Origin of the sequence: Pseudomonas sp. D4002, assembly GCF_013385665.1 — a bacterium.
GTDB lineage: Bacteria > Pseudomonadota > Gammaproteobacteria > Pseudomonadales > Pseudomonadaceae > Aquipseudomonas.
The window spans coordinates 1-57,671 of the sequence record NZ_JACAPN010000048.1 but is presented as its reverse complement, the minus strand read 5'-3'; the positions used below and the strand labels follow the sequence as shown (position 1 = coordinate 57,671).

General features: G+C 61.5%; 41 protein-coding genes (1 of these 41 running past the window's edge). 28 read left to right on the top strand and 13 right to left on the bottom strand.

Going from position 1 to position 57,671, the window contains the following annotated elements; genetic code table 11:
- The 8 genes from HX824_RS29635 to HX824_RS29600 form a co-directional block, all read left to right on the top strand.
- A protein-coding gene (locus tag HX824_RS29635) for a hypothetical protein (RefSeq protein WP_008432881.1) crosses the window boundary here: on the top strand, nt 1–129 show its 3' portion. Its footprint begins 753 nt before the window's first position; the window shows 129 of its 882 coding nt (coding positions 754–882); its start codon lies beyond the left edge, outside the window; its stop codon occupies nt 127–129.
- A gap of 50 nt (nt 130–179) precedes the next feature.
- Nucleotides 180–1,406 (top strand): Xaa-Pro peptidase family protein, encoded by a 1,227-nt coding sequence (locus HX824_RS29630; RefSeq protein ID WP_087693501.1) that lies wholly within the window; start codon nt 180–182, stop codon nt 1,404–1,406.
- A 389-nt stretch (nt 1,407–1,795) separates the two neighbouring features.
- Entirely contained in the window at nt 1,796–3,421 is a 1,626-nt protein-coding gene (locus HX824_RS29625; RefSeq protein ID WP_177055824.1) for an ABC transporter substrate-binding protein, read from the top strand.
- A gap of 68 nt (nt 3,422–3,489) precedes the next feature.
- Nucleotides 3,490–4,443, top strand: coding sequence for an ABC transporter permease (locus HX824_RS29620; RefSeq protein WP_102369228.1), 954 nt, complete (start codon nt 3,490–3,492; stop codon nt 4,441–4,443).
- Nucleotides 4,440–5,276, top strand: a complete 837-nt coding sequence (locus tag HX824_RS29615) for an ABC transporter permease (protein WP_003218574.1) — start codon at nt 4,440–4,442, stop codon at nt 5,274–5,276. The genes HX824_RS29620 and HX824_RS29615 overlap by 4 nt, the downstream gene beginning before the upstream one ends.
- Nucleotides 5,277–5,278: 2 nt before the next feature.
- The gene (locus HX824_RS29610) at nt 5,279–6,916 is read left to right on the top strand and encodes an ABC transporter ATP-binding protein (protein WP_102606017.1); all 1,638 of its coding nucleotides are present in this window, start codon (nt 5,279–5,281) and stop codon (nt 6,914–6,916) included.
- 84 nt (nt 6,917–7,000) lie between these two features.
- The gene (locus HX824_RS29605; RefSeq protein WP_003218578.1) at nt 7,001–8,170 is read left to right on the top strand and encodes a hypothetical protein; all 1,170 of its coding nucleotides are present in this window, start codon (nt 7,001–7,003) and stop codon (nt 8,168–8,170) included.
- Nucleotides 8,171–8,313: 143 nt separating this feature from the next.
- Nucleotides 8,314–9,189 (top strand): LysR substrate-binding domain-containing protein, encoded by an 876-nt coding sequence (locus tag HX824_RS29600; RefSeq protein ID WP_177021275.1) that lies wholly within the window; start codon nt 8,314–8,316, stop codon nt 9,187–9,189.
- Here the strand turns inward: HX824_RS29600 and HX824_RS29595 are convergent.
- From HX824_RS29595 to fae, 4 genes are all read right to left on the bottom strand, one after another.
- Nucleotides 9,136–10,509 (bottom strand): MFS transporter, encoded by a 1,374-nt coding sequence (locus HX824_RS29595; protein ID WP_177023320.1) that lies wholly within the window; start codon nt 10,507–10,509, stop codon nt 9,136–9,138. The two genes, HX824_RS29600 and HX824_RS29595, sit on opposite strands and share 54 nt — an antisense overlap.
- A gap of 174 nt (nt 10,510–10,683) precedes the next feature.
- Nucleotides 10,684–12,117, bottom strand: a complete 1,434-nt coding sequence (locus HX824_RS29590) for an NAD-dependent succinate-semialdehyde dehydrogenase (protein ID WP_177051876.1) — start codon at nt 12,115–12,117, stop codon at nt 10,684–10,686.
- The gene (locus HX824_RS29585) at nt 12,114–13,148 is read right to left on the bottom strand and encodes an aldo/keto reductase (RefSeq protein WP_102606526.1); all 1,035 of its coding nucleotides are present in this window, start codon (nt 13,146–13,148) and stop codon (nt 12,114–12,116) included. The genes HX824_RS29590 and HX824_RS29585 overlap by 4 nt, the downstream gene beginning before the upstream one ends.
- A 10-nt stretch (nt 13,149–13,158) precedes the next feature.
- Nucleotides 13,159–13,671: a formaldehyde-activating enzyme gene (gene fae, locus HX824_RS29580; protein ID WP_003212394.1), complete on the bottom strand. Its 513-nt coding sequence runs from the start codon at nt 13,669–13,671 to the stop codon at nt 13,159–13,161.
- 333 nt (nt 13,672–14,004) lie between these two features.
- On the opposite strand from fae, the gene HX824_RS29575 reads away from it, so the two are divergent.
- Both HX824_RS29575 and HX824_RS29570 read left to right on the top strand, forming a co-directional pair.
- On the top strand, nt 14,005–15,255 hold the full coding sequence (locus HX824_RS29575) for a ribonucleotide-diphosphate reductase subunit beta (RefSeq protein ID WP_008432895.1): 1,251 nt from the start codon (nt 14,005–14,007) through the stop codon (nt 15,253–15,255).
- Between the two features lie 52 nt (nt 15,256–15,307).
- Entirely contained in the window at nt 15,308–15,796 is a 489-nt protein-coding gene (locus HX824_RS29570) for a DUF1289 domain-containing protein (protein WP_003208512.1), read from the top strand.
- 124 nt (nt 15,797–15,920) lie between these two features.
- Here HX824_RS29570 and mdeB read toward each other — a convergent pair whose 3' ends face one another.
- Nucleotides 15,921–18,599, bottom strand: coding sequence for an alpha-ketoglutarate dehydrogenase (mdeB, locus tag HX824_RS29565; protein ID WP_177055822.1), 2,679 nt, complete (start codon nt 18,597–18,599; stop codon nt 15,921–15,923).
- Nucleotides 18,600–18,790: 191 nt separating this feature from the next.
- Here mdeB and HX824_RS29560 point away from each other — a divergent pair, with 191 nt between their 5' ends.
- From HX824_RS29560 to HX824_RS29550, 3 genes are all read left to right on the top strand, one after another.
- Entirely contained in the window at nt 18,791–19,717 is a 927-nt protein-coding gene (locus HX824_RS29560; protein ID WP_134326771.1) for a class I SAM-dependent methyltransferase, read from the top strand.
- A 148-nt stretch (nt 19,718–19,865) separates the two neighbouring features.
- Nucleotides 19,866–20,582, top strand: coding sequence for a phosphatidylcholine synthase (pcsA, locus tag HX824_RS29555; protein ID WP_003208507.1), 717 nt, complete (start codon nt 19,866–19,868; stop codon nt 20,580–20,582).
- Between the two features lie 288 nt (nt 20,583–20,870).
- Nucleotides 20,871–21,650, top strand: a complete 780-nt coding sequence (locus HX824_RS29550; protein ID WP_177055820.1) for a TSUP family transporter — start codon at nt 20,871–20,873, stop codon at nt 21,648–21,650.
- On the opposite strand, the gene nudC is transcribed toward HX824_RS29550, so the two are convergent.
- From nudC to HX824_RS29530, 4 genes are all read right to left on the bottom strand, one after another.
- On the bottom strand, nt 21,618–22,451 hold the full coding sequence (nudC, locus tag HX824_RS29545) for an NAD(+) diphosphatase (RefSeq protein WP_008430294.1): 834 nt from the start codon (nt 22,449–22,451) through the stop codon (nt 21,618–21,620). The two genes, HX824_RS29550 and nudC, sit on opposite strands and share 33 nt — an antisense overlap.
- 6 nt (nt 22,452–22,457) lie before the next feature.
- Nucleotides 22,458–23,270, bottom strand: a complete 813-nt coding sequence (locus HX824_RS29540; RefSeq protein WP_177055818.1) for a crotonase/enoyl-CoA hydratase family protein — start codon at nt 23,268–23,270, stop codon at nt 22,458–22,460.
- A 223-nt stretch (nt 23,271–23,493) separates the two neighbouring features.
- Nucleotides 23,494–24,789: an ATP-binding protein gene (locus HX824_RS29535; RefSeq protein ID WP_003214046.1), complete on the bottom strand. Its 1,296-nt coding sequence runs from the start codon at nt 24,787–24,789 to the stop codon at nt 23,494–23,496.
- A 3-nt stretch (nt 24,790–24,792) separates the two neighbouring features.
- Nucleotides 24,793–25,494, bottom strand: a complete 702-nt coding sequence (locus HX824_RS29530) for a response regulator transcription factor (protein WP_003214048.1) — start codon at nt 25,492–25,494, stop codon at nt 24,793–24,795.
- Between the two features lie 305 nt (nt 25,495–25,799).
- On the opposite strand from HX824_RS29530, the gene HX824_RS29525 reads away from it, so the two are divergent.
- From HX824_RS29525 to HX824_RS29495, 7 genes are all read left to right on the top strand, one after another.
- Entirely contained in the window at nt 25,800–26,957 is a 1,158-nt protein-coding gene (locus HX824_RS29525; protein ID WP_023658897.1) for an efflux RND transporter periplasmic adaptor subunit, read from the top strand.
- 12 nt (nt 26,958–26,969) lie between these two features.
- Complete coding sequence (locus tag HX824_RS29520) at nt 26,970–30,062, top strand: efflux RND transporter permease subunit (RefSeq protein ID WP_003214052.1); 3,093 nt, start codon at nt 26,970–26,972, stop codon at nt 30,060–30,062.
- Between the two features lie 43 nt (nt 30,063–30,105).
- On the top strand, nt 30,106–30,747 hold the full coding sequence (locus tag HX824_RS29515) for a DUF1345 domain-containing protein (protein ID WP_003214055.1): 642 nt from the start codon (nt 30,106–30,108) through the stop codon (nt 30,745–30,747).
- Between the two features lie 82 nt (nt 30,748–30,829).
- Entirely contained in the window at nt 30,830–31,669 is an 840-nt protein-coding gene (locus HX824_RS29510; protein WP_177055816.1) for an AraC family transcriptional regulator, read from the top strand.
- A gap of 125 nt (nt 31,670–31,794) precedes the next feature.
- Nucleotides 31,795–35,991 (top strand): YncE family protein, encoded by a 4,197-nt coding sequence (locus tag HX824_RS29505; protein WP_177055814.1) that lies wholly within the window; start codon nt 31,795–31,797, stop codon nt 35,989–35,991.
- Between the two features lie 188 nt (nt 35,992–36,179).
- The gene (locus HX824_RS29500; protein WP_008431228.1) at nt 36,180–36,779 is read left to right on the top strand and encodes a LysE family translocator; all 600 of its coding nucleotides are present in this window, start codon (nt 36,180–36,182) and stop codon (nt 36,777–36,779) included.
- 125 nt (nt 36,780–36,904) lie between these two features.
- Nucleotides 36,905–40,753, top strand: coding sequence for an Ig-like domain-containing protein (locus HX824_RS29495; protein WP_177055812.1), 3,849 nt, complete (start codon nt 36,905–36,907; stop codon nt 40,751–40,753).
- A gap of 89 nt (nt 40,754–40,842) precedes the next feature.
- Here HX824_RS29495 and HX824_RS29490 read toward each other — a convergent pair whose 3' ends face one another.
- The 3 genes from HX824_RS29490 to HX824_RS29480 form a co-directional block, all read right to left on the bottom strand.
- On the bottom strand, nt 40,843–43,110 hold the full coding sequence (locus tag HX824_RS29490) for an autotransporter outer membrane beta-barrel domain-containing protein (RefSeq protein ID WP_177055809.1): 2,268 nt from the start codon (nt 43,108–43,110) through the stop codon (nt 40,843–40,845).
- Nucleotides 43,111–43,342: 232 nt separating this feature from the next.
- Nucleotides 43,343–45,373 carry a hypothetical protein gene (locus HX824_RS29485; protein ID WP_177055807.1) on the bottom strand — a complete coding sequence of 677 codons (2,031 nt, stop codon included), beginning with the start codon at nt 45,371–45,373 and terminating at the stop codon, nt 43,343–43,345.
- A 144-nt stretch (nt 45,374–45,517) separates the two neighbouring features.
- On the bottom strand, nt 45,518–47,509 hold the full coding sequence (locus HX824_RS29480) for a hypothetical protein (protein ID WP_008431220.1): 1,992 nt from the start codon (nt 47,507–47,509) through the stop codon (nt 45,518–45,520).
- Between the two features lie 276 nt (nt 47,510–47,785).
- Here HX824_RS29480 and HX824_RS29475 point away from each other — a divergent pair, with 276 nt between their 5' ends.
- The 5 genes from HX824_RS29475 to HX824_RS29455 all read left to right on the top strand — a co-directional run bounded on the left by HX824_RS29475 (nt 47,786) and on the right by HX824_RS29455 (nt 52,980).
- Nucleotides 47,786–48,844: a LacI family DNA-binding transcriptional regulator gene (locus HX824_RS29475; protein ID WP_003214073.1), complete on the top strand. Its 1,059-nt coding sequence runs from the start codon at nt 47,786–47,788 to the stop codon at nt 48,842–48,844.
- A gap of 88 nt (nt 48,845–48,932) precedes the next feature.
- Entirely contained in the window at nt 48,933–49,715 is a 783-nt protein-coding gene (locus tag HX824_RS29470) for a sugar phosphate isomerase/epimerase (protein WP_134326780.1), read from the top strand.
- Nucleotides 49,708–50,652 carry a sugar kinase gene (locus HX824_RS29465; protein WP_177055805.1) on the top strand — a complete coding sequence of 315 codons (945 nt, stop codon included), beginning with the start codon at nt 49,708–49,710 and terminating at the stop codon, nt 50,650–50,652. The genes HX824_RS29470 and HX824_RS29465 overlap by 8 nt, the downstream gene beginning before the upstream one ends.
- Before the next feature lie 55 nt (nt 50,653–50,707).
- Nucleotides 50,708–52,003, top strand: a complete 1,296-nt coding sequence (locus HX824_RS29460) for an MFS transporter (protein WP_003214078.1) — start codon at nt 50,708–50,710, stop codon at nt 52,001–52,003.
- Nucleotides 52,003–52,980: a D-glycerate dehydrogenase gene (locus HX824_RS29455; protein ID WP_177055803.1), complete on the top strand. Its 978-nt coding sequence runs from the start codon at nt 52,003–52,005 to the stop codon at nt 52,978–52,980. Before HX824_RS29460 ends, HX824_RS29455 begins: the two co-directional genes overlap by 1 nt.
- Before the next feature lie 163 nt (nt 52,981–53,143).
- On the opposite strand, the gene HX824_RS29450 is transcribed toward HX824_RS29455, so the two are convergent.
- Nucleotides 53,144–54,769: a methyl-accepting chemotaxis protein gene (locus HX824_RS29450; RefSeq protein WP_177055801.1), complete on the bottom strand. Its 1,626-nt coding sequence runs from the start codon at nt 54,767–54,769 to the stop codon at nt 53,144–53,146.
- A gap of 235 nt (nt 54,770–55,004) precedes the next feature.
- On the opposite strand from HX824_RS29450, the gene HX824_RS29445 reads away from it, so the two are divergent.
- The 3 genes from HX824_RS29445 to HX824_RS29435 are packed head-to-tail and all read left to right on the top strand — an operon-like array spanning nt 55,005 to nt 57,463.
- A complete protein-coding gene (locus tag HX824_RS29445; protein ID WP_008431217.1) occupies nt 55,005–56,432 on the top strand; it encodes a nucleobase:cation symporter-2 family protein in 1,428 nt (475 codons plus the stop codon).
- A 13-nt stretch (nt 56,433–56,445) separates the two neighbouring features.
- Nucleotides 56,446–56,907, top strand: a complete 462-nt coding sequence (locus HX824_RS29440; RefSeq protein WP_003214086.1) for an LEA type 2 family protein — start codon at nt 56,446–56,448, stop codon at nt 56,905–56,907.
- Between the two features lie 4 nt (nt 56,908–56,911).
- The gene (locus HX824_RS29435) at nt 56,912–57,463 is read left to right on the top strand and encodes a GNAT family N-acetyltransferase (protein WP_087694381.1); all 552 of its coding nucleotides are present in this window, start codon (nt 56,912–56,914) and stop codon (nt 57,461–57,463) included.
- Nucleotides 57,464–57,671 lie beyond the last annotated feature (208 nt).

Genomic DNA, 57,671 nt, shown 5'->3' with positions numbered 1-57,671 from the left:
TTCGCCTACTCCGAAAAGCCCGGAATCATTGGCCGTGCCCAGCGCACCAAGCAGCTTTACGGACGCCTGTCCGAAGCCCATCTGCAAGCCGAACGCAACCTGGTCCGCAGCGACCAGTTGCTCGACTGATTCACACCTAAGAAACCTTGAAACCGTATTTGCCCTGCGAGGAACACCCCATGAGTCTGTCCGGCCCCAACCGCAACCCCGCTGACTGCGAACCTACCCATGACGAGATCCAGCAGATCCAGTTGGACCGTCTGCAACGGGTACGCAACGAGCTGAAAAAACGCGACTACGCCGCCTGCGTACTGTTCGACCCTACCCACATGCGCTACGCCACCGGCTCACGCAACATGCAGGTTTACTCGGCGCGCAACCCGGCCCGCTATGCGTTTATCCCGGCAGAAGGCCCGGTGGTGGTGTTCGAGTTCGGCGGCTGCCTGCACCTGGCCGAAACCCTCAACACCGTCGATGAAGTGCGCCCGGCCAAAGCCATCTCCTATTACTTCTGCGAAAGTTTCCTGGGCAATGTCACCGCCGACTGGGCCGCGGAAATCGATGAGCTGGTGCGCAAATGCGGCGGCGGCAAACGCATCGCCATTGAAAGCGCCACCTCCGCTGCGGCCTTCGAACTGCAAAAGCTCGGCTATCAGATATTTGATGCCCAGGAACCGCTGGAACGTGCGCGCTGCATCAAGGTGCCGAACGAACTCAAGATGATCCGCGCCAGCCTGCGTGCCACCGAAGCCGGGGTGCGCCTGATGGAAAGCAAACTCACCCCCGGCATCAGCGAGAACGAACTGTGGTCGCACCTGCACCAGCATGTGATCGCCACCGACGGTGATTACGTCGAGACCCGCCTGCTGTCCTCCGGCCCACGCACCAACCCGTGGTTCCAGGAGTGCAGCACCCGGCCCATCGAAGCCGGCGACCTGGTAGCGCTGGACACTGACGTGGTCGGGCGTTTCGGCTACTACGCCGACTTCTCGCGGACCTTCCTGTGCGGGGAACAAGCCGCCACCGCCAAGCAGCAGGAGCTGTACAAACTGGCCTACGAGCAAGTGCAGACCAACATGGAAATGCTCAAGGCCGGGCGCAGTTTCAAGGAGTACGCGGAACTGGCCTGGAAGATTCCCGAGCATTACAAAAACAACCGTTACTTCGCCCTGGTGCACGGGGTTGGCATGACCGGTGAATACCCCTACGTGGTGCATCGCGAAGACATTGATGCCCTGGGCTACGACGGCGTGTTCGAAGCCGGCATGACCATCTGCGTGGAAAGCTACATCGGCCACGACGACGGCGGCGAAGGGGTCAAGCTCGAAGAGCAGATCTACATCCACGAACACGGCATCGAGTTGCTCTCCGACTACCCGTTCGACCCGCGCTTGTTGAAGTACTGATCGTTCCCACGCTCTGCGTGGGAATGCATCCCGTGACGCTCTGCGTCACCGTTTCGCAGAGGGGACGCGGAACGTCCGGGGCGGCATTCCCACGCAGAGCGTGGGAACGATCGGTCGGTGGGGAGCGATATGTAACATGCGTTTATAGAACGTTCCAACGCAGAATTTGTCGTTTGTCGATCTTTGCGCAAATGACAAAACTGCGGGCATCTCTAATAAAAACAACATGAGAGCTGCCCTATGTCCTGTCCCATTGCCACCCTCCCGACTTCGTTGCGCCTTGTTCTTCTGCCGGCTTCACAGCGGTCACGGTCACGCCTTCGCGGCGCTTGCCATTGACCCTTGCGGTTCAACAAAAAAACGCATATTCGCAAGTACCGGAGAGGCTTATGAAAGAGTTGACTACCCTGGACGGCGCCGCGCCGCATCCAGCCGTAAATGATCTGTGTGCCCAAGTGCAAAGCGGCGAAATCAACCGTCGCCAATTCCTGCGCACAGCCGCGCTGCTGGGCATCACCGTCGCCAGTGCCAGCACCTTTCTCGGTTCCGCACTGCTGGGCAATGACGCCCAGGCCGCCGAGCCACGCCAGGGCGGAAGCCTGCGGTTTGCCTGCGCGATCCAGGAAATCCAGGACCCGATGCTGATCACCTGGATCGAAGCCTCGAACCTGCTGCGCAACTCGGTGGAATACCTGACCTGGGTCGACGCCGACAACATCACCCACCCTTACCTCGCCGAGAGCTGGAACCCGTCGGAAGACCTCGCCACGTGGACCTTCAACCTGCGCCAGAACGTGAAGTGGAGCAACGGCGACACCTTCAACGTCGACGACGTGCAGCACAATATCGAACGCTGGATCGCCGCCGATTCCAAGTCGGTGAACCGCACCGCGTTCCAGGACATCAAGGCCTTCGAAAAAGTCAGCGAGTTCCAGTTCCGCCTGGTGCTCAAGCGGCCGATCCTGGCGATCCCGGAGATGCTCAACGCCTTCACCTGCGCCATCGTGCACCGCAGCTTCAAGGCCGGTGACGACTGGGCGAAAAACCCGCTGGGCACCGGGCCGTTCAAGCTGGTTTCATTCGCCGTGAACAAGCAGGCGACCTTCGCCAAGCGCGCCGATTACTGGGGCAAACCAGCCAACCTTGACGAGTTGCGCTACATCGACATGGGCACCGACGTGTCCACCCACCTCGCCGCCCTGCAAGCCGGGCAAGTCGACGTGCTGTACCGCGTGACGGTGGCTGAACTGGACCTGGCCAAGCGCTTGCCCGGGGCCCAGTTGCTGACCTGCAAGTCGGCGCAAACCGTGGTGATGCGCATGGCCTGCGACCAGAAGCCGTTCACCGACCTGCGCATCCGCAAGGCGGTGGTGCTGTGCGCCGATAACGCGCAGATGCTGAAGATCGCCTATCGCGGCATGGGCACCCTCGGCGAAGACCATCATGTGGCGCCTTCCCACCCCGAATATTTCCCGCTGCCCAAGCGCAACCGCGACGTGGCGGCGGCCAAGAAGCTGCTGGCCGAAGCCGGCTTCCCCAACGGCATCGACATTGACCTGATCGTCGGCAACACCCAGGGCCGCTATGAACAGGACTGCGCGCAGATCCTGCAACAGAACTGCCTGGAAGCCGGGATCCGCATCAACCTCAAAGTGATCCCTGCTGCACAGTACTGGCCGATCTGGGACAAGGCCGCCTTCAGCCTGACCTACTGGGCCCACCGCCCGCTGGGCGTAATGTCCCTGGAACTGGCCTACCGTGGCGGTGGTGCCTGGAACGAAAGCCATTACAGCGACCCGGCGTTCGATGCCGCGCTGGACAAGGCCATGGGCATCATCGACCCGAAACAGCGCGCCGTGGCGATGGAAGATGTCGAACGCATCCTGCAGGACGCCTGCGTGATCGTGCAGCCGTTCTGGGGCGACAAGTTCACCGCCGTGAGCAAAAAGGTCCAGGGCTTCCAGGTGCACCCTTCCGACTTCTACCCGATGGACAGTGTGTGGATGAGCGCTTGATTTAGCGCACGCCCTCCTCCCTGCCCGCACACGGGCAGGCATCCCTTGAACAGTCGGAGCATGCACCCATGGCTCATTTTCTGATGCGCAAGTTATTGGCGCTGGTGGCGACCCTGCTGTCGGTGTCATTGATCGTGTTCCTGGCCCTGGAACTGAATATCGAAGACGTGGCGATCAACGTCCTCGGCCCCTACTCCGCCGCCGACCAGCGCGCCGCGTGGCTGGTGGAACATGGCTACAACCAACCCTTTGTGTGGCGCTACCTGGTGTGGCTCAAGGACTTTGTCAGCGGCGACTGGGGCACCTCGGTGTACTTTCGCGAATCAGTGATCAAGCTGCTGCTGCCGAACCTTGCGCAAACCCTGACCCTGGCCGGCCTGGCCTTGCTGGTGATGGTGCCGGTGGCGTTGACCCTCGGCGTTCTGGCCGGGATTCGCCAGGGCTCGGCGCTGGACCGCCTGGTGTCGTTCCTGTCGATCGTCACCACCTCGATTCCCGACTTCGCCAGCGCGGTGTTCGTCTCCGCGATCTTTGTGTTCTGGCTTAACTGGCTGCCCGGTGTGAGCAGCATGAGCGAAGGCTTCAGCGTCGTGCAATTGGTGCTGCCACTGATGGTGCTGTGCCTGTTCGGCATCGGTTACCTGGCGCGCATCACCCGGGCCTCGATGGTGGAAGTGATGCAGGCGCCGTACATCCGCACGGCGCGGCTCAAGGGAGCGTCGACCTCACGCATTGTGCTGCGGCATGCCCTGCGCAATGTGCTGATCGCGCCGGTCACGGTGATCATGCTGTACATCCCGTGGCTGCTGTCGAACGTGATCGTGGTGGAGGTGTTCTTCGCCTACAAGGGCTTCGGCTCGCTGCTGTACACCGCCTCGCTGAACCATGACGTGTACCTGATCGAAGCCTGCGCGATGGTCAGTGCCGTGGTGGTGGGCATCACCAAGATTTTCTCGGACCTGGCCTACACCTGGCTCAACCCGCGCATCACCCTGCGCAGCCTCGGCGGAGGTGCCCAATGAACCTGCTGCACTCGTTCAAACATCCCTTGGCATTGCTCGGCCTGCTGCTGGTGGGCGGCTGGGTGGTGATCGCGCTGTTCGCACCGTGGATCGCGCCCCATGATCCGCTGGAAAGCTTCACGCCCTTACTGACGCCAATGACCGTCGGCGACAACGGCCAGAGCTTCCTGCTGGGCACCGATATGATTGGCCGCGACATTCTCTCGCGGCTGATCTGGGGCACCCGTACCGTGCTGTTCTGGTCGATCCTCGCCACGCTCACCGCGTTTGCCGTGGGCATCGCCATGGGCCTGTGCGCCGGCTACTTCAACGGCTGGGTCGACAGCGTGCTGTCGTATGTGGCCGACACGGTGCTGTCGTTCCCGGTGCTGGTGCTGTACATCGTGATCATCATCGCCCTCGGTGCTTCGGCGCTGAATATCCTGATTGCGGTGACCTTCACCAGCGCGCCGGCGATCTTCCGGATCATGCGCGCCCTGACCATCGATATTCGCTCGCGAGACTACGTGCTCAGCGCCATCACCCAGGGCGAGGGCTCGCTGCGGATCATGCTGGTGGAAATCCTGCCCAACTGCGGCGGGCCGCTGATTGTCGATTTTTGCCTGCGCATCGGCTACACCGCGATCATGATCGGCGCCCTCGGCTTCCTGGGCCTCGGGCTGCCGCCGCCCACACCGGACTGGGGCGGCATGATCAATGACGGCCGCGCCATGGCCATCGCCTTCCCGCACCTGGTGATCTTCCCGTGCATCGCCATCTCCACCCTGATGCTGGGCCTGAGCCTGTTGGCGGACGGCCTGGATGAACACGCCCAGAAAGGCGCAAGGAGTTGAGCATGAACCACACGCAAGTACTGCGGGTGCAGAACCTGTCCATCGAATTGCCCGCCGGCGCCGACCGCAGCCACGCGGTGCAAGGCATCAGCCTGGAAGTGCGCAAGGGCGAAATCCTCTGCGTGATCGGCGAGTCCGGCTCCGGCAAGTCCGTGCTGTCGGCGGCGATCATGGGCGACTACGCCAAGGGTTTGCGGCATACCGAAGGCGTGATCGACTTCCTCGGCGATGACATTTGCACCCTCGACGAGGAGCGTTTGCGTCAGCTGCGGGGCAACCGTATTGCGATGATTTTCCAGGAGCCCATGGCGGCGCTTAACCCGGCGATTCGCATTGGCAAGCAAGTGGAAGAGATCTTCGATATTCACGCACCGCAGATGCCGGCGGCGGAGCGTCGCGAGCGCATGTTGGCGCTGCTGGAATCCACCCAACTACCGGACCCGCCACGCATCGCCAACAGCTTTGCGCACCAATTGTCTGGCGGCCAGTGCCAGCGAGTGGTGATTGCCATGGCGCTGGCGATGAACCCGGACCTGCTGATCGCCGACGAGCCCACCACGGCGCTGGACGTGACCACCCAGGCGCAAGTGCTGAAGCTGGTGCGCGAGCTGCGCGGCCGCGGGCAACACGGCATTCTGTTTATCACCCATGACTTCGGCGTGGTGGCGCAGATTGCCGACCGTATCGCGGTGATGGAAGGCGGCCGGCTGGTGGAAATCGGCGAGCGCGACCAGGTGCTGAATGCCCCGGCCCACGCCTACACCCGCAAGCTGATTGCGGCCGTGCCGGCGCTGCACCCGGAGCTGCACAAGCCGAGTGCCGACGGCGAGCTGGCATTGCGCATCGAGCACCTGACCAAGACCTACACCGTCGGCGGCAGCTCGGTGGCGGCCTTGCGCAATGTCTCGCTGCAACTGCCACGGGGCAAGACGCTGGCGATTGTCGGCGAGTCCGGTTCGGGCAAAAGCACGTTGGTGAAAGCCGCGATCCGCCTGGTGGACAGCGACAGCGGCCACGTATGGGTCGGTGACACCGACTTCCTGGCCCTGCGCGGCTCGGCGCTGGCGGCGAATCGTCGGCGCATCCAGATGATTTTCCAGGACCCGTATGGCTCGCTCAATCCTCGGCACCGGGTGGGCGACATCATCGCCCGCGCTGCGCAATTGCGCGGGTTGTCGGCCAAGGATGCGTGGGCTGAAGCCGGTGATTTGCTGGAACAGGTGGGCCTCAAGCGCGACGCCCTCAAGCGCAAGCCCCGGCAGTTCTCCGGCGGCCAGCGCCAGCGCATCGGCATCGCCCGCGCCCTGGCGATGCGCCCGGAAGTGTTGATCGCCGATGAGAGCGTGTCGGCCCTGGATGTCTCGGTGCAGAAACAGGTGCTGGAACTGCTGGCCGAACTGCAGCAGCGCCTGAACCTGAGCATCCTGTTCATCACCCACGACCTGCGGGTGGCGGCGCAGATCAGCGACTACATCGCGGTGATGCGCCAGGGCGAAGTCGTCGAGTACGGCACTGCCGAGCAAGTGCTGCTGCGCCCCCGGAACACCTACACCCAGACCTTGCTGGCCGCCGCCCCCGGCGCCTCGGAGCTGCCCGCCGCCGGCCCGCCGCTGCGGCTGATTCGCCCGCAAGCGCACTGAGTCAACCCTTTACCCCGCGTCGCAGCGTTCGTTGCGGCAAGGGGCTGCTGTTGCCAAAAAATAACTAATAACGAGAGTAAAACCATGCGACCAACCTTCCGTTACATCGCTCTGGTCCCTGTGCTTGGCGCCCTTGCGGCACCGGCCATGGCCATTCAAGTCACCGACAACCTCGACCTCGGCGGCGCCGTGCGCGCCCGTTGGGACTACGACCCGGATCGCGACATCCAGAAGTTCGGCCTCGACACCGCGTACCTCAGCGCCAAGTACAACTCCGACACCTGGATCGGCGAAGCGCAGTACCGTTTCTACGGGCGCTCCTACCCGTACCAGTACACCAAGAACTACGGCGATATCCAGTTCGCCAAGTTCGCCTGGGTGGGCTACAAGTTCAACCCCGACCAGCAGGTGCAAGTGGGCCTGAACACCGTGCCGTTTGGCTTGCAGCCGTACTTCGGCAGCACCTTCTACGAAACCCTGGGCAACGTGATCGGCCTGGAAGATGTGCAGCAGGTGGGCGCCAAGTACATCCAGCAAAGCGGCGACTGGAACATCCAGGCCGGTTACTACCTGCGCCCGGCGTGGCAAGGCAAAGGCACGAGCAAGGGCGTGACCTACTCCAGCGTGATCTCCGAGGCCGACAGCTACGTGGGCGACGGCAGCAACAACCAGGAACGCAACACCGTGGTGGTGCGGGTGGCCAAGGCCATGGACCTGGGCGGGTGGAAATCGGAAGTCGGGCTGTCCGGCCTGACCTCCACCCTGGAGAACAAGGACACCAACGACGATGGCCGGCGCAACGCGGTGGCGATCCACTACCTGGGCAAGAACGGCCCGTGGGGCGTGCAATTGCAGGCGGCACGCCAGCAGATGTCACCGCGCAACCCGGGCACCGACAGCGTGGTGACCCTGGGCGGGTATGACGGCACGTTCAACGTGGCCAGCCGCGGCAATCTGTATGTGGCGGATTTGAGCTACGACGTGGGTGGCAAGTACCTGTTTGACCAGGTCAGCGGTGTGAAGCTGTATGCCAACTACAGTGCGTTTGACAAGTCCGAGGATCAGTTCAAGACTTCACAGCGGGTGATCCTGGGCACGTCGTTTTCGGTGAGTAAACTGTGGGTGGCCACGGAGTGGTTGATCGGCAAGAACGATCCGTATATTGGTGGGAGCAGCTATACCGAGAGCTTGGGGGCTGGGGGGAGTAACCAGTGGGAGAATCAGTTGTATATGAACATTGGCTACTACTTCTAAAATAGGCGGCGTCTTCACTGACGCCTTCGCGAGCAAGCCCGCTCCCACATTTTGACCGCGGCGCCGATCAAATGTGGGAGCGGGCTTGCTCGTGAAGAGGCCGCCAAAAACACCATAAAAACAACAGGTGTGGAATCCATTTCATGCGCCAACTGCCCTCCCTCAACATGCTCCGTGTCTTCGAAGAAGTCGCCCGCCACCGCAGCTTCAGCCAAGCCGCCGTGGGCCTCAACGTCACCCAGGGTGCCGTCAGCCGCCAGATCAAACAACTGGAAGACTACCTCGGCGTCGCCCTCTTCATCCGCACCCCCCAGGGCCTGTCCCTGACCGAAGCCGGCTTCGCCCTCTCCCCGCACCTGAGCGACGCCTTCGACCATATCGAGCGCGCCCTGCACGCCGTGCGCGTGCCCAACCTGCGCCAGCGCCTGCGCATCGTCGCCCCGCCCACCTGGGCCACCCGCTGGCTGTCCGCCCACCTGCGCAGGTTTTGCGAGCGTTACCCGGACATCAACCTCAGCGTCACCCACCAGAACACCCACGCGAGCCTGGCGGAAATCGACTGCCAGGTCCGCTTCGGCCTGGAAGCGGCCACGCAGTGCAGCAGTGAACTGTTGGTGATGGAACGCCACATCGCCGTCGCCAGCCCGGAACTGTTCAGCGACGGTCAGCCACCCGACCTGCGGCGCTTTCCGCTGCTGCACATCCTGCACGACGGCAAGCGTTTGCAGGTCTGGGAGAACTGGCTGGCGGCCATGGGCCGGGAAGATATCGATGCAGGCCAGGGCCTGGAATTCAGCACCCTGGACCAGGTGATCCACACCGCCCTGGCCGGTGGTGGGTTGGCGGTGATCGACCGGCAGATGATCGAGCGTGAACTGGCGAATGGCAGCCTGCTGCCGATCACCCCGGTGGAGGTGATCGGCCCGTATGGCTATTGGCTGGATGTGGCAAGTGACAAGCAGGGTTTATCCAAGGTTCGGTTGTTTACGCAGTGGTTGAACCGGGTGAGCAATCCCTGACACCGCAGGCTCGGCCTTGCACGCCTGGCTCAACGTCAACGCCTTGGTTTCCGGCGCCCAGGCCCAGGAGATGATCGCGCCCAGCACCAGGATCGCGGCGAGGATGCCCATGGTCGGGCTCAGGCCGATCCCCGCTACGCTCACCGGCAACAGGAAGGTACTCACCGCCGAACCCAGGCGGCTGACGGCTGTGGCAAGGCCGATGCCGCTGGCCCGCACTTCGGTCGGGAAGCTCTCCGCCGGGAATACGCCCACCAGGTTGCTCACCGCCGACAGCACCAGGGTGAAGACGCCGAACGTCAGCACCATCAACCACGCCATGCTGCCCGGCAATACCGCCAGCAGGAACAGCGCCGCCGCCAGGATGATGAACGAGTTGATCAGGAAGCCGCGCCGGGAGAATTTCACGGTGCACCAGATGCCGATCAAGGCGCCGATGATCAGCAGCAGGTTGAGCATCAGCTCGGTGCCAAAACCTTCGGCCAGGCCCATCTTCTGCAGGATAGACGGCAGGAAGGTGTAGATGGCGAAGTACGGCATCACGATGCACACGAAGAACAGGCAGTTGAACGCGGTGCGCTTGCGGTATTCACGGCTGAACAGCACGCCGTAGCCGGAACGGGTTTGCCTCGACGGTTCTTCATCGAGGACCACGTGTTCGCCGAGGTGTTTCTTGACGATGGCTCGGGCCTCGGCAATCCGGCCCTGGTTGATCAGCCAGCGCGGCGATTCGGGCGTGCCGATGCGCGCGATCAGGATCAGCCCGGCAGGAATTGCCGACGATGCGAGCATCCAGCGCCAGGCATCATCGCCGAGGCTGAGCATGGCGGTGCCGACAAAGGTCGCGGCCACGTAACCAACCGTCCACACCACGCTGAAGGAGCCCAGCAGTACCCCGCGATGTTTCCTGGGTGAGAACTCGGCAAGCATCGCGTGGCCGACGCTGAAGTCGCCGCCCAGGCCGATACCGATCAACACCCGACAGAGGAACAGCCCCATGGCGGTTTCGGCGTAAAACTGCATCACCGAGGCAACGGTGATCAGGACGAAGCTGACCAGGAAGATTTTCTGCCGGCCGAGGGTGTCGGAGATCCAGCCAAAGAACAGGCTGCCCATAAACAGGCCGATCAGGGCCGAGGCGCCGATCAGGCCTTGCCAGAAGGCGTCCAGTTGCATCTGTGGGCTGAGCAAGGTGAAGGCAATGCCGATCAGGCCGAGGATGTAGCCGTCGGTGAAGTGGGCGCCGAAGGTCAGGCCGGCGATTTTAAGGTGGAAGCGACCGATGGGCAGGTCGTCGATTTTGATGGGTTGAGTGGACATGGTGTTCTCCATATTTTTGTTCTTGACGGAGTAACAGCGGGCAAGCCCATTTCCCTGTGGGAGCGGGCTTGCTCGCGAAGGCGGTGTGTCAGTCAATGCATGTGGTGGCAGGCCCACCGCTTTCGCGAGCAAGCCCGCTCCCACATTGGATCGGTGTTGTTTGGGAGAGTGGGGTCAGAGACCGCCCATCAACAGGTATTTGATCTCCAGGTAATCCTCCAGGCCGTACCTGGAACCTTCACGGCCCAGGCCCGACTCCTTGATCCCGCCAAACGGTGCGACTTCGGTGGAGATGATCCCTTCGTTGATCCCGACCATGCCCGCTTCCAGGCCTTCGGCCATACGCCATACGCGGCCGATGTCGCGGCTGTAGAAGTAGGCGGACAACCCAAACGGCGTGTCATTCGCCCGTTGCAGCACTTCGGCTTCGTCCTTGAAGCGGAAGCAGGCCGCCACCGGGCCGAAGGTTTCTTCCTGGGCAATGAGCATCTCGCCGTGGGCTTCGGTGAGGATGGTCGGTTCGAAGAACGTCCCGCCCAAGGCATGGCGACGGCCGCCGCACAGCAGCTTGGCACCTTTCTCGAGGGCGTCGCCGACGTGGGCTTCAACCTTGGCCAACGCGGCCGCATTGATCAGCGGGCCTTGTTCGGTTTCGCCGTCCAGGGCGCTGCCGACGCGCATCGCAGAGACTGCTTCGGCCAGCTTGCGGGTGAACGCATCGTACACAGCGTCCTGGATGAAGAAGCGGTTGACGCAGACGCAGGTCTGCCCGGTATTGCGAAACTTGGAAGCCATGGCGCCTTTGACGGCAGCGTCCAGGTCGGCATCGTCAAACACGATAAAGGGTGCGTTGCCGCCCAGTTCCAGGGAGACTTTTTTCAGGGTGTCGGCGGCCTGGCGCATCAGCAGCTTGCCGGTGCGGGTGGAGCCGGTGAAGGACAGCTTGCGCACAATGCTGGAGGCTTGCAGTGCGCCACCGATGGCCACGGCATCGCCGGACACGATGTTGAACACGCCCGCCGGAATCCCGGCCTGTTCTGCCAACACCGCCAGGGCAAAGGCCGACAGCGGGGTTTCTTCCGACGGTTTGAGAATCATCGTGCACCCCGCCGCCAGCGCCGGGCCAACCTTGCGGGTGACCATGGCCAGGGGGAAATTCCATGGGGTGATCGCTGCGACCACGCCGATGGCTTCCTTGGTCACGATGATGCGGGCGTCGGCCTTGTGGCTCGGGATCACGTCGCCATAGGCACGCTTGGCTTCTTCGGCAAACCATTCGAGGAAGCTCGCGGCGTAGACCACTTCGCCCATGGCTTCGGCCAGCGGCTTGCCCTGTTCCAGGCTGAGCAGGTGGGCCAGGTCCTTCTGGTTGCTCAGCATCAACTCGCTCCAGCGCTTGAGGCGCTGGCTGCGCTCCTTGGCGGTGAGCTTGCGCCAGGCCGGCAACGCGCGGTTGGCGGCGGCAATGGCTAGGTTGGTTTCTTCAGCACCGGCGCGTTGTACTTCGGCGATCTGCGCACCATTGGCCGGGTTGCGCACCGGGTAGACCGGCCCACCGCTGGACCATTGGCCATCAATGAAATTGCCTGTGCGAATCAGCGGGTTCATGCCACGGCCTCTATCAGGTTAAAACGGTCCAGGCCCGGACGGGCGCTGCGCAAGATGCGTTTGCCGGCGGTGTAGTCGTTGATCACATCGCACGGCGTGTAGTTGCGTTCCAGCTCGTGCAGTTCTTCGGCATCCAGTTGGGTGTCGAGGGCTGCAAGCGCGCTATCAAATTGTGCGGTGGTGTCGGCGCCCACCAGCATCACGTCCACACCCGGATGATTGGCCACCCAGGCCTGGGCAATCTGTGCGTTGGACACGCCACGGGCACGGGCCACACGTTGCACCGAGTGGGCGATGTCGAACGACGCCTGGTCGCTGTACATCTGCTGGGTGAAGAAGTCGGTCTGGTTGCGGGTCGACTGCACTTCGCCGGTGAGCAAGCCACGGGCCAGCGGGCTGAACACCGACACGCCCAGGCCCTGGTCGCGGCAGAACGGGATCATCTCGCGCTCTTCCTCGCGGTAGGCGCAGTTCAGTTGCAGCTGCATGTTGATCGGCTTGACCCAGCCGTTGCGCTCGCAGGCCATGAGGATTTTTGCCAGTTGCCCGGTGAGCATGGTCGACACGCCGATGTAGCGCGCCTTGCCGGAACGCACGATGTCGTTGAGGGCGCCCATGGTTTCTTCCACCGGGGTGTTCACGTCGAAGTAATGCAGCATGAACACGTCGACGTAATCCATGCCAAGGCGGCTCAGGGAGGCGTCGATGCTGTCCATGATGTGCTTGCGCGAATGGCCGCTGGCATTGATGCCGCTGCGGGTGCCGTAGCCGACCTTGGTGGTGACCACGATGTCTTCACGGCGCGCAACGCGCTTGAGGATGCGCCCGACCACTTCCTCGCCGACGCCTGCGGAATAGAAGTCCGCCAGGTCGATGAAGTTGACACCGTTGGCCAGGGCATGGGCAACGATGGGTTCGCTTTGTTTCTCGTCGAAGATCCACGGTTTCCAGTCCGGGGTGCCCATGTTCATGGTGCCCAGGCACAGGCGCGAGACTTGCAGGCCGGAGTTGCCCAAACGGATGTATTGCATGGGAATGTCCTCAGGCTTTTGGCGTGTAGAAAGGGTTGCTGATGTGGTTGACCACATCCGCCAGTTGCGCGGTGTGCGGCAAGCCTGTGAGGGCGGCGCGGATCGCAGTGCGGCAGGCGTTGTAGTTGTTGAGGTAGACCGCATCCAGGTCGTCGCAGGCCGGGTTGACCCAGTTGGCGGTGACAATCGCCCACTCGTCCTCGGCTTCCGGCGGCAGGGTGCCGTCGAGCAGGGCTTCGAGCACCGCCTTGGCGATCCCGGCCTGGGACGCGCCCCAGGTGGCATTGCCGTGCAGGTCGCTGCCGATGGCGGCCTTGTTGACGTAGAGGGTCATGGGTTTGACCGGGATGTTCGGCTGGGCAATCACCATGAACGGGCAATGGCCCTGGCTTGGCGACGCCAAACTGTTGGCAAACGCCTGGCCGGCCGGACCGTTGCGCGGGCCGATGAGGATGTTGATGTGGGCAGCATTGACGCCTGGGCCTTCGAAGCCTTCGCCGATGTACAGATCAAGTGCTTTCATTTCGCAAACGCTCTTTTTTGTTATGGGGAGCTGGTTGGCGAATTTTTAGCACTGGCCCGGGTAGCGGCCGTAACCATTAAAAGTCATGGGGCTGTGAGTTTTAGTCATGGCCCTGCGACCATCGGCCTGGTCTTGTGCGTTGACCATCGTTGTTACACCCCATATAGTGTGCCCACAAACACAGACAACCACTACATAGTGTGCAAGAACGCTGAACACCGACCACACTATGCGCAGTATTTCAATGCCTTGAAGCCTGCAAAACGCACATTTTTGAACACGCTGGGTGAATCGAAGCCCACGCCGTCAGACGGACCACGAAGGAGCAATTCAATGCTGAGTTGGGATGAAGCAGATCAACCAGACACCGGTGACGTAGTCATCCGGGGCGCCAACGCCGGCCACGCCACCGAAGCCAACATGGACCGCCTCGACGGTGCCGGCGCTGCCGCCGCCCTTGAAGCCCGCAACGTGACCGCCAGCGACTCCGCCGCGATCATCCGGGCCAAGGCCGCCCTCGACAAGCTCGACGTCGCCGAAGGCCTCGCCGAACTCGAAGGCTCCGCCGCCCGCGTCGCCGTTGACGAAAAGCGCATGATCAACTGCCGCGCCGACCTCAACCAACTCGTACCTTTCAAGTACGACTGGGCCTGGCAGAAGTACCTCGACGGCTGCGCCAACCACTGGATGCCGCAAGAGGTCAACATGACCGCCGACATCGCCCTGTGGAAAAACCCGGAAGGCCTGACCGACGACGAGCGTCGCATCGTGATGCGCAACCTCGGCTTCTTCTCCACTGCGGATTCGTTGGTCGCCAACAACCTGGTATTGGCCGTGTACCGCCTGATCACCAACCCGGAGTGCCGCCAGTACATCCTGCGCCAGGCCTTCGAAGAAGCGATCCACACCCACGCCTACCAGTACTGCATCGAATCGCTGGCCATGGATGAAGGCGAGATCTTCAACATGTACCACGAGATTCCATCGGTCGCCAAAAAGGCTGCCTGGGGCTTGAAGTACACCCGTTCGATCTCCGATCCGAAGTTCGAAACCGGCACCGTTGAGACTGATAAAGAGCTGCTGCGCAACCTGGTGGCGTACTACTGCGTACTGGAAGGTATCTTCTTCTACTGCGGCTTCACCCAGATCCTGTCCATGGGCCGTCGCAACAAAATGACCGGGGTGGCGGAACAGTTCCAGTACATCCTGCGGGATGAGTCGATGCACCTGAACTTCGGCATCGATGTGATCAACCAGATCAAAATCGAAAACCCGCACTTGTGGGATGCCGAGATGAAGGAAGAAGCGACCCAGATGATCCTGCAAGGGACTCAGCTGGAGATTGAATACGCGCGTGACACCATGCCACGCGGCGTACTCGGCATGAACGCCGCGATGATGGAGGACTACCTCAAGTTCATCGCGAATCGTCGTCTGTCGCAGATTGGGTTGAAGGAAGAGTATCCAGGGACGACTAACCCATTCCCGTGGATGAGCGAGATCATGGACTTGAAGAAAGAGAAGAACTTCTTCGAGACCCGTGTGATCGAGTACCAGACTGGCGGCGCGCTGAGCTGGGATTGATTTAAAGCGGCCCCTTCGGGGGCCGTGTTGTTTCACCTGTCGATGTTTTTTTATGCCCAATCAAACCATCAAGACCCCCTGCGTCGGCCTGTGCTCCACCGTTTACGGAGACCTGGTATGCCGGGGCTGCAAGCGCTATCACCATGAGGTGATTCAGTGGAACGGCTACAACGCCGAGGAGAAACAGGCGGTGTGGCTGCGCCTGGAACAACTGCTGGTGCAGGTGATGACCAGCAAGCTGCAGGTACTGGACCCGCAGCGCCTGCGCCAGCAACTGGAAGACCGCAAGATCCGCTTTGTGCCCCACCAGTCGCCGTATTGCTGGGCGTACCAGTTGATTGCCCGGGGCGCGCGGGTGATTTCGAAGCTGGATGCGTATGGGTTGGCGCTGTTGCCGGAGTTTCGCGAGCGCAATCTGGCAGATTTGCGGGATGCGATTGACCGGGAGTTTTTCCTGTTGTCCGAGGCGCATTACGAGCGGTATATCGCGCCGGGGTTTCTGCGGGAATCGTTTGGGGCGCCGTTGATAGCCAGTATTTAGACAACCACACAGAACCAGTGTGGGAGCGGGCTTGCTCGCGAAAGCGGTGTATCAGTTGCCGGATATATTGACTGACACACCGCATTCGCGAGCAAGCCCGCTCCCACATTTAGATCTTTGTCGCTCAGGAGGTCCAGGACGGCTCGCGATCGGTCTGCACCCCATAACGCTCTATCGCCTGCTGGCAAACCTGCCTGTCCAGACTCCCCTGCTCCACCAACGCCGTCAGCGCCGCCAGCACGATGTGATGGCGGTCCACCTCGAAGAAATCCCGCAACGCCGCCCGGGTATCGCTGCGACCAAAGCCATCCGTCCCCAGCACGGTGTAAGCCGAATCCACGTACGACCCAATCATCTGCGGCACCGCCCTTACATAGTCAGATACCGCCACCACCGGCGCGCCCTTGGGCAAACACTCCGCCAGGTGGCTGCGCCGCGCCGGCTGTTGCGGATGCAGGCGGTTCCAGCGTTCCACGTCACGGGCGTCCCGGGCCAGTTCGCTGAAGCTGGTGACACTGAACACTTCAGCGTCAACCTGCCAATCCTCCGCCAACAATTGCGCCGCTGCCTGGGCTTCGCGCACCAGCGTGCCGGAGCCGAGCAACCGGACCTTGCCGCCAGGCTGCCCGCTCAGCCGGTACATGCCTTTGATGATCGCCGCTTCGACGCCTTCCGGCAGGCTCGGCTGCGGGTAGTTTTCGTTCATCAGGGTCACGTAGTAGAACTCGTCCACATCGTGCTCCAGCATCTGGCGCATGCCATGGTCGAGGATCACCGCAAACTCGCCGGCAAACGCCGGGTCGTAGGCGCGGCAATTGGGCACGGTGGCGGCCATCAGGTGGCTGCTGCCGTCCTGGTGCTGCAAGCCTTCGCCACCCAGGGTGGTGCGCCCGGCAGTGGCGCCCAGCAGGAAACCTCGGGCACGCTGGTCGGCGGCGGCCCAGATCAGGTCCCCCACGCGCTGGAAACCGAACATCGAGTAGTAGATGTAAAACGGCAGCATCCGCAGGCCATGCACCGAATAACTGGTGGCGGCCGCGACCCAGGAACTGATGGCGCTGGCTTCGCTGATGCCTTCTTCAAGGATCTGCCCGTCGGTGGCTTCGCGGTAGCTGAGGATCGAGCCGATGTCTTCGGGCTCGTAGCGCTGGCCGACGCTGGAATAGATGCCGATCTGCTTGAACAGGTTGGCCATGCCGAAGGTGCGCGCTTCGTCGGCGACGATGGGCACGATGCGCGGGCCGAGGGCCTTGTCCTTGAGCAGATTGGTCAGCATGCGCACAAAGGCCATGGTGGTGGACATTTCCTTGCCCTCCGCCTGGGTGGCAAACGCGCCGTAGCCCGACACCGGCGGGACACTTACGGTGGGTGCCTGCTGGCCACGGCTCGGCACATACCCACCGAGGATGGCGCGGCGTTGGTGCAAGTACCGCATTTCGAGGCTGCCTTCAGCGGGCTTGTAGAAGCTCAGGGATTCGGCCTGTTCATCCGACAGCGGCAACTGGAAGCGATTGCGGAAGGCGATCAAGGCCTCGCGGTCGAGCTTCTTCTGCTGGTGGGTGGTCATCTTGCCCTGCCCGGCCTCGCCCATGCCAAAGCCCTTTTTGGTCTGGGCCAGGATCACCGTGGGTTTGCCGGCGACCCGGCGCGCCGCGTGATAGGCCGCGTGGATCTTGACCATGTCATGGCCGCCACGCTTGAGCCGGTCGATCTGCTCGTCGCTCAGGCCCTCGACCAGTTTGGACAGCGCCTCGCTCTGGCCGAAGAAATGTTCGCGGTTGTAGGCGCCGTCCTTGGCGGCGAAGGTCTGGAACTGTCCGTCCACCGTCTGCGACAAGGTGCGTACCAGCGAGCCGTCGGCGTCCTTGGCCAGCAAGGCGTCCCAATCCGAGCCCCAGACCAGCTTGATCACGTTCCAGCCGGCACCGGCGAACAACGCCTCCAGCTCGTCGATAATTCGCCCGTTGCCACGCACCGGGCCGTCGAGCCGTTGCAGGTTGCAGTTGACCACCCAGGTCAGGTTGTCCAGGCCTTCACGGGCGGCCAGGGTCAGCGCCGACATGCTTTCCGGTTCGTCCATCTCGCCGTCGCCGAATACGCCCCATACGTGGCGGTCGGTGGTGTCCTGCAAGCCGCGGTGTTGCAGGTAGCGCATGAACCGCGCCTGGAAAATCGAGCTGATGGGGCCAATGCCCATGGACCCGGTGGGAAATTGCCAAAAGTCCGGCATCAACCACGGATGGGGATAGCTGGACAAACCTCGGGCGCCCGCCTTGCCGGCACCGATTTCCTGGCGATAGTGGGCCAGGTCGGCCTCGCTCAGGCGCCCTTCAAGGAAGGCGCGAGCATAGATGCCGGGGGCGGAATGTGGCTGGTAGAACACCAGGTCGCCGCCAAAACTGTCGTTGCGGGCACGGAAAAAGTGGTTGAAGCCCACCTCGAACAAATCCGCCGCGCTGGCGTAGCTGGCGATATGCCCGCCCAGTTCGCCATAGGCCTGGTTGGCGCGCACTACCATGGCCAGGGCGTTCCAGCGCACCACTGAGGCCAAGCGTTCTTCGGTGGCCAGGTCGCCGGGAAACGGCGGTTGCTGCTCCACGGCGATGCTATTGATGTAGGGCGTGCCATGCCGGGGTTTCCAGGCGATGTGCGGCGCGCCGCCGGCATCCGCCAGCATGTCGAGGATCTCCCGTGCGCGCGCCGCGCCGGCGTTGGCCACCAGGGAGGCCAGGGCATCGCGCCATTCGGCCAGTTCTTCCTGGTCCATCGCTGTCTGACTCACTGCACTCGCGAAACCGTTCATGGGCACCTCCGGGCTTTTTTTCCAGTTTATGTCGGTGCCAAGGGATTTTTTGACTGTTGTGCGCCGCCTCTCGGGGCCTTTTGAGCATAAATCACTGCCAATCAGCAAATTCAAAGCACGTTGTGCTTCAACTCCCGAACACCCCGCAATTGTGTTTAAAATGCCGCCCGCTCAATGACCGACGTTGCCCGATGAACCCAGACGCACTCGCCACCCTGCACACCCATTTGCTGAACGCCCTGCAAACCGTCCCCGCCGAGACCCGGCGCCTGTTTCACGGGCGTGGCCGCTGCTGGCCGGGCCTGGAGCAACTGACGGTGGACTGGCTGCAAGGCGTGGTGCTGGTCTCGCTGTTCAAGGAGCCAGAAGCCACGGAGCTTGAGGCCTTGAAGCAGGTGCTGATGCAGATCGACTGGCGGTCATTCGGCGCCCATACCGTGGCGCTGCAACACCGCTACCTGCCGCAAAGCACCACCGAATGGCTGCTGGGCGAGGTGGTCGACGAACTGACCATCACCGAAGGCGGCCTGCGCTACCTGATCGACCTGGGCAAAAAGCAGAACAGTGGGCTGTTCCTCGACATGCGTTACGGCCGCAACTGGGTACGCGAACAGGCTCATGGCCTGCGGGTGCTGAACCTGTTCGCCTACACCTGTGGTTTCTCCGTGGCGGCCATCGAAGGCGGCGCCGAGCATGTGGTGAACCTGGACATGGCCCGAGGCGCCCTGAGCCGTGGTCGTGACAATCACCGCCTGAACGGCCACGACCTGAGCAAGGTGACGTTCCTCGGCCACGACCTGTTCAAGTCGTGGGCCAAGGTCACCAACAGCGGCCCGTACGACCTGGTGATCATCGACCCGCCCTCGTTCCAGAAAGGCAGTTTCCTTTTGACCAAGGACTACCAGCGGGTGCTGCGTCGCCTGCCGGATTTGCTCACGGCCCAGGGTACGGTGCTGGCGTGCATGAACGACCCGGCGTTCGGCGAAGACTTCCTGATCGACGGCGTAACCCGCGAAGCGCCTGGCCTGCGCTTTGACCAGCGGCTGGAAAACCCGCCGGAATTCCCCGATATCGACCCGCAAAGCGGGTTAAAGGCGCTGGTGTTTCGTCAAGGCTGATGCCGAAACGTCCTGCGCTTGCTACGCTTAACCTACGCCGGGTGGTGAACCTTATCCCACCCTTCCCGGTCGATACCTGCACACTCTGGCCAGATTCGACGGTGCTACCCCGTCGGCTGCCCTGTTTCACCTTTTGGAGAACGCCCCTGTGATATCGACCCTGCATGTAGCCCGTCTCAAGGCCTGGGGCGCCCATGGTTTTACCGCCACCGGCGTGGTGCTGGCCTTCCTGGCCACCCTGGCACTGCTCGACAACCAGCCCAAGGCTTGCCTGCTGTGGCTGGGCCTGGCCTTGATCGTCGATGGGGTCGACGGCTCTCTCGCGCGACGGGTGAATGTGCAAACAGTGCTGCCAAGCTTCGATGGCTCGGTATTGGACCTGGTGATTGATTACCTGACGTACGTGTTTATTCCGGCGCTGTTTATCTATCGCTATATCGCCCTGCCGGACTTCACCCCGTTGTTTACGGTGTCGGTGATTCTGGTGTCGTCGCTGTTCTGCTTCTGCAACGTCAACATGAAGAGCAAGGACAACTACTTCGTCGGCTTCCCCGCCGCATGGAACGTGGTGGCGCTGTGCGTCTATATCATCCAGCCGGAAGCCTGGGTCACCTTGCTCACCGTGATCGGCCTGGCGTTGCTGACCGTGACGCCGATGAAGTTCCTGCACCCGTTCCGGGTCAAGCGCTTCATGCCGATCAATATTGCCGTGACCACCATCTGGTTGCTGTGCAGCCTGCTGCTGGTGATCGACTTCCCCTACACCAATCGCCTGACCCTGGGCCTGTGGTTGCTGATGTCGGCGTACTTCCTGGGGATCTGCATCTGGCGGACCGCACTGGAGTGGGTCGAAACACATAAATAGCCAAGCGGGCACGGTTAAAATGTGGGAGCGGGCTTGCTCGCGAATGCGCAGTGTCAGTCACCGGATAGAGTGGCTGATCCACCGCATTCGCGAGCAAGCCCGCTCCCACATTGGGAATGCATCCCGTGACGCTCTGCGTCACCCTTGCGGCAGCAGGACGCGGAGCGTCCAAGGCGGCATTCCCACGCAGAGCGTGGGAACGATCATAGTCGCAGGCCCCCACGCTAATCGGTAAGATACCGGCCTTTCGCGCAGCCCTTGCTGCGCCCTGCCGACTAAGTCTTGCCCATGCCTTTCGAACTCAGCGTTGACCTCACCACCTTGGCGATCCTCGCCGTGGTTGCCTTTATCGCCGGTTTCATCGACGCCATCGCCGGCGGTGGCGGCCTGCTCACCACGCCCGCCCTGCTGACCGCCGGCATGCCGCCCCACCTGGTGCTGGGCACCAACAAGCTCAGTTCCACCTTCGGCTCGGCCACTGCCAGCTTTACCTTCTACCGGCGCAAGCTGTTTCATCCGCGCCAGTGGGCGCACGCCATCGTCGGCACCCTGGTCGGTGCACTCACCGGCGCGGTCGTGGCCCATTACCTGCCGGCAGAAACCCTGAACAAGATGCTCCCGGTGATTGTGTTCGGCTGCGGTTTGTATTTGCTGTTCGGCGGCACGCCCAAGGCGGCGCTGGACAACGACGCACCGATCAAGAAGAAATGGCAGTCCACCCAGGGCTTTGGCCTGGGTTTCTACGACGGCGTCGCCGGCCCGGGCACCGGGGCGTTCTGGACCGTGAGTACCATGCTGTTGCACCCCATCGACCTGGTAAAGGCCAGCGGCGTGGCGCGCAGCATGAACTTCGTCAGCAACGCGGCGGCGCTGACGGTGTTCATTTTCAATGGCTCGGTAGACTGGATTGTCGGCCTGTGCATGGGCGTGTCGGTGATGTGCGGCGCGTTTTTTGGCGCACGCAGCGCCATCAGCGGCGGCGCCAAGTTCATTCGCCCGGTGTTCATCACCGTGGTGCTCGGCCTGACGGTGCGCCTAGCCTGGCAGCACTGGTTCAGCGTGACCTAGGCGACGGGCCAGGTAGAGGTCGATCAGGTAGCGCGCAATCGAGCGCGACGCCGGCAACGGCGGCAGTTCATGGATGTTGAACCACTGCGCGTCTTCGATCTCGTCAGCCTGGGGCACAATGTCGCCGCCGGCGTACTCGGCGTGAAAGCCCAGCATCATCGAGTGCGGGAACGGCCAGCACTGGCTGCCCATGTACTGGATGTTCTTGACCTCCACCTGCACTTCTTCACGCACCTCGCGAATCAGGCAGTCCTCGGCCGACTCGCCCGGCTCGGCAAACCCCGCCAGGGTGCTGTAGACCCCCGTGACAAAGCGCGGCGAACGGGCCAGCAGGATCTCGTCGCCACGGGTCACCAACACGATCATGCTCGGCGAGATCCGCGGGTAGCTGCGCAGGTCACAGGCCTGGCAGAACATCGCCCGCTCCCGTGGCACCTGCACCATCGCCTGGCCGCAACTGCCGCAAAAACGATGCTCCCGGGCCCAGGTGCCGATTTGCGCGGCGTAGCCCAGGACTTTGTACAGCGTGTGATCGCCCTGCAGCATGAATGCCCGCAGGCCCTGCCAGCCGCAGCCCGGCACATCGGCGGGGCTGTTGAGTTCCAGCAGGTACACCGGCTCGCCGTCCAGGTGGCCGATGCCATGCTCGGCGAATACCGAGAGGTCCTGGCGCTTGAGCCATTCCCGGGGAAACAGCGGGCCGTTCTGGTCGTGTAAAAAGCCTTCACGGCTGCGGGCCACGGCCCAGCCGCCCGGGGCGTCGTTGTCCAGCAGCGTTGTGGTAATCCAGCCTGGGGTCATGTTCAGTCAATCCACGAAGTCGGGTTTCTGCTTGCTCATATGGGCCGCGATGGCCACGCGCAGGTCGTTGGATTGCAACATAGCTGAGTTCCAGGTGGCAACGTATTCCAAACCGTCATTGATCGTGTGGTCACGCATGTAGCTGATCATCGCCTTGGTGCCGGTGACCGCGATCGGTGATTTGGCGGTGATTTCCCGGGCGATTTCCAGCACGCCGGCCAGCAGGCTCTGGTGATCGCTGTACACCCGATTCACCAGGCCGATGCTGCGGGCCTCTTCGGCGCCGAACTGGCGGCCGGTGTAGGCCAGCTCGCGCAGCATGCCGTCGCCGACGATGCGCGGCAGGCGTTGCAGGGTGCCGACGTCGGCGGCCATGCCGATGTCGATTTCCTTGATGGAGAATTGCGCATCTTCGGCGGCGTAGCGCATGTCACAGGCGCTGATCAGGTCGATGGCGCCGCCGATGCAGTAGCCATGGATCGCCGCGAGTACCGGCTTGCGGCAGTTGTCGACGGCGTTGAAGGAAGCTTGCAGTTCGAGGATCTTGCGCCGCAGCAGGCGCGCGTTGCGGCCTACGTCCTTGCCGAAGTCATTGGCCACCGAGGCCAGCATCATCAGGTCGATGCCGGAGGAGAAATGCTTGCCGGCGCCGCTGATGACTACGGCACGCACCGCGTCGGTGTCTTCGACCCATTGGAAGATGTCGATGATCTCGGTCCAGAACGCCGCGTTCATCGCGTTGATCTTTTCCGGGCGATTGAGCTGCACATGGGCGACGTTGCCGCTGAGTTCGACGACAAAGGCTTGGTATTCGGACATGGCAGTGATCCTTGACTGGCGGCTGGAATAGGGGCCGAACTATAACAAGGCACCGCGTGAGGTGGTAAGGCTGTGCAAACGCCAAATTCGGGACTGAAGAACAATGAAGATCAAATGTGGGAGCTGGCTTGCCTGCGATGGCGGTGTATCAGTTAGCAAAGATGCAAGCTGACCCACCGCCATCGCAGGCAAGCCAGCTCCCACAATGGTTTTGTGGTGTTCTTTAACTCGGCAGCCAGAGCCGGAAGCGTGCACCACCCAATGGCGAAGCCTGGGCCGTCAATGTTCCGCCCTGCGCCTCCAGCGCCCGCCGGCTGATGGCCAATCCCAGGCCAAAACCGCCAGTGGCTCGATCCCGGCTGCGATCCAGCCGGTAGAACGGCTCGAAAATCCGCTCCCGCTGGTCAACCGGAATGCCAATACCGTCATCATCCACGCAAATCTCGCACCCCCTGGGACACACCTTCACCCCCACCTGAATTCGCCGCTCGCAATACCGCATGGCGTTGCGCAGCAGGTTTTGCAGGGCCCGGGCGGTCAGGCGCGGGTCCAGGGTGAAGCGTTCCACGGCGCAGTCCAGCACCACGTCCATCACGATATCGGGGTTTTCCAGTTCGTCGTCGACGCTGCCCAGGATGCTGTCGATGAACTCATCCAGCACCACTTCCACCCGCTCGGGTGTTTGCGCCGGGTTTTGCAAACGGCTGTAGGAGAGCAGCTCCAGCACCAGCTCATCCAGCTCGCGAATGTGCGCCACCAACCCTTGCAGCCGCTCACGGCTGGCCGCCGGGAGGTCGTCGGACAGCGCCAGGGCCAGGCCGAAGTCCAGGCGCGTCAGCGGCGTACGCAGTTCATGGGAGACGGCATTGAGCAAGTCGCGTTGCTGGTTGAGCAGCTGTTCGATGTCGTTGGCCATGGTGTCGAACACCGCCGCCAGGCTGCCGATGTTGGAGCTGGGCGGGATTTTTGTGCGGGCCGCAAGGTTGCCCTGGCCGAGTTGCGCGGCGGTGCTTTTCAGGCGCTCCAGGTCGCGCCAGTGGGGCCGCAGCCAGAACAGCAGGCATGCCAGCAGCGCCGCGCCGATCAGCACGTTCATGCTCCAGTACAGCAGGTTCATGTCCAGCGGGTCCGGCGGTACCGAGACCTTGACCACCAACTGGTCGTCCAGGGCCGAGCTGACGTCGTCCGCCCAGCCCCACTCGCCCAGGCGAATCACCATCTGGTCTTTTTCCAGCAGGCGCTGTTCTTCAGGGGTGTAGCTGGCGTCCTGGATACGCAGCAGTTGCACCTTCAGCGGCGCGAAATCCGCCGACAGGCGCACGGTGACATTGGCCCACTGCTCCATCGGCACCCGTCGGTACTCCTTGACGATCAGGCTCTGCATGCCTCGGGACTGCTCGATGTTGTAGTTCATGTAACGGTGTTCAAACAGCTGGATCACCGCCCGGGGCACCAGGTAGATCGCGGCGGCGAAGGTGACGATGGTGATCAGGTACAGCCGAATCAGGACGCGAAACATGGCTCAGCATTCCCACTCGGAACGGCTGAACAGGTAGCCCTTGCCCCACACGGTCTTGATCTTGCGCGCCTCGCCCGCGTGGTCGTCGAACTTGCGCCGCAGCTTGGAAATCGCCACGTCCACCGAACGGTCGGTGCCATTGAACTCGATGCCGCGCAGGCGTTGCAGGATCTGGTCGCGGCTGAGCACTTCGCCGGCGTGCCGGGCCAGCACCACCAGCAGGTTGTATTCACCGCTGGACAGCTCAACCGGCTGGTCGCGCCAGGTCACGGTGCGTTCCGACAGGTCGATGCACAGGTTGCCCATCAGGATCTGGTCGTTGGCCACCTGGGGTTCGGTGAGGCTGCTGCGGCGCAGCAAGGTTCGCACCCGCGCCAGCAATACCCGCGGCTCGCAGGGTTTGGTGACGTAGTCGTCGGCGCCCATTTCCAGGCCCAACACCTGGTCATGGCTGTCGTCGCGGGCGGTGAGCATCAGGATCGGCAGCGTGGCCGAGTCGGCCCGCAGCAACCGGCAGACCTGCAAGCCGTCGAGGCCCGGCAGCATCAGGTCGAGGATCACCAGGTCCGGCGGGTTGAGCCGCGCACGCTCACGCACGTGGTCACCCCGGCTGAGCACGCTGACGTGATAGCCGTTGCGTTCCAGGTAACTGGCGATCAATTCGGAGAGCGCGGCGTCGTCTTCCACCAGAAGAATGTTGGGCATGGTATTTCCAAATAATACAATTTCTGAGTAGTACGCAAATCCAATGTGGGAGCGGGCTTGCTCGCGAAAGCGGTGTTTCAGTTAACGCACACGGCGACTGACACACCGCCTTCGCGAGCAAGCCCGCTCCCACATTTGATCTTCGGTATCAGGAAGATCGTGTAAGGTTCGGCGGTTATGAAGGATATACGCCCGCGTGCATCTGTGGGTCGCACCTTACATTTCTTCACACACCACCTACAGAGCTTCACAGCACTGTGGCGGGGGCGCCCGTAGGATGCGCCAGTCAATATTGGGATATGAGCATGTCGAAGAATCTGTTTGCGCCGTTTTGCCTGTTGGCCCTGACACTGGCGTTGAGCGCGTGTGGCAAGTCGGCGGACGACGCCGCCGAGGCGCCGCTGGCCAAGGTGCGGATCGAAACCCTGGAAGCCAAGCCCCTGTCCATCACCAGCGAGTTGAGCGGACGGATTGCCGCGCCACGCATCGCCGAAGTGCGCGCCCGGGTGGCCGGCGTGGTGTTGCAACGGGTGTTCAAGGAAGGCCATGACGTCAAACAGGGCGATGTGCTGTTCCGGATTGACCCGGCGCCGTTCAAGGCCGACCTCGACAGCGCCCAGGCCAGCCTGCGCAAGGCCGAGGCCAATGCATTCCAGGCGCGCCTGCAAGAGCAGCGCTACAGCCAACTGGTGGAAGGCAACGCCATCAGCGGCCAGGAATACGACAACGCCCGCGCCGCCGCCCGGCAAACCGCCGCCGATGTGGCCGCCAACCAGGCCGCCGTGCAGCGCGCCAAATTGAACCTGGGTTATGCCACCGTGACTGCGCCGATTTCCGGTCGGATTGGCCGTGCGCTGGTGACCGAAGGTGCGCTGGTGGGCCAGAACGAAGCCACACCGATGGCGCTGATCCAGCAACTGGACCCGATCCACGCCGACCTGACCCAATCCACCCGCGAGCTGAACGACCTGCGCCGGGCCTTTCGCGCCGGGCACTTGAAGCAAGTCGGCCAGGACCAGGCCAAGGCCACGCTGATCCAGGATGACGGCAGCCTGTACCCGCTGCCGGGCAAGTTGCTGTTCGCCGAGATCAGCGTCGACCCGGGCACCGGGCAGATCATCTTGCGCAGCGAGTTCCCCAACCCGGATCTCGACCTGCTGCCCGGCAGCTTTATCCGCGTGCGCCTGGAGCAAGCCGTCGACCAGCAAGGCATCAGCGTGCCGCAACGGGCGATCACCCGCGACAGCGCCGGGATCCCGATGGTGTTACTGCTGGACGCCGAGCAAACCGTGAGCCAGCAGCCGGTAGAACTGGGTTCGGTGGTCAATGACCGCTGGGTGGTGACCCGCGGCCTGAAGGCCGGTGACCGTATCGTCGTCGAAGGCCTGCAACACGCCCGCCCTGGCGAGAAAGTCCAGGTCGACGACAGCCCCGCGCCCATCGCCCAGGCATCCGGCCAATAAGGATCGTTAAACATGCCGCAGTTCTTTATTGACCGCCCGATCTTCGCCTGGGTGGTCGCCCTGTTTATCCTGCTGGCCGGCGCCCTCGCCATCCCGCAGTTGCCGGTGGCGCAGTACCCCAACGTCGCGCCGCCGAAAGTCGAGATCTATGCGGTGTACCCGGGTGCCTCCGCGCAAACCCTGGACGAAAGCGTGGTCAGCCTGATCGAGCAAGAGCTTAACGGCGCCGATCACCTGCTGTATTTCGAATCCCAGAGCAGCCTCGGTTCGGCCACCATCACCGCCACCTTTCAGCCGGGCACCGACCCGGAGATGGCCCAGGTTGACGTGCAAAACCGTCTCAAGGCGGTGGAGCCGCGCCTGCCCCAAGCCGTGACGCAGCAAGGCTTGCAGGTGGAGAAAGTCTCCGCCGGCTTCCTGCTGCTGGTGACCCTGACCTCCAGTGACGGCAAGCTCGATGACGTGGCGCTCAGCGATTACCTGGCGCGCAACGTGATGAACGAACTCAAGCGCCTGGACGGTGTGGGCAAGGCCCAGCTGTACGGCGCCGAACGCGCAATGCGCATCTGGATCGACCCGCAGAAGCTGATCGGCTTCAACCTGACCCCGGCCGACGTCAACGCGGCGATTGCGGCGCAGAACGCCCAAGTGTCGGCCGGCAGCATCGGCGATTTGCCAGGCACCAAGACCCAGGAGATCACCGCGTCGATCCTGGTGAAAGGCCAACTGTCGACCCCGGCCGAATTTGCCGACATCGTGCTCAAGGCCAACCCGGACGGTTCCACCGTGCGCGTCGGTGACGTGGCGCGGGTGGAAATCGGCAGCCAGGAATACCAGTTCTCCACCCGCCTGAACGGCAAGCCGTCCACCGCCGTCAGCGTGCAGCTGTCACCGGGCGCCAACGCCTTGAGCACCGCAACCCTGGTGCGGGCGAAGATGGACGAACTGGCGCGCTACTTCCCGGCCAACGTCGAATACAAAATTCCGTACGACACCTCGCCGTTCGTGAAGGTCTCGATCACCAAGGTGGTGTACACCCTGGGCGAAGCGATGTTGCTGGTGTTTGCGGTAATGTTCCTGTTCCTGCAGAACATCCGCTACACGCTGATCCCGACGCTGGTGGTGCCGATCGCCTTGATGGGTACCTTTGCGACGATGCTGTTGCTGGGCTTCTCGATCAACGTGCTGACCATGTTCGGCATGGTGCTGGCCATCGGCATTTTGGTGGACGATGCGATTGTGGTGGTGGAGAACGTCGAGCGGATCATGGTTACCGAGGGCCTGTCGCCCAAGGAGGCCACGCGCAAGGCCATGGGCCAGATTACCGGGGCGATTGTCGGTATCACCCTGGTGCTGGTGGCGGTGTTCCTGCCGATGGCGTTCATGCCGGGTTCGGTGGGCGTGATCTATCAGCAGTTCTCGTTGTCGATGGCCACCTCGATCCTGTTTTCGGCATTCCTCGCCCTGACCTTGACCCCAGCCCTGTGCGCGACCTTGCTCAAGCCGATTGCCAAGGGCGAGCACCATGAGAAAGGCGGGTTCTTCGGCTGGTTCAACCGGCGCTTCGAGCAGTTCACCGACCGCTATGAAGGCTGGGTGGCCTACGCCCTCAAGCGCAGCGGGCGTTACCTGTTGATCTATCTGGTGCTGGTGGTGGGGCTTGGGGTGCTGTTCGCCCGCCTGCCCTCGTCCTTCCTGCCGGTGGAAGACCAGGGCTACACCATCACCGATATCCAGCTGCCGCCGGGTGCCAGCAAAAACCGCACGGTGCAGGTCGCCGAGCAGATCGAGGCACACAACGCCGGCGAGCCGGGCGTGGGCGATACCACGATGATCATGGGTTTCAGCTTCTCCGGTTCGGGGCAGAACGCCGCGCTGGCGTTTACCACGCTCAAGGACTGGTCGGAGCGCAGCAGCAAGGATTCCGCCGCAGCCATTGCGGACCGGGCCAACGCGGCTTTCAGTGAGCTGAAGGACGCGATTGCCTATGCAATCCTGCCACCGCCGGTGGATGGCCTTGGCACCTCCAGTGGTTTCGAGTTCCGCCTGCAGGACCGTGGTGGCGTCGGCCATGCCGCGTTGATGGAGGCCCGCACCGAACTGCTGGCCGCTGCCGAGAAAAGCCCGATCCTGGCCAACGTGCGTGAAAGCGCCCTGGCCGAAGCTCCGCAAGTACAGCTTGAGGTGGACCGCAAGCAAGCCAATGCCCTGGGCATTTCCTTTGCCGATATCGGCAATGTGCTGTCCTCGGCCATCGGTTCGGCCTATATCAACGACTTCCCCAACCAGGGCCGCATGCAGCGGGTGGTGGTGCAGGCCGAAGGTGATCAGCGCAGCCAGGTGGCCGACCTGATGAAGATCCACGTGCGCAACAATGCCGGGAAGATGGTGCCGCTGTCGGCCTTCGTCGAGGCGCGCTGGATTCAGGGCCCCGCCCAGTTGACCCGCTACAACGGCTACCCGGCCATCGCGATTTCCGGTGAATCGGCACCGGGCCACAGTACCGGCGAGGCGATGGAGGAAATCCAGCGCCTGGTCAGCCAACTCCCCGCCGGCCTGGGCCAGGAATGGACTGGCCTGTCGTTACAGGAACGCTTGTCCGGCTCCCAGGCACCGCTGCTGCTCGGTTTGTCGCTGCTGATCGTGTTCCTGTGCCTGGCGGCGCTGTATGAGAGCTGGTCGATTCCGACCTCGGTGCTGCTGGTGGTGCCCCTCGGCGTGCTCGGCGCGGTATTGGCCGTAAGCTTGCGCGGGATGCCCAACGATGTGTTCTTCAAGGTCGGCCTGATTACCATCATTGGGCTGTCGGCGAAGAACGCGATCCTGATCATCGAATTTGCCAAGGACCTGTATGACCAGGGTGAAGACCTGATCGACGCCACGTTGAAAGCCGCACGCCTGCGCCTGCGGCCGATCATCATGACCTCCCTGGCGTTCATCCTCGGCGTGGTGCCGTTGGCGATTGCCACGGGCGCCAGCTCGGCCAGCCAGCAGGCCATCGGTACCGGGGTGATCGGCGGCATGATTACCGCGACGCTGGCGGTGGTGTTTGTGCCGGTGTTCTTCGTCGTGGTCATGAAGCTGGTGCGCAAGCGCCACACGTAATAAATGCGCTATGGTGCTTACACATCCCTGATTTGTGAGCGCCATGCCCTTCCTCGCACGCACCCACCCTCGCCTGTCCTCCGCCGCCGTCCTGGGCCTGGCGGTGGGGCTCCTGGCTCCCGCCGACACGATCATCAGCAAAATCCTCATCGGCTGGAACGCCGGGGTCTGGACCTACCTGGTGCTGATGCTGTGGCTCACCAGCCATTCCCGGGCCGACGACGTGAAACGCATCGCCGAGATCGAGGACGAGAACGCCGGCCTGGTGTTGTTCATGGTGTGCATCGCGGCGATTGCCAGCCTGGCGACCATCACCCTGAACCTGGTGGGCACCAAGGACCTGAGCGATAGCCAGCGCCTGTTGCATTACGGCTTCACCGGCCTGACGGTGGTTGGCTCATGGCTGCTGATCGGGGTGATTTTCAGCGTGCACTATGCGCGCCTGTATTACACCTGGGACGGCCCCGAGCCGGCACTGCGCTTTGCCGAGGATTTACGCACGCCCAATTACTGGGACTTCCTGTACTTCTCGTTCACCATCGGCGTGGCGGTGCAAACGGCGGATGTCGGGGTTGCCACGCGTACCATGCGCAAGGTGGTGCTGGGGCAATCGTTGATCGGGTTTCTGTTCAACACGGCGATCCTGGGGTTCTCGATCAACATCGCCGCCGGATTGTTTGGATGAAGCTGCACAAACCTTCTAGACGCTAAGCCCCTGCAGGAGCGAGCTTGTTCGCTCTTGCAGTGTTCCACCCCATAGGTATTTTATGGCCGCCCACAACTGGATCGACCTGGCTCAGGACGCCGACACCGGCATCGAGACCCTGCGCGCGCATTTCGAGGGCCACGCCTACGACCCGCACTGGCACGACAGCTACCTGGTGGGCGTCACGGAGCAAGGTGTGCAGCAGTTCAACTGCCGGCGCACCCGCCATAACAGCGTGCCCGGCCAGGTGTTCCTGGTGGAGCCCGGCGAGCTGCACGACGGCGACGCGCCCACGGCGGACGGTTTTACCTACCACATGCTTTACCTCGACCCGCAGTGGTTGGCGCGGGAAGTCAGCGCAGTGTTCGAAGAAGCGCCGCTCGACAGCCAGCTGGGGTTTGCCAGCACCCTGGCCAGCGACCCGCGCCTGGCCCTGGCCACCAGCCGGGCCTTCCAGACCTTGCACGGAGGTGAGCTGCGCATCGTGCGGCAACAGGCGATGGACCAACTGCTCGAACGCCTCACTGCGCAACTGCACTGGCGCACCCGCTACCATGAAGACCCTCGCCTGCCACGGGTGGCGCACAAGGCCCGGGAATACCTGCATGCGCACCTGCAGCAAGATGTGGGCATGGATGAACTGGCGCTGGCCTGCGGCGTCGATCGCTTTCGCCTTACCCGCGCCTTCAAGAGCGCCTTCGGCCTGCCACCCCATGCCTACCTGGTGCAACTGCGCCTGGCCCGCGCCCGGCATTGGCTGGCCAACGGCAAGCAACCCGCCGACGTAGCGATTGCCCTGGGCTTTGCCGACCAGAGTCACCTGGGGCGCTGGTTCGTGAGGGCGTATGGCCTGACGCCGGCGGCGTATCGCAAGCGGTGTTCAAGCGTTTTTCAGCGCTAGCTGCGCCACCACCACTCGTCGGCACTGTCAATTCTCACAGGTTCGCCACGCCCCCCGATAGGTGTTTGATCTTCTTGTCAGCAGTCGGCCACTCAGGGCCGCGCCTCATTCAAGGAAGCCTGTCCATGCCCAATTTTCCCATAGCCCCGGATAATGCGCCGCTGGGCGACAACAACCCGCCCGGCAACGCCCTCGTGCTGCATAACCCATCGTCAGGCCTGGCGTCGCGCCGCGTCGAAGACCTCGACCCACCCAAGTCGGCCTATCCGTCGGTCCCGCTGGATGCCACGCTGTATCCTGAAAGAGGGGTCTACGGCCTGGGAATCCGCCACGTGCGCCCCTTTGCCCAGTGGACCTTCGAACGCTGGTTCAACTTCAATTACGACTTCTACGCCCTCTACCTCAACGACCTGGTCAATGCAGTCGCCGCCGATATTGCGCTTGAAGACCGGGACCGTTACGACTTGTTCGTCCCCGAAGAATTCATCCCCGAAGGCGACGTCCAGATATACGGCCGCGTAGTGCGGGCCGGCAGCGGCCAGGAGAGTACGTCGCCGCTGCAAACCATCCTGATCAAGACCACCCGCCCCGGTGGCCGCGATAACGACCCCGGCAGCAAATGGCACCCGGGCCTGGTGATGACGGTGGAAGGCCTGCCTGAGGGCTCCACCGTTAATATAGATAATGCCAACAGCGGGGTCTGGTGCCTGATCCAGCGCTATGAAAACCTGCGCCAGAATGACCAGATCGAGCTGTCGTGGGATGGGGTTTTAGTCACGCATATCGTCAGCCCGGCCGAAGTCGCGGGTTCAGGGCCGATTCGCGTCTTTGTCTCCAGGGACATCATTTTGCAGGGGGGGCATTTCGGCAAGCTGACCCTGCGGTTTCGGGTCTCGGACGTGGTGCAAAACTTCTCCGGGGATAAATACCAGTATTCCAAACCCTACTTCCTGGACAGCGAGCTGGATCCAAACCTGCTTTCTGCACCGATCTTCCTGGTGGATGGCGAAGAGGCGACCCAGATCGACTTCGATACCCAGAGCGAGGCAGCCTTCGAAGTGCTGGTGACGGTGCCTCGGCAAACCCCGGCGCCCCTGCCGCGGCACCAATTGGCGGTGACGTTGTTCGGTACCCTGGGCGACGGTTCGACCCAGGTGTTCCCCTTGGCCCCGGTGGTGGACAGAAACCTCAGCGTTGAATTTGTCACCGTCGACCGGGAGATTATCGAACAACTGGTGGGCGGGTCCTTCCGGGTCTCGTTCCAGTGGCTGAAAAACGACGGCCGCGTGGAGCAATCCGGCAGTACCTCCGTCAGCGTGGTGGGCACGCCGGTGGCGATGCCGGCAGTGACGGTCGCACCGATCGAGGTGGGGCTGATCGAGCCCGATCAGGACATCACCGTGCAGATCCCCTTCTACGAACCCCACAACCCGGACTGGCTGGAAACCCTGGTGATCGAACATATCCGTCCTGGCGGCGGCGGCGAAGACTACGTGGAAGAACAACTGGCGGGCGCCCAGGGCGGCACGCGCTACGTCAGCAAAGAGCACCTGAAACAGTTTGAAGGCGTGGGCGACATCGCATTTTATTACCTGGTCAACGATGGCGCCGGCCACGTCCTGGACGGCAACGCATTGACCACTCGCAAGTCCCGCGAGCTGTTCGCCCACGTGGGTGAACGCATCGGCAACATGCCGACTGCACACCTGGAAGGCGCCCTGGGCAACAACATCGACCCCAGCCATGTGACCACGCCCACCTTGCTGCTGACCCTGCCCCTGACCTTGCCCGCCCCGCACGGGCAGACCGAAGAAGGTGACCTGATCCACTGGAACGCCATCGGCTCCGGCCTTGACGGCTCGGCCAGTGGCGTTGTGCGCATCAACGGCGGCACGGCAGGCAAGCCCCTGGTTTTCCCGGTGAGCCGGGCGATCCTCGACAACAACAATAATGGCAGCCTGCGCATTACCTATAGCCTCGAACGCAGCGGCCCGCCACGCCTGGTATTGCGCTCCGAGGTGCTCAACCTGACCGTGGGCCGCGGCGTGCAACTGGAGCGTCCGGTTATCGACGGCGCCACCCTGTTCCCCGACGCACTCAACCCCCTGGCCGCATTGAGCGGCGCCAAGGTCATCGTGAGATACCGGCCGATGCAGGCCACCGACCAGATCAAGGTCGACTGGTTGAGCCGCGACGGGCTGGGCAGTGCCACCGAGTACACCCTGGGCAACCCGTCCACCAACGAAGTATTCGTGACCATCCCGGCCCGCACCATCGCCAGGGGTATTCGCCCCGGTGGTAACCAGATCAGCGTGCAATACCACTTCAACCGTGGCGCCTTTCCGTACCCTTCGGACACTGTCGACCTGCACCTGCTTCCCCTCACCGGGCTGCCCACACCGACGATCGACGGCATTGGCGACAGCACCCTGCTCGACCTGTCGAAACTCAATGACCAGGCCCGCGCCCGTGTATCCGTCTGGCCGTTTATCGATGCCGGGCAGTTTATGTGGATGAGTTGGGAGGGCACGTTTGCCGACGGCAGCCCGTACCGCGAGGACACTTACACCGCCAACCTGGTCACCGAAAACGGTGCCGCCAACGGTATCTCGCCACCCGCGCCAGTGGACAAACTGCAGCGATTGATGGATGGCTCGCACCTGACCATCCGCTTCTGGGTCAGCCTGGCAGAAAGCCCCGACAAGAACACCGCCGTGCTGTTTGGCGTGCGTGAACACCGTGTGCAAACCCTGCCCGCCGTGCTGCCGCACCCACGGTTCAACGACCAGCCCGGGGCAACGCTGACCATTCAGCCGCTGGACCACGTAGACAACGCCAGTGTCACGGTGGCGTATGGCGGCATGAATCCAAGCCATTCCATCCAGTTGCAATGGATTTTCCCGGATGGCGGTGTTGCGGATATTGACGCCAAGAACGGCCTGGACGGCGGTCGTGTGGATTTCGTCATTACCAATGAAGTGCTGGCAGACAGCGTCGGCAAAACCATTGAGTTGCGCTATGTCGCCACCATCAATGGCAGCCCGGTGCCTTCAGAAACGCAGGTATTGACAGTGGCCAGGATCCCGGCGGGAAGACCGCCACAACCGCGAATCAATAACATGAACAGCGGCACAACCCTGGACCTCCAGGCGCTCACCGGGGATGCACACGCCTCAGTAGCCAAATGGGAATTGAGCAAGCAAGGTCAACGTGTATGGATCACGCTGGAGGCGGCAGGTGTAGAACCTTTGTCGGTGCTGAGGGCACACGCCATTACTGCTGCTCAAGCGGCCAACGGCATCACCAACCAAGCTGTCTCCCGCAGCTGGCTGGCAAGCCTGGGGAAAAACACTACGTTCACGGTGACCTGCAAAGTGACGTATGACGGCAGTGACGATGAGTCAAAAGCCATCCCGCTCCTGCAAAGTACCTATACCGTGACATGGCTAGCGGAGGTCAAATTTATTCCTACCCTCCTCCACTCATCAAACGGGGTCGTCGTCAGCCCTGACGGGCGCCGCGTTTATGTCGCTGTTGGCGCGGGTGGTAGAACTGCGATTTACGTAATCGACACAGCAACGGACGCCATTATTCACTCGGCTTCGTATGACATTCAGTCCAGTGGGCACCTTGCAATTCACCCGGACGGATCAAGACTCTACCTGGACCTGGTCCGCACCAGCATAGCGGTAATCAGTACAACCTCCTTCGCCAGAGTTGCGACCTATGCCACCGTAAATGAAATTATAGTGGACTTGGCGATCAATACTGCAGGCACTCGGCTATATGTTACTGCGAGGAGCGGTGCTTATACTTACGACGCCGCCACCGGCAATCGGATAGCTCAAATAGCGGGTCAGTCTCGCTTCATCGCCCGCTCACCTAATAATACGCGTGCCTATCTTACGACCTATGGCGGCGGTTTCAACGCGGTTGATACGACTGTTATCAATACTGCAAACAATAGTGTTGTAACTGTCATTCAGGGAGTGATTGGGCCCATGGCTTTAAGTACCAACACCCCTCGCCTCTATTTGGCGAGAGCTGATGGCTTGGCGATAATAAACACCAACACCAACAGTTTGGTGACCGTGATTGGGGTGGGATGGGGAAGGTCGGTTGCAGTCAACCCGGTACTTCCTCATGTCTATACGGCAGGGTACAGGGTCTTCAACATATTTGACACAAATACGGACAGGCTTATAGCGACTGTACCCGTGGACATTGGGTTTGGATCTGGCAATATTGCAGTACTTCCAAACGGTTCAAAAGCTTATTTCACCGACAGTGACTCGCAAGGACTCTATGTCATGCGTTATTGATTAACTAACCGAGGTATAACCGGGACAGGTCCATCTAAACCATGGACTTGTCCCTTTTTTTGTCCCCTATAGCTCTCCCGCCACTATCCCCTGCCCGTGTCCGCACGCCCCTGCTCAAACCTTCCAGACACGCCACCACGCCCCTGCAACCATCGACTCCATCGCCCCACCTACGGAGTCGCCCCACCATGTTCCCTACCCTGTTGCCCTTCCTGTTATTCGCTTTTGTAGCCTCCATCACTCCTGGCCCCACCAATATCCTGGTGCTGAGTAACAGCGCACGGTATGGCTTCAAAGCCGCACTGCCTATCGTGCTGGGGGCATGCGCGGGGGCGGCGGGGATTGTGCTGCTGGTAGGCTGCGGCGTTGGCCAGTCGCTGGCGCACTGGCCCCGGGTGCAGGCAGCGATGCAATGGCTGGGGGTCGCCTGGCTCAGCTACCTTTCCTGGCAGATCTTCAGCGCCCCCGCCGAGTCAATCGACCCGGCTGCCGTGCAAAAACCCCTGGGCCTGGCCGGCGCCGCCAGCCTGCAACTGGTCAACCCCAAGACCTGGATGATGGCCCTGGCGGTGGTGAGCGTGTTTGCCGGCAATGGCGATGAACGCCAGAGCCATGTGCTGTACCTGTCGCTGGCGTTCTTTGTGATCGCCTTGCCGTGCCTCGGCGCGTGGGCATTGCTGGGGGTTGGAAGCAGCCGGGTGTTTCGCTCGCCCAAGGCGATGCAACGGTTCAACCGCTGCATGGCGGTGTTGTTGCTGGTCTCAAGCTGGCTGAGCGTCTGGGTGTAGACACAACCGTTCGTCGGCACTGTCAGTTTTCACAGCTATCCGCTATCGGGGCTGCGGGTGTTTGATTTCCCTTGCCTATATGCACAGCCAGCGCTGTGCGTGACTTCCAGCAAGGAGTGGTCAGCATGCCCAACCAACCGATCGACCCCGATGACAATGCCTCGGTCATTGAAGCCCCAGGTGTACCTGTTTCCGACAGCCCCCTGACCCTCCTTGAGCCCGCGCCCCTGCCGGTGATCACGGCTGAAGACCTGGCCCCGCCCTATTCGGCGTTCCCGCCGGTCTCGCTTGACCAGTATCCCGATGAACCTTACGCCTATGGCCTGGGCATTCGGCATGTTCAGCCCTATGCGTATTTCGTCCTGGAAAAATGGCACACCTGGGCCATCTTCGACGCCTTTGAGTTGTACCTCAATAACGATCTTCTGGCGTCTGGTGTCGTCGAGTTGGACCAGGATCGTTATGGCATGTACGTCATCGCCGAACGCATGCCTGAAGGTGAAGTGCAAGTGCGCGCGCGGGTACTGCGCGCAGGCAGTGGCCAGGAAAGCACCTCGCCGCCGCAAAGCATATTGATCAAGACCACCCGTCCCGGCGGGATAGAGAACAATGGTGACGACAAATGGCACAGTAAACTGAGCCTGAGTGTCGACGGCTTGCCCGAAAGCAGCACGATCAATATGGAGACGATCAGTCGCGGGTTATACGCCGTGATTGCGCCCTATCCGAACGTGCGCAAGAACGACACCATTGAGTTCTATTGGGACGGAGTTGAGATCAGGCACCTGGTCACGGCCGCCGAGGCCGCCGGTATCCAGCCGATCAGGGTATTTATCAGCCAGGAAAATATTCTCAAGGGCGGCCTCAACGGCGCACTCACCCTGCGCTTCAGGGTGTTCGATGTGGTTCAGAATTACTCAGGGGAAAAATACCAGTACTCCAAGCCGTATGGACTGGTCGCCGAACTGGACCCCAGCTTGATGAGCGCGCCGTTTTTCCTGGTGGATGACGCGGAAAGCCGGCAAATCGATTACGACACGCAAAGTAATTCACTGTTCGAAATCCTGTTGCAGACCCCACGGGTGACACCGGCCCCGCTGCCCCCAAACCAGGTCACGATTACCCTGACGGCCACGCTGGCGGACGGCACGATCGAAGAACTGGTGCTTGATCCTGTCGAAGTCAGGAACGGTCGGGAAGAGATCTTCCCGGTGGACCGCGATTTGATCGAGCGCGTCATCGGCGGCTCGTTCAGGGCTTCATTCGTCTGGCACACCGCCACCGGTGGCCACCTCGGGCAGTCTGGCAGTGTCACCGTGACGGTGGTGGGTACACCGACCTCGATGCCGGCAGTGACCGTGACCCCGAGCGAGTTGGGCCTGATCAACCCGGACGATGATGCGTTTATCAGCATCCCGTCCTACCAGCCACACGCCTACGATTCGATGGAAACCCTGGTCATCGAGCAGATCGTTCCAGGGGGCGGTGGAATGCGCTATTCCGACCCGCAACTGGCCGGGGACCAGGGTGGCACGCGCCGGGTTCCAAGCGAAATACTGCAACAGTTCAAGGGGCTCGGTGATGTCGCGGTGTATTACCTGGTCGATGACGGCGCAGACAGCCAGTTGCATGCCTACGGTGCGCTGATTGAACGCAAATCCCGGGTGCTGACAGTACGCATCGACGAACGCCTCGAAACCATGCCTGCTCCCACCCTGCAGGGGGCGATTGACGACAACGTTGACCCGGTTGACGTAGTGGGCGACAGCGTGCTGCTGACGCTACCCTATACGGCAACCAGGAGCCGCGACCATATCCAATGGAACATTGTGGGCACGGGTACAGGCGGTTCCGCCAGCGGTTCGGTGACGATCAACGGTGCGACACAGGGCCAGCCACTGGTACTGCCGGTGAGCCGTGCGGTGCTGGATAACAACTTCGATGGCCAACTGCGCATCACCTACAGCCTGGAACGCGAAACCCCGCTGCCGAAACTCACCTTGCGCTCGTTTACAACCCTCCTGACCGTGGGCCGTGGCGTGGAACTGGATGCGCCTGAAGTCGTGGAAGCCGAGCAGTACCCTGACCGGCTTGACCCGCTGGCGGCTCAATCGGGTGCAACGGTGCTGGTGAAATACCGGCGCATGCGCGAGAGCGAATCGTTTTCAGTGAAATGGGTGACGGCCGATCTGCTGGGCAGCACCGTCGAAACGGGTTGGGGCAACCCCGACACCAATGAAGTGGGTGTACCGATAGAGGCTCGTACCATTGCCAAGGGCATTCGCAACGAGCGTAACCGCATCAGTGTGCAATACAGTTTTACCCGCAGCGGGTTTCTCCATGAGTCGGATACTCTGAACCTGGACCTGCTGCCGTTGAGTGGCTTACCCACACCAACCATCGACGGGGTCGGCAACAGCGTGATCCTGCCGACGAACGAGCTTGTTGCTCAAGCCCGCATCCGTGTGGCGGCCTGGCCTTTGGCCTTTGAAGAGCAGTTCATGTGGCTGCAATACACGGGTACCAACACCGACGGCAGTGCGTTCAACCTGGACACTTTTATCGCCGCCCCTGTTGGAGAAAGCGCCACCCTGGGTGTCTCGCAACCCATACCGTTGGCGGAGCTGCAAGGTCTCAGGAACGAGTCGCACCTGACCATTCGCTTCTGGGTCAGCCTGGCCGAAAGCACTGATAAAAACACCGCAGTATTGTTTGGTGTACGCGAGCATATTATCCAGTCGATCCCCGCCACATTGCCGCGCCCGGCCTTTGCCAATCTGCAGGGCGCCACCTTGACCATCGACCCACAGGACTGGCAGAACAACGCCTATGTGGCGGTGGCCTATAACGAAATGACCGCGGCCCACCGCATCGCCCTCGAGTGGATTTACCCGAACGGCACCATGGCGACCATCCCGGCGCAGAACGGTAACACCAATAAGCGCGTCGACTTTCAGATCAGCCGGGACATCCTCGCCAATAGCGCGGGCAAATTGATCGAGCTCCGTTATATGGCGACGATAGGGACGAATATTGTCCCGTCAGAGCCCCAGAAGCTGAGCGTTAACCGCGTTCCGTCGTCGGCCCTGCCTCGGCCGTCTATTAATGGGATTGCCAATGGCGGCGTTCTGAACCTGAACAATTTCAGCGGTAATGCCACGCTCAGCGTTGCACCATGGCCGTTGGCTGTTGCAGGGCAGAAGGTTTGGGTACAACTCTCCAGGTCCGGTAGCGCGCCTTTGAACGTGCTGACAAACTACAGCCTGCAGGCGGGAGAAGTATCTACCGGCTTGGTGAATAAGCCTGTGCTGCGCTCATGGCTGGATGGGCTACCCAACAACAGCACCATTACCGTAACCTGCAAAGTGGCTTTTGATGGCAGTAGTGTTGAGTCAGCCGCCATTACCTTCCCCATTGCAAGTTACAGCATTATCTCTTCACTGAGGATCGATCAAAGCCAGCTTAATTTGAATGGTATTAAGGTGATCACTAACTGGCCAGCAACCGGGCTGGACTGGCCAGGCAATACAGCAACCCGCACAGCAAGCGGCGGCGTGAGTAACTATAGCTACGCTTCCAGCAACCCTAATGTTGCTTTTGTGGACGCCAACACAGGCAAAGTAACCGGCCTCCGTAACGGTCAAGCGACTATTACTGTGAGAGATAGGAACAACGTCTCGCGAGCGTACGCAGTGGTTGTTTCCAATATTTTTCAACTACGCATTAACGAAACACAGCAATCTCCACAAGCTCAAATAAATTGGATGAGATCAATTGGAGGCAGCATAGTTTCCAGTTGGACGCTACTGCAAACACGCTACACCCCTCCGGCTCGCTCAATTCCGTACGGATTGTGTTATTTCGATGCTAGCGGCAGGTGGTATTACTTTGTTCAGGCGTCAAACAGCGGAACACCAATTTACTCCATTAACGGACTGCCGAATTGGCCGGCATGGTGCATCACTCCGTTTTAGCAAATAACCGGGACAGCTTTATTCAACTCCCAAAAACCCACCCACAAAAAAAGGAAGCCTCGGCTTCCTTTTTTCTTTACCCCTGTTTCCTAGAAATCGTAACGCACTCCCACATTAACCCCCCACGGCTGATCCACCTTCTTGCCCTGGGCATGTTCAATATCAGCGTGCAGCTTGACGTTCTTCGACACCGACATCGCCACGCCCGCTGCCACTTCAATACGCGAACCGAACACATCGTTGTTGAAGCGCTGGTCGTTCACCTTGACCTTGTTGCTGTGGTTGAACTCATGGGCCAACGCTGTACGCAGGTAGGGCTGCAGCACCCCGCCGCTCTCCAGCTGGATATTCTTGCCGCCTGTCACGCCGAGCTTGCCCACCACGGAGGCGGTGCGATCACCCTTGGCCTGCAGGCCATTGTCCAGCTCGTAACTTTGCGCCTGGATAATCGCTGTGCTCAGTTGCGAGTACGGTTCTACAAAGTAACCATCGTCGAGCTTGATATGCCGGCCGACTTCCGCCGATGCGCTCACGGCATTCTGCGTGTAGTTGCCCTTGGCACGCTTGCCGTCGCTCATGGTCACGTTGACCTCGTTGTGCAAGCGGTTGAGCTTGACCACGCCGTCGAAGTACAGCCCGCTCTCGTCGTCGATCCAGGTGGCATACCCCCCCAGGTAGTAGCTGTTGACCTTGCCGCTGCCGGAAGTGTTGGCGCTGATGTCGGACGTGCTGTGACCCGCCATGACACCGGCCATCCACTGGCCATCTCCGCCCGACAATGGCGCATCGGCACCCAGGCTCAGGCCACGCTGGTTTTGCGTGTAGCCACCACCGTCCTTGTTCCCGGCTACCTCGTATTTGTTGCCGTAGCCACGCATCCAGAACCCGTTGCTCTGGCCGTCGCTGAAACGCAGTTCACCCATGCGGGTACGCAGCAGGGACATCTCGCCGTACAGCACGGTGGGGGCCGTGTTGAACAACGCCATTACGGTTTTGGTGCTGTTGCTGGTGCCACGACGGTAAGGATCGAGGTACCAGTCGGTGTCTTCCTTCTTCAGCCCGTAGGAATAGGCGCCCACATCCACGGTGTCGCCGTCCAGCGAGAAGTGCGCATCGCCACCTTCGGTGTGCACCACACGAATCGGCAAGGCACTCGCCAACTCGGAGCCGGTCGCCGCCAACAGCAGGCTGTGGTTGCCCGTGGCAACCCCGTTGACGTTGAGCAAGTCAGTCTGGCCGGTGCTGAAGTCGGTGTGCATCACATAGCTGCCGTCACCCGACAGGCTGTTGACGTCCAACTGGAAGAACTCATCGGCGCCGCCAAAGTGCACGGTGCCGCCGCCCATGATCAGGTCGCCGACTGAACTGTCATCCACCAGCATCCAGTGGGACGCTGAATTGACGCTCAACTCGGCGACGTTCTGCAGTTTGCCGGTGAGCCAGGAGCCATTGTTGAGCTGCAACCTGGCGGTGCTGCCGTCTTCGGCCACGACATCGCCGACCAGGAAGCTGCGGTCGACGTTCATGTTGGCGGTGGCGCCGTTCATGACTTCCAGCAGCACACCGTTTGCGCCGGTCAGCGTGGAGCCATTGAGTACATGAATATCAGCAAGGGTGGATTCCCCGGGCCGGAACGAGCCGACCTGAATCGCCGAACCGGTCTTGCCCTCGACGCTCGAGCGGTCGAGGATCAGGCTGCTGGCCAAAGTCGGGTCGTTATCCACGCCCATCTTCACGCCAATGTCTCCACCAACGATGCTGGTATTGAACGCACGGGCCTGGCCATTGAACAGTTCGATACCCACGCCATCATCTGCGGTCGCCTCGACACGCGAATCGGTCAGGTCCAGCACACTGTGGGCACTGGCCGAGGCACCGCGGGTGCTGCCGGTGATGTGACTGTTGACGACCGTGACGCTGGAACCATTGGTGGCGCCCAGGGAACGGGCCGCTGCCAGCCCGGTTCCGTTGTTGTGGGTAATGTTGCTGTTGGTGATCAGCACGTTGCTGCCCGTGACATGAACCCCGGCCCTTGCCGAATCCCGCGCAACGACGTCCGAACCATCGATGCGGATGTCGGAGTTGATTGCGGCAATGTCCCGGGTGCTGCTGCCGGCATTGACAATCAGGGTTGCGGAATTGGCAGTGATTTGCAGGGTGGGCACTCCCAGAACCGTCAGGCGGGAACCTGCACGCAATTCAAAAGTGTCAGGGCGCGGGCCAGGCCCCGCCATTTCATCCGGGCCGGTCACGACACGCGCTTCGGACAGCTGCGCCATGAGCATCAGCAGCGTGACGGCCTTGGCCTTGAAGGCAAGGCTTAAGGGAGTTGGTTTGAAATTGAATGGAGCTGACATCTTTACGGACCTCTGGGTTGGCGTTCCTTTACGGAAAAAAACTGGCCGGTTCCGAAAAGCGTGTGGACCCTGCCAATCAAGCGGCGCCCAAGGTACCCAGAGCTGTTCCCAACATCTGTAGGACTAATCCCAAGGTGCTGTGCTGAAAGTGAATGCAGTTTGTAGTCGACCCAAGGGCAAAAATGCCAAAGAGGAGCAAGGCTCCTCTTTGGCATTAGGGCTCAAACAAGTATCAAGGAAGCGGGACGGCAGTACCGTCGCAGAAAAAGCCATTCGTTCCACCTATCCGAACCCCGCGAACAAGAGGATGCGCTTCATCGGAAGGTAATGGTCCTTCAGGCAGGTTGATGGTGTACCAGATCCGCGCGGAGCCGGCCAGCCTTGCACCCGAGTGGGGCTGGATGGGTTTGTAGATGGTCTCATAGGGCCCCAGGAGCAACTCGAACCCAGAATTGATCATGGCTTGCGTGAGCGGTATGGAGTCCACACGACCCACTGCTGCCGGGACCGCTACCATTCCTGCATTGTCGCTGTAGCCCTGCCAGTGCAGCGTAACCACCATCCTCAGTTCAAAGTGCTCCGAAGACGGGATAAACACCACAACGTTTCCGGGAGGATTTTCAGGCCTGAACGTAGTGCAGTTGATCGCCCCTGCGTCCGACAGATGTCGTACCACCGGCGGGGCAAGCTCTTTAAAGTTGGCATTCACCGTCACCGTGGTGTCAGGGGAAAACTGGCGGTTGGTGCTGGCCCCTTGGGCAATGGTGTAGAACACCGTCTTGCGGCCATTGCCATGACGCTCAATGAAGCTCCACGGGATTGAGAGCGGAATCACCTGACCAGCCGAGGCGCCGGTCACCGGTTGGGTAGCAACGAGTTCGCCCGAATAGTAAAGGCGGATCGTAAAGTCGCTGGCATCCGGTGTGGGTGCGGTACTCCATAACGTTACCCGAGCAATTGCAGGCCGGTTGGCGTGGTCGCGCTCCAGCTCGTCGTCGGGGCCCTCGGTACCGGTTGCGTCCACCCCCTTCACGACTACGGGCAGCAGGTCATCGTTGATCGGGTCCGGGCCAATGGGAGTGGGGCCGACAACAAACAGGTCCAGGTTGACGGTGGTGGTCGGTGTCGCCGGGTTGTTGACAGACCGCCGCCGCACCACATAGGAAACGGTCAACGGCAATAGCCCTCGAGTGGCGCCATACAGGATTTCCAGCACCCTGTACGGAACGTAAACCTCCGCCGGGAAACGGCTGTTGCCCAGTGGCTGGGCCTCCAAGTTAACGGTGGTGATGCTTGTCCTCAATGTGACGAGGAATTCATCTCCATCGACGCCGCGCAGAAAGTTCGTATATTCAGGAATACGCACGATCATGCCGCCGTCCAGCGCAACGTCCGCCCGATCAATCAATACATCGCCGGGGGGTGAGGTTCGGCCAACCAGGGGGGCCAGCAGGTTCTCGGGCGCTGGAAACAGGCCCACGTCCATCTCGTAGGCAGTCGAAAGCCGCGCCCAATTCCCTGCCGCGTCGAACAACTCATACCGCAAATTGCGCAGGCCATCCGGATTGGCGTCAACCACGGATAATGGCAATGGAAAGCTCAGGTCCGCAGGCAGATTCCAGCGTGGCGAAGGATCGGGCGGGTTGGGTGCATAGGGCGTATCGGAGCCATTATAGTAAAGATACGCCCAATCGCCGTCTGCCCGACCATGCGCCACATAATCCGGGATCGTAAACACTGCAGACTCATTGGGCTTGCTTTCAAAGTAGTCGCGGTCGGCAGGTGTCGGCAGGTCGGCAGGCGGAATCGGCGCCGGCGGTGCATCGGGGGAAATGGCATACGGTGGTGTCAGGTCAACGACAACGGTCTGCGGATCTGATTCGGAATAGTTGTCAACGCCACGTACGTTAATTCCGTACTTGATTTGGTACCGCCCCGCGGGCCGCCGACCTTGAGCAATGTTCACCGGTGTCTCAGGCCCTGGGGCAACAACGGTGAAATTATAAATGGGCGTGCCCCACTCGGTGTCATCGAAATTTTTCCACCAAACAGTGACAATATCGTCAAGCGTCGGATGGGTATCGGCGTCAGGCCATAGTGGAATAGAGAAATTCAAATTCTCACGCAGGTTGTACTCCCGTGAAAGCAATCCAGGGTACCCAGGCACCTCACCTTCAAGACGACCATCAGGCAAGTAGTCAGCCGTATTGGCACTTCGATTCTTTGCATAGTTACGGATAAAGTCGAGCGTGTCCTTTTTCATTACGTGTCTCCAGATATTAAGACGAATTACATCTCACCCACACTTCCCTACCATTGACGTAGCCGTTCGCGTCGCGAGACAAAGCGCTTGCACGCCTATCACACGCCGACTATTCCCTGCACAACAACAAATACACCCAGTCCTTTAATCTTTGACCAACGTTGCCTTTCCATCACTAGTGCAACTAATGACATCCCCGGGTTTACAAAACCCACCCGTTGGAAAGGTCAGGTCGACACGGATATGTCCGCTCCCCTTGACGTCTGGCCGGGAGTCACCCACCTTGCCCAGGTTGCGCCACACTTCGAAACTGGCGACAGCTGAACCGTATTCGCGCATAGGCTCCAAGGTCCGGTCGAACGGTTCCACCACAACTTTAATACCGTTATCAATATGGGGTTGCAGCACCTGGATGGTTTCTTCGTATTCAGTGCCAGCAATAGGATCAACCCAGTTATTACGCGCATAGCCTTGCCAGTGAAAACGCACCTCGTCGTTAAGTTGCAGGCCGATATTGCCCGGAATCAACCAATGCACGCCATATAAAGGCGAAGGCGAAGAACAACAGGTCACATACTCGCTAGTCAGGGTGTGCTGAACTTGCGGAGGAGTAAAATCAATCAGCGCCGTCACATCGACATTCACAAAAGTTGGTGGCGACTGTTGTTCGTTGACCCCATTACTGGTGAGGTAATGGACCGGCAGACGTGGATTGACCGTCCCCTCGATCAGATTCCAGGGAATATCGGTAAACCACACCAACTGCCCTCCTACCTCCCCCAACTGCACGGGATGGCTGGCCACCGGGCCAACACCGTTCCAGAACAGACTGAGCAATTGACCCGCAACCGGATCTGCAAACAAAGGAACATATGCCTGGGCAGCCAGCCCACGATCCAGATGATTGAGCTGATTGGGAGTCTTGGAGCCGCGCCCTATCACCGTGACGCTGGCCAGGGTCGGGTTAAGCAATGCGGGCGCATTGGGATGGTCCTGGCCGGCAATCGTCAGGTCGACATTGAACCGTTCCGATAAGGAACGAAATGGAGGCAGGGCTCCGCGAATGATTTCGTAGCGCACCACCGCCGCTTCGGGAACCGGTACAGGCGCAGGCCCCCTGAGGGTCAGCCATGGAATTTCCACATCACAAGGGAAGCCCAGTACCGGCTGCGGGACTGTCGGACGGGCATTCCAATAGGCGATTACCTGGTCCCCCGGCGCCCAATCGTCGTAGGCGGGGTCAATGCGCATGAACACGCCACGACGTGCATCATCGCGCTTGATCAGGCCGTCGTCGTATGCCGGTGGCCGAATTTGCGGACGCGGCAAGTTGCTCGGCAACGGCGTCAGTGCCAGCTGAAACAGCAGTCCGGCACTCTGGCTGCTGAAATTGCCTGCCTCGTCAAAAATGCGGTAGAAAATATAGGCGTCACCGTTGTTCAACCTGCGAAAAATATCGGGGTCCACGTAAGCAACCAGCGGGTCTGAGGCTAACGCGATCACGTACTCGGCGTCCGCCGCGCTTAGCGGCGGGTTATCCCGGTTGGACAGGTAGAATTCAATCCGGTCCCTGTCCGAGCGCACGGTGTAGAACGGAATATTGAACGCCATCGGCACGTTATCGAGCAGGTATTGCTCATCGACGTTCGGGGTCGGGGCAACTACAAAATCCACAGTATCCAGAGGGTTCAGTAACTCAGGCGAATCCAGATCGATGGTGAGTGTTCTCCTGGGATTCAGCACACTGACGCCGCCAAAGGAGTCCTGAACCGTGTAGTAGAGTTGCGCGGTGCCGGAGCCCTCGTCAGTCAATCGTGACAGGGGCACCTCCAGTGAGATCACCGCTGGCAAAGGGGGTGGCGGGCCAAACACCTGCCGCGAATCAACCACCTCATCGACACCCGCCCACACCCAGCGGAGGCGCACGATGTGCGGCTCATCCAGCAGCGGCTCGGGTCGCGGGTTCCACATCGGAATGTTGACCTGCAGCGGGCCCTGCAGGCGCGAGCGCGGGATCACGCCCCGGGGGTCACCACTGTCGACGCCGGGTATGTCCATCGGGTCCAGCAACACAGTGCCCCCGTCGTCCGCGCCCAAGGGTTTGATCAGGTAAGTGGATTCAGAGACGTCAGACATGGGTTTAATCCTCAACACGGTGGACAGTGGCCTGCCGGCAGGCGGCGTGTGTATACCAAGTGGCGTTGAGAGAATTAAGCGCCCGATTCCTTCGTCCGGATACTGTCAGAATTAACAGGTAGACCCCTCCATTCGTCGCTTTTGCTCGGCCTTGCTGCCAGGGCGGTTACTGAGCAGCGCTTGACGAAATTTCCTACTTGGTGTTTCCTGAAACCGGTTTCAGCAATTGGTTTCGCCTTGGAACCCAGATAAATCCAATAAGAAAGGCCCGCCGCCGTGACTACTTTTTCCGCCGCCCAACGCAGCCGCGTGACCATGCTGGACGTCGCCGAGCGCGCCGGTGTGTCCAAGGCCAGCGTGTCGCGCTTTATCGGCGACGACCGTGCCCTGCTCTCCGATGCCATCGCCCTGCGCATCGAGCAGGCCATCGATGAGCTGGGCTATCGCCCCAACCAGATGGCCCGCGGCCTGAAACGCGGGCGCACCCGCCTGATCGGCATGCTGGTAGCCGATATCCGCAACCCCTATTCGATTGCCGTGATGCATGGCGTGGAAACCGCCTGCCGCCAGCACGGCTACAGCCTGGTGGTGTGCAACACCGACCGCGATGACGAGCAGGAGCGCCAGCACCTGGCGGCCCTGCGTGCCTACAATATCGAAGGGCTGATCGTGAATACCCTCGGCCATCACCTGGACCAATTGCTGGAACTGCAACGGGAAATGCCCCTGGTGCTGGTGGACCGCAAGGTCGAACCGCTGCACAGCGACCTGGTAGGGCTGGACAACCCGGTGGCGGTGCGCATGGCCGTGGAGCATCTGGAACAGCAAGGCTATCGCGACCTGCTGTTGGTGACTGAAGCCACCGACGGCACCAGCTCGCGGCTTGAGCGCCTGGACAGTTTCAAGGCGGAGATGACCAACCGTCCGACGTTGACCGGCGCCGTACTGGAGTTGGATGGCGAACTGGAACAGCGTCTGCAAAAGTTTCTAGGCAAATCCGGCCCCAAGGCGTTGTTCTGCGCCAACGGAATCGCGGCACTGGCGTGTACCCGCGCGTTGAAAAATCTAGGCTGCGACCTGTTTGATGACGTGGGCCTGATCGCCCTGGATGACCTCGACTGGTACCCGCTGGTGGGCAACGGCATCACCGCCCTCGCCCAGCCCACCGAGGCCATTGGCGCCAGTGCGTTTGACTGTTTACTCAAGCGCTTGCGCGGCGATAGCCAGCCCCCACGCACCCTGGACTTCTTGCCACAACTGATTATCCGGGGCTCGACCCAATCCCTTGTGGGAGCTGGCTTGCCTGCGATAACGGTTTCTCCGGCGAAGCAGTAGGCGGCTGACCGCCGCCATCGCAGGCAAGCCAGCTCCCACACGTTTATTTTGCGAATAAAAATGAAACCGGTTTCAGAGGTCCACAACAATGCATAAATACCCCGTCTCCATCAGCCTTTCCAGTTACGGCGCCGACCTGGTCCGCCAGCAAGGCCAGTTGAGTTTCGTCGAGGTGCTGGCTGCCGCCGGCGCGCAACGCATCGAATGGCGCGAAGAGCTGCTGACCACCGAACAACCCCATGAGCTGGCGCAAGCTGCAGCCGATCAAGGCCTGGAGTGCGTGTTCTCATCGCCCCTGGAACTCTGGGTGGCCGGTCGCTCGCAGCCCAATGCCGAACTGGCCGTCACCCTCGACCGCGCCCAGGCATTCGGCGCCCGCTGGCTGAAAGTCTCCCTGGGCTATTTCACCGACACCAACGACCTCGACAGTTTGAGCGCCCTGCTCAACCGGCATCCGGTCAAGCTGCTGGTGGAAAACGACCAGACCCTGCACGGCGGGCGCATCGAGCCCATGCAGCGCTTTTTCAACGAAGTCGAGCGGTTGGCGGTGCCGGTGAAAATGACCTTCGATATCGGTAACTGGCAATGGCAGGACCAGTCAGCGACCACCGCTGCACGCCTGCTGGGCCGCCACGTGGATTACCTGCACTGCAAGGCCGTGGCCCGCCGCGCCGACGGCAAGCTGGTGGCCCTGCCGCCGGGCGCCGCCGACCTGCATCTGTGGGAACAACTGCTCAAGCACATGACTCAAGGTATTACCCGGGCCGTGGAGTTTCCGCTGCAAGGCAATGACCTGGTGCAGGTCACCGCCCAGCAGGTCGCCGCCCTCGCCGTCCTCGGCCAGCCCCGCGTGGAGAACGCACATGTCTGAGATCGATATCCTGTCGTTTGGTGAAACCATGGCGATGTTTGTCGCCGAACAGACCGGCGACCTGGCCCAGGTTGCCCAGTTTCACAAGCGCATTGCCGGCGCCGACAGCAACGTCGCCATCGGCCTGTCACGCCTGGGCTTCAACGTCGCATGGCTGAGCCGCGTGGGTGCCGATTCCCTCGGGCGCTTCGTGGTGGACACCTTGCAGAACGAAGGCCTGGACTGCACCCATGTGGCGGTGGACCCGCTGCACTCCACGGGTTTTCAACTCAAGTCCCGCGAGGACGCCGGCGATGATCCGCAGGTGGAGTACTTCCGCCGTGGCTCGGCCGCCAGCCATCTGTCGGTCGAGGCGATCAAGCCTGAGCTGTTGCAAGCCCGGCACCTGCACGCCACCGGCATTCCGCCGGCGCTGTCGGATGCCACCCGCGACCTGTCGCGCCAGTTGATGACGCAAATGCGCGAGGCCGGGCGCAGCGTGTCCTTCGACCCGAACTTGCGCCCGTCCCTGTGGGCGAACGAGCAACGCATGATCAGCGAAATCAACGCCCTCGCCTGCCTGGCGGACTGGGTGTTGCCGGGCTTGGGCGAAGGCCGCTTGCTCACCGGTTTTGAAGACCCGGCCGACATCGCCGCGTTTTACCTGGACCAGGGCGTGGAAGCCGTGGCCATCAAGCTCGGGCCCCACGGCGCGTATTACCGCACCCAGCTGGACCAGGGGTTTGTCGCCGCCGTGCCAGTGGCCAAGGTGGTCGACACGGTCGGCGCCGGCGATGGATTTGCCGTGGGCATGATCAGCGCGCTCCTGGAAAACCTGAGCTTCAGCGAAGCCGTGCAGCGCGGCAACTGGATCGGCAGCCGCGCGGTGCAGAGCCGTGGCGACATGGAAGGCTTGCCGTTCAGGACCGATCTGCCCCACACCCAGAAAGCCGGTTAATCAGCATCACCGAGTTACCTGTTGCCACAACTACAACAAGCTCAGGAGCAACCTTATGGAACCGTTGAAACTCGCCACCCGCCGTTGGTGGTACATCATGCCCATCGTGTTTATCACCTACAGCCTGGCGTACCTGGACCGCGCCAACTACGGCTTTGCCGCCGCCTCCGGGATGGCCGAAGACCTGATGATCACCCCGGGCATGTCGTCATTGCTCGGCGCGCTGTTCTTCCTTGGCTACTTTTTCTTCCAGGTGCCCGGTGCGATCTACGCGCAGAAACGCAGCGTGAAGAAGCTGATTTTCGTCAGCCTGATCCTGTGGGGCGGCCTGGCCACCCTGACCGGCATGGTGTCCAACGCCTACATGCTGATCGTGATCCGCTTCATGCTCGGGGTGGTCGAAGCCGCCGTGATGCCGGCGATGCTGGTGTACCTGTGCCACTGGTTCACCCGCGCGGAACGCTCGCGGGCCAACACCTTCCTGATCCTCGGCAACCCGGTGACCATGATGTGGATGTCGGTGGTCTCGGGCTACCTGGTACAGCATTTCAGCTGGCGCTGGATGTTTATCATCGAAGGTTTGCCGGCGGTGCTGTGGGCGTTTATCTGGTGGAAGCTGGCGGATGAAAAACCCGCAGACGCCAAATGGCTGAGCGCCCAGCATAAAAAAGACCTGGAAACCGCCCTCGCCGAAGAACAAGTGGGCATCAAGGCGGTAAAGAACTACGCCGAGGCCTTTCGCTCACCCAAGGTGATCATCCTGGCGCTGCAGTTTTTCTGCTGGAGCATTGGCGTGTATGGCTTCGTGCTGTGGCTGCCGTCGATCCTCAAGGCCGGCCTGAAAATGGACATGGTCGAGGCTGGCTGGCTGTCGGCGCTGCCGTACCTGGCGGCGGTGATCGGCATGCTGGCGGTGTCCTGGGGCTCGGACAAACTGCAAAAACGTAAACGTTTTGTGTGGCCACCGTTGCTGATCGCCTCCATCGCGTTTTATGCGTCCTACGTGCTCGGCGCCGAACACTTCTGGTGGTCGTACACCCTGCTGGTGATCGCCGGGGCCTGTATGTACGCGCCTTACGGGCCGTTTTTCGCAATCGTCCCGGAAATCCTCCCGGCCAACGTCGCCGGCGGCGCCATGGCGCTGATCAACAGCATGGGCGCCCTCGGTTCGTTCGGCGGTTCGTACCTGGTGGGCTACCTCAACAGCAGCACCGGATCGCCCGGCGCCTCGTACTTGCTGATGAGTGGTGCGCTGCTGGTGTCGGTGGTGTTGACGATATTTCTCAAGCCCGGCGCCAGTGACCGCGAACGCGCCCCGCTGCAATCCCTTGAATTGAAGGTAAAGACCTGATGAAAAAGTCTGTCGTGCTCTACAAGAAACTCTCTGCACCGCTGATGGCCCGCCTGCATGAACAGGCCGAGGTCACGCTTATTGAATCGCTGGATGAAAGCGGCCTGGCCAAACTGCGTGAAGCCTTGCCGACCGCTCAGGGCTTGCTCGGTGCCAGCTTGCGCCTGGATGCCAAACTGCTGGATCTGGCGCCAAACCTTGAGGCCGTGGCCAGCGTGTCGGTCGGTGTCGACAACTACGACATCGACTACCTGACCGGGCGCGGCATCCTGCTCAGCAATACCCCCGACGTGCTGACCGAAACCACCGCCGATACCGGCTTCGCCCTGATCCTGGCGACCGCCCGGCGAGTGGTGGAGCTGGCCAATATGGTGCGTGCCGGCAACTGGAACCAGAACATCGGCCCGCTGCATTTCGGCAGCGACGTGCATGGCAAGACCCTGGGCATTATCGGCATGGGCCGGATTGGTGAAGCATTGGCCCAGCGTGGGCACTTCGGGTTTGGCATGCCGGTGATCTACCACAGCCACTCGCCAAAACCTGCGGTGGAGGCGCGGTTTGACGCGCAATACCGCAGCCTGCCGGACCTGCTCCGGGAAGCCGATTTTGTGTGCCTGACCTTGCCGCTGACGGCTGAAACCGAAGGTTTGATCGGTGCTGAAGAGTTCGCGTTGATGGGCCCGGAGACGATCTTTATCAACATCTCCCGAGGCAAGGTGGTGGACGAGGCGGCGCTGATCGAGGCGTTGCAACAGCGCACGATTCGTGCGGCGGGGCTGGATGTGTTTGTGCGCGAGCCGCTGCAGCATGACTCGCCGTTGTTGCGTTTGAACAATGTGGTGGCGACGCCGCATATCGGTTCAGCGACTCATGAGACGCGGGAGGCGATGGCCAAGTGTGCGGTGGACAATCTGCTGGCGGCGCTGGCCGGTGAAAAGCCGAAGAACCTGGTGAACCCAGCCGCCTGGAAACACTGATTCCTGAAACACCACAGAAGCCAATGTGGGAGCGGCGGTGCGACGATTCGACTTGCTCGCGAAGGCGGTGTGTCAGCCACCGAATGCATCAACTGACACACCGCTTTCGCGAGCAAGTCGAATCGTCGCACCGCCGCTCCCACATTTTTGATCGTATTTCAGGTCAGATGACGAAGCGCGCCACCATCCCGTTCAAATCCACTGCCAGGCGCGACAGTTCGTGACTGGCGGCTGAGGTCTGGTTGGCACCCGCCGCCGACTGCGTCGCCAGGTCGCGGATGTTCACCAGGTTGCGATCCACTTCGCGGGATACCTGAGCCTGTTCTTCCGAGGCACTGGCGATCACCAGGTTGCGCTCGTTGATCAGGCTGATGGACTGGGTGATCTGCTCCAGGGCCACACCGGCAGCCCGCGCCATTTCCAGGGTGCTTTGGGTGCGCTGGTTGCTCTGCTGCATGGACTGCACCGCTTCACCCGTACCGCTCTGGATGCCGGCGACCATTTTCTCGATTTCCTGGGTCGATTGCGCCGTGCGATGGGCCAGGGCCCGCACTTCGTCCGCCACCACCGCAAAACCACGCCCGGCTTCACCGGCACGCGCCGCTTCAATCGCCGCGTTGAGTGCCAGCAGGTTGGTCTGCTCGGCAATCGCGCGAATCACGTCCAGCACCTTGCCAATGTCACGGCCCTGGGTGGCCAGGCCTTCGATCAGCACCGAGGTGTTTTGCACGTCCTGGGTCATGGTCTGGATCGCGCCGACGGTTTCCACCACTCGGTCGCGCCCTTCCCGCGCAGCCTGGTTGGACTGGCTGGACGCCTCGGAGGTGGACACCGCGTTGCGCGCCACTTCTTCCACGGCGGCCGTCATTTCGTTGACCGCGGTGGCGGCCTGGTCGATTTCGTTGTTTTGCTGTTGCAGGCCCTTGGAGGCTTCTTCGGTGACGGCGCTGAGCTCTTCAGCGGCGGAGGCCAACTGCGTGGCCGAGCCGGCGATGTGCTGGATGGTCTGGCGCAGGTTGTTCTGCATCGCGGCCAAGGCGCCGATCAGGCGGGCCGGTTCGTCCTTGCCGTCGACTTCGATGGGTTTGCTCAGGTTGCCGCCGGCGATGGTTTCAGCAACCTCCAGCGCTTTGCGCAAGGGCGTCACGATACTGCGCGTCAGCAGCCAGGCCAGCAGTACGGTCATCAACGCAGCAATCACGGAGACTGCGATGATGCCAGTGATTGCATCCTGATAACTTTGCCCGGCCTCGGTGTCGGCCTGCTTCGCGTCAGCAGCGTTGATGGCGATCAGTTTATTCAACTGCTCGCCCATCTGGTCGGTGCCATCCTTGATGCGGCTGTTGATCAGGGCGCGCATCTCTTCCACTTTGTTCTGCTGTGAAAAGGCAACCATCTCGGCCTGGGCCTTCAGATAATTGTCGAGCGTGAGGGAGAACGTTTTGTACAGCGCCGCTTCTTCGTTCCCGGCTGGCATGCCTGCATAAGCGGCCTGTGCCGTCTTGACCTTGTCCACCAGCACACCCATGCGGGTTTGAGCCTCCTCCAGAGCCGCCGGCTCACGGTTTACCAGCACACGAAAAGAGAGAATCCGCAGGCGCAGGACGTTTTCGGTCATGGTCGCCAGATACCCGACGCTGGGCAGTTGGTTGGAGCCCATGTCGACCGATGCCTGACGAATCAGGGTCATGCGGTTCGCCGCAAACACCCCAAGAATAACGACAAGCAACGCGATGAAGGCGAAACCGAGAAAAGCTCGAGGTGCGATATTCAGGTTACGAAGGGACATAGGGGGCGCTCTTAGAAGTAGTGGCTGCGAGCATCCCTGCCGCGACACGGTCAGTGGGCGTCAACGCGCCGCTCTGACCGGCTGGCGCCACTGTTGTAATAGGTATGTGGGCCTATAAACGGTATCGGCCGGCTTGAGGATTTAATGGGGGATGTTTCGAAATATTTTTTCACACTTCTGACAACTGGCACTTTCTGGCATCCTGCGCCTCCTTTTTCCTACCCGGGCCCGTATTTTGTCTGACACTCAAACCCCTCGCCCCCGTTATAAATCCGACCTGATCTACGGCCTCGACGACCGTCCGCACTTCAGCGCGGCGATATTTGCCGCCCTGCAGCACGTGCTGGCCAGCTTTGTCGGGATCATCACCCCGACGCTGATCGTCGGCGGCGTGCTGGGCCTGGAAAGCGAAGTGCCGTACCTGGTCAGCATGGCGTTGTTTGTGTCCGGGCTCGGCACCTTTGTGCAGGCCCGCAAGTTCGGCCCGGTGGGTTCGGGCCTGCTGTGCCTGCAAGGCACCAGTTTTTCGTTTATCAGCGTGATCCTCAGTGCCGGCTTCATGGTCAAGGCCCGGGGCGGCGGCACCGATGAGATCCTGTCGACGATCTTCGGCATCTGCTTTTTCGCGGCGTTTATCGAAGTGGTGCTCAGCCAGTTCATCGGCAAGCTGCGCAAGCTGATCACCCCGGTGGTCACCGGCACCATCATTACCTTGATGGGTTTGTCGCTGATCAAGGTGGCCGTCACCGACATGGCCGGCGGTTATGGCGCCAGCGACCTGGGCGCCGCCGGCAACATGGGCCTGGCGGCCCTGGTGCTGCTGACCATCGTGGTGCTCAACCGCTTCAACAACCCGTTCCTGCGCCTGGGTTCGATCGTGATCGGCCTGACCCTGGGTTTTGTGGTGGCCTGGTGGATGGGCCGCGTCGACCTGGGCGCCCTGCCCCAGCTGCCACTGATCAGCGTACCGGTGCCGTTCAAGTACGGTTTTTCGTTCGACTGGGTGGCGTTTATCCCGGTGGCGGTGATCTTCCTGATTTCGCCCCTGGAAGCCGCCGGTGACCTGACCGCCAACTCGATGATCTCGCAACAGCCGGTCAAGGGCCCGCTGTACATCAAGCGCATCAAGTCCGGCCTGCTGGCCGACGGCCTCAACTCGGTGATGGCGGCCACCTTCAACAGCTTGCCGATGGTGACCTTCGCCCAGAACAACGGGGTGATCCAGTTGACCGGCGTGGCCAGCCGTTATGTGGCGTACTTCATTGCCGGGCTGCTGGTGCTGCTGGGGCTGTTCCCGATGATCGGCGCGGTGTTGCAACTGATGCCCAAGCCGGTACTGGGCGGCGCCACGCTGATCATGTTCGGCACCGTGGCCGTGGCCGGGATCAAGATCCTCGCCGAAGCCGGCCTGCACCGGCGCAATGTGCTGATCGTGGCGATCTCCCTGGGCATGGGCCTGGGTGTGGCAGCAGTGCCGGAAGTACTGCGCGAGCTGCCCAAGGCACTGCACAACATCTTCGAGTCGCCAATCACCGTGGGGGCGTTCTGCGCTATCGTGCTGAACATCTTCCTGCCTGAGGAGTTCATAGAACTGGAAGAAGATGAATTTGATCCGGAAGCCTCCACCCTCAAAGTGATGCAGGACCCGGACGTCACGAAATAGGAGAACCCGTTTTATGCGCAAGCTCATGGTTTTGTCACTGCTGCTACTCACCCTGAGCGCGTGCGCGCTGTTTCCCAATCGCGACCCGGTGAACATCAACGTGGTGGGCATCGAGCCGCTGCAGAGCCAGGACCTGGAAGTGCGTTTCGCGGTGAAGCTGCGGATACAAAATCCGAATGAAACCGCGATCGACTACAGCGGCGTGGCCCTGGACCTGGAGGTCAATGGCCGGCCGCTGGCGTCCGGGGTGAGTGACCAGGGTGGCTCGATCCCACGCTTTTCGGAGACGGTGCTGACGGTGCCGGTGAGCGTTTCGGCGTTTTCCGTGTTGCGCCAGACCCTTGGCTTGAGCCAGACCCAGAGTTTGAATAACCTGCCGTACGTGTTGCGCGGGAAACTCGCAGGTGGCCTGTTCGGCACCATGCGCTTTGTGGATCGCGGGACCCTGGACTTTCCCAACACTGCCACTTGGTAACGACATGGATGCGCAACCTACGCTGTATACCGAACGGCTGATCCTGCGGCCGTTGACGCTGGAGGATGCCGAGGGTGTCCAGCAGCAATTTCCGCACTGGGAAGTGGTGCGTTACCTGAATGCCCTGGTGCCCTGGCCGTACCCGGCGGACGGTGCGCGCAGCTATCTGGAGCAGGTTGCATTGCCGGCGATGGCTCGGGGTGAGGAGTGGCATTGGTCGATCCGCCTGAAAAGCGCGCCTGGGGTGTTGATTGGTAATGTCAGCCTGATGGATGAGGTGGACAACAACCGCGGCTTTTGGCTGGCGCCGCAGTGGCAGGGCCAGGGGTTGATGGCCGAGGCCAGTGCGGCGGTGACCGAGTATTGGTTTGAGGTGCTGGAGCGGCCCGTGATGCGCGTGCCCAAAGCGGCGCCGAACGTGGCGTCTCGCAGGATTTCCGAGCGGACGGGGATGCGGTTGGTCAGGACCGATGAGGGGCAGTTTGTCGCTGGGAGTTTGCCCAAGGATATCTGGGAGATTACCCGGGAGGAATGGCTGGGGAGTCGGCGGGGCTGAGGTGGGTTTTGGGTGTATATCCGTTATTTGGGTAACGGCTGATAGGGGTTCCGCTCTTACAGCGGCTCACTTTTGAAGAGCGCAAAAGTAAGCAAAACGCTCTTGCCCCACCACTCGGCACCTCGCTAATGCTCGGTGTGCCCTCACTCCGGCTTTGGACCGTGGGCCGCCGTCATGGGCCATCCCTGGCCCAGGACGGCTAACCCGG

Coding starts and splice junctions, on each gene's coding strand:
- HX824_RS29625 (WP_177055824.1), top strand. CDS start 1,796: ATGAAAGAGTTGACTACCCTGGACGGCGCCGCGCCGCATCCAGCCGTA.
- HX824_RS29530 (WP_003214048.1), bottom strand. CDS start 25,494: ATGCCCAACATTCTTCTGGTGGAAGACGACGCCGCGCTCTCCGAATTG.
- HX824_RS29510 (WP_177055816.1), top strand. CDS start 30,830: ATGGCCGCCCACAACTGGATCGACCTGGCTCAGGACGCCGACACCGGC.
- HX824_RS29595 (WP_177023320.1), bottom strand. CDS start 10,509: ATGTCCACTCAACCCATCAAAATCGACGACCTGCCCATCGGTCGCTTC.
- HX824_RS29490 (WP_177055809.1), bottom strand. CDS start 43,110: ATGTCAGCTCCATTCAATTTCAAACCAACTCCCTTAAGCCTTGCCTTC.
- HX824_RS29480 (WP_008431220.1), bottom strand. CDS start 47,509: ATGTCTGACGTCTCTGAATCCACTTACCTGATCAAACCCTTGGGCGCG.
- HX824_RS29450 (WP_177055801.1), bottom strand. CDS start 54,769: ATGTCCCTTCGTAACCTGAATATCGCACCTCGAGCTTTTCTCGGTTTC.
- HX824_RS29485 (WP_177055807.1), bottom strand. CDS start 45,373: ATGAAAAAGGACACGCTCGACTTTATCCGTAACTATGCAAAGAATCGA.
- HX824_RS29520 (WP_003214052.1), top strand. CDS start 26,970: ATGCCGCAGTTCTTTATTGACCGCCCGATCTTCGCCTGGGTGGTCGCC.
- HX824_RS29440 (WP_003214086.1), top strand. CDS start 56,446: ATGCGCAAGCTCATGGTTTTGTCACTGCTGCTACTCACCCTGAGCGCG.
- HX824_RS29460 (WP_003214078.1), top strand. CDS start 50,708: ATGGAACCGTTGAAACTCGCCACCCGCCGTTGGTGGTACATCATGCCC.
- nudC (WP_008430294.1), bottom strand. CDS start 22,451: ATGACCCCAGGCTGGATTACCACAACGCTGCTGGACAACGACGCCCCG.
- HX824_RS29605 (WP_003218578.1), top strand. CDS start 7,001: ATGCGACCAACCTTCCGTTACATCGCTCTGGTCCCTGTGCTTGGCGCC.
- HX824_RS29535 (WP_003214046.1), bottom strand. CDS start 24,789: ATGTTTCGCGTCCTGATTCGGCTGTACCTGATCACCATCGTCACCTTC.
- HX824_RS29525 (WP_023658897.1), top strand. CDS start 25,800: ATGTCGAAGAATCTGTTTGCGCCGTTTTGCCTGTTGGCCCTGACACTG.
- HX824_RS29600 (WP_177021275.1), top strand. CDS start 8,314: ATGCGCCAACTGCCCTCCCTCAACATGCTCCGTGTCTTCGAAGAAGTC.
- HX824_RS29435 (WP_087694381.1), top strand. CDS start 56,912: ATGGATGCGCAACCTACGCTGTATACCGAACGGCTGATCCTGCGGCCG.
- HX824_RS29465 (WP_177055805.1), top strand. CDS start 49,708: ATGTCTGAGATCGATATCCTGTCGTTTGGTGAAACCATGGCGATGTTT.
- HX824_RS29575 (WP_008432895.1), top strand. CDS start 14,005: ATGCTGAGTTGGGATGAAGCAGATCAACCAGACACCGGTGACGTAGTC.
- mdeB (WP_177055822.1), bottom strand. CDS start 18,599: ATGAACGGTTTCGCGAGTGCAGTGAGTCAGACAGCGATGGACCAGGAA.
- HX824_RS29515 (WP_003214055.1), top strand. CDS start 30,106: ATGCCCTTCCTCGCACGCACCCACCCTCGCCTGTCCTCCGCCGCCGTC.
- HX824_RS29500 (WP_008431228.1), top strand. CDS start 36,180: ATGTTCCCTACCCTGTTGCCCTTCCTGTTATTCGCTTTTGTAGCCTCC.
- HX824_RS29615 (WP_003218574.1), top strand. CDS start 4,440: ATGAACCTGCTGCACTCGTTCAAACATCCCTTGGCATTGCTCGGCCTG.
- HX824_RS29505 (WP_177055814.1), top strand. CDS start 31,795: ATGCCCAATTTTCCCATAGCCCCGGATAATGCGCCGCTGGGCGACAAC.
- HX824_RS29495 (WP_177055812.1), top strand. CDS start 36,905: ATGCCCAACCAACCGATCGACCCCGATGACAATGCCTCGGTCATTGAA.
- HX824_RS29620 (WP_102369228.1), top strand. CDS start 3,490: ATGGCTCATTTTCTGATGCGCAAGTTATTGGCGCTGGTGGCGACCCTG.
- HX824_RS29590 (WP_177051876.1), bottom strand. CDS start 12,117: ATGAACCCGCTGATTCGCACAGGCAATTTCATTGATGGCCAATGGTCC.
- HX824_RS29550 (WP_177055820.1), top strand. CDS start 20,871: ATGCCTTTCGAACTCAGCGTTGACCTCACCACCTTGGCGATCCTCGCC.
- HX824_RS29455 (WP_177055803.1), top strand. CDS start 52,003: ATGAAAAAGTCTGTCGTGCTCTACAAGAAACTCTCTGCACCGCTGATG.
- HX824_RS29560 (WP_134326771.1), top strand. CDS start 18,791: ATGAACCCAGACGCACTCGCCACCCTGCACACCCATTTGCTGAACGCC.
- HX824_RS29540 (WP_177055818.1), bottom strand. CDS start 23,270: ATGTCCGAATACCAAGCCTTTGTCGTCGAACTCAGCGGCAACGTCGCC.
- HX824_RS29630 (WP_087693501.1), top strand. CDS start 180: ATGAGTCTGTCCGGCCCCAACCGCAACCCCGCTGACTGCGAACCTACC.
- HX824_RS29585 (WP_102606526.1), bottom strand. CDS start 13,148: ATGCAATACATCCGTTTGGGCAACTCCGGCCTGCAAGTCTCGCGCCTG.
- HX824_RS29570 (WP_003208512.1), top strand. CDS start 15,308: ATGCCCAATCAAACCATCAAGACCCCCTGCGTCGGCCTGTGCTCCACC.
- fae (WP_003212394.1), bottom strand. CDS start 13,671: ATGAAAGCACTTGATCTGTACATCGGCGAAGGCTTCGAAGGCCCAGGC.
- HX824_RS29470 (WP_134326780.1), top strand. CDS start 48,933: ATGCATAAATACCCCGTCTCCATCAGCCTTTCCAGTTACGGCGCCGAC.
- HX824_RS29610 (WP_102606017.1), top strand. CDS start 5,279: ATGAACCACACGCAAGTACTGCGGGTGCAGAACCTGTCCATCGAATTG.